Origin of the sequence: Aeromonas sp. LsrichE-8G (genome assembly GCF_022869435.1) — a bacterium.
Classification (GTDB): domain Bacteria; phylum Pseudomonadota; class Gammaproteobacteria; order Enterobacterales; family Aeromonadaceae; genus Aeromonas; species Aeromonas caviae.
In genome coordinates this window covers 1-54,080 of the sequence record NZ_JALIHH010000034.1, presented here as the reverse complement: position 1 = coordinate 54,080, position 54,080 = coordinate 1, and the positions used below count along the sequence as shown (strand labels likewise).

Below are 54,080 nucleotides of genomic sequence, written 5' to 3'. Positions count from 1 at the left end.
CGACATTGCACCGGGGTACGATCACTTCACCTCCGGCATCGGCGCCGCGCTCATCGGCTGGTACGGCTGCGCCATGCTCTGCTACGTGACCCCCAAGGAGCACCTGGGCCTGCCCAACAAGGAGGACGTGAAGCAGGGGCTCATTACCTACAAGATCGCCGCCCACGCTGCTGACCTTGCCAAGGGCCACCCGGGCGCCCAGATCCGCGACAACGCCATGTCCAAGGCGCGCTTCGAGTTCCGCTGGGAGGATCAATTCAACCTGGCCCTGGATCCCGACACCGCCCGCGCCTACCACGACGAGACCCTGCCTCAGGAGTCCGGCAAAGTGGCACACTTCTGCTCCATGTGCGGGCCCAAGTTCTGCTCCATGAAGATCACCCAGGACGTGCGCGACTACGCCGCCAAGCTGGAAGCCGTAGAGATAAAGCTGGTCGGCATGGACGGTCAGCAGGAGCGGGTGGTGGCCGAGGTGGAGAGCGGCATGGCCCGCATGGCTGAAACCTTCAAGGAGACCGGCGGCGAGATCTACCATCAGGCGGCGACCCTGAAGCAGGCCGCAGGGGAGGAGGCGTGAGCTGCGAGCGCGGGGCTGTCAGCCCCGCCGACCTGTCCGCCGTGACGCAGGCCCGCCCCGTGGTCTGGACCATCGCCGGGTCCGACTCCGGCGGCGGGGCCGGCATTCAGGCCGACTTGCACACAATGCATGACCTCGGCGTGCACGGCTGCTCTGTCATCTCCGCCATCACCGCCCAGAACTCGGTGGCGGTGAAGATGGTCGACCCCGTGCTGATGCAGACCTTCGCCGCCCAGATCGATGCCCTGGGGCTGGATCTGCCACCCGCCGCCATCAAGATAGGCCTGCTGCCGACCCGGCTGCATGTGGAGGTGCTGGCACGCAGGTTGTCGACCGTCGAGGCTCCCTTCGTGGTCTACGACCCGGTGGCCATCGCCAGCACCGGCACCCCCATGGCGGAGCCCGGCATGCTGGTGGCGGTGCGCGAGCACCTGCTGCCGCGCCTCTCCTTGATCACCCCCAATGGTCCCGAGCTGGAAGCCCTGACCGGCCTGCCCGCCACCAGTCCCGAGCTGGTGCGCCTCGCCGCCCGGCGGCTGCGCGAACTCGGCGCTCGCGCCGTGCTGGTCAAGGGGGGCCACCTTGAATGGGGCGGGGATCTCTGCCTCGACTACTACCAGGATGAGACCCGCGAATTCTGGCTCGCCGCGCCGCGCCTCGATACCCGCCACGGTCACGGCACCGGTTGCGCTTACGCCAGCGCCATCGCCGCCGTGGTGGCGCAGGACTATCCGGTGGAGGACGCCATCACCCTGGCGCGCGCCTACCTGCAACAGGGCTTGGCGGCGGCGCAAGGGGTGGGGGCCGGCCCCGGCCCCATCGCCCATCTCGGCTGGCCTGCTGATCTTGCCCACTTCCCCCGTGCCGTGCTGGCGGGATCGCCGCTCGATCGCCGCTTCGGACTTTATGACGCGAGCAGCGCCCGTCTGCCGCAGGGCCCCTTCGCGCCGACCGAACACCACCTCGGCCTCTATCCGGTGGTGGATTCGGTCAAGTGGCTCAAGCGTCTGCTGGGGGCCGGGGTCAAGACCATCCAGCTACGGATCAAGAATCTGCCCGCCACAGAGGTGGCGCCGGCCATTCGTGATGCGGTCGCGCTCGGTCGCCGCCATGGGGCGCGGCTCTTTATCAACGACTACTGGCAGCAGGCCATCGAGGCGGGGGCCTGGGGCGTGCATCTGGGGCAGGAGGATATGGAGACCGCCGATCTCGCCGCCATTCAGGCGGCGGGGCTGCGCCTTGGCATCTCCACCCACGGCTACTTCGAGCTGATGCGGGCCCGCGAGCTTGCCCCCTCCTATATCGCGCTCGGCCATATCTTCCCGACCAACACCAAAGCGATGCCTTCGCGCCCCCAGGGGCTGGCGCGGCTGCACCACTACCGCGCCCTGATGGCGCAGTGGCCCACGGTGGCCATCGGTGGCATCAGCGAGGAGCGGGTGGCGGCGGTCAAGGCAAGCGGGGTCGGCAGCATTGCGCTGGTCTCGGCCATCACGGCGAGCGATGACTGGCAGGGCGCGACCGAGCGGCTGCTCGCTGCCGTGGGGGCGGGGGATGAACCGCGCTCGGCCTGCGTGATACGGGAGGCAGAACATGCGCTCTGATGCCGCTTCTCTCAGTGACAAAGAGTATCTGCGATACGGCCGCCAGCTGATGCTGGCGGAAGTGGGGGAAGCAGGTCAGGCGCGGCTGAAAGATAAATCCGTGCTGATCGTGGGCCTCGGCGGGCTCGGCTCGCCGCTCGCCCTCTATCTGGCCGGCGCCGGGGTGGGCACCTTGTGGCTGGCCGATGGCGACACGGTGGATTCCAGCAACCTGCCGCGCCAGATCCTGTTCGATAGCGAGGCGGTCAACCACTCCAAGGCGGAGCTGGCCCGCGAGCGCTTGGCGGCCCACAACCCGCTGGTGGAGCTGATTGCCATCAATCAGCGACTCGATGCCGCCAGCCTGCCGGGGTTTGTGACCGAGGTGGATCTGGTGATCGACTGCTGCGACAACCTCGCCACCCGCCAGGCCATCAACGCCGCCTGCGTGGCCCAGGGCAAGCCCTGGGTCTGTGCCGCCGCAGTGGGCTGGCAGGGGCAGCTGATGGTGCGCACCAGCAGCGATCACGCCTGCTACGCCTGCCTCTATCCGCTGGATACCAAGGTGAGTCAGAGCTGCGAGACCAGCGGTGTCACCGGCCCGCTGGTCGGGGTGATGGGCTCTTTGCAGGCGCTGGAGGCACTGAAACTGCTGCTCGGGATGCCGAGCCCGGTGGCGGGCACATTGCGCCGGTTCGATGCGTTGACCCATCAGTGGCAGACCCTCACGCTGGCTCCCGACCCCGATTGCCCGGTCTGCGGCAGCACCCACCCGGCTCAGGAGAATTAACCATGAAGATCCGATTGAACGATATCGAGCTGACGCTGCCCACCGGCCAGCGCCTGACTGAGCTGCTGGCGGTGCAGGAGATTCCCCCTCAGGGGGTAGCGGTGGCCCTTAACGGCGCCGTGCTGCCCCGTGGCCGCTGGGCCGAGACCCGTCTCAATGACGGGGACGAACTCCACCTCTTCACCGCCATTGCCGGAGGCTGACCCATGATGCTCGCAGTCCCATCTTCGCGTGTTCTGCCTTGCGGCGGCACTCCATCTCTACTTACCACTGTGGCGGGATGCTGACATGCTCAAGATTGCCGATCACACCTTCTCTTCGCGCCTCTTCACCGGCACCGGCAAGTTTGCCCGCCCGGAACTGATGGCCGCCGCCATCGAGGCAAGCGGCTCCCAGCTGGTGACCATGGCCATCAAGCGCCTCGAACCGGGCAAGGCCCACGACGATATCCTCACGCCCCTTCGGCAACTCGGGGTCAAGCTGCTGCCCAACACCTCGGGGGCCAAGACCGCAGCCGAGGCGGTATTTGCCGCCCACCTCGCCCGCGAGGCGCTGGGCACGAACTGGCTCAAGCTCGAGATCCACCCCGACCCTCGTTACCTCCTGCCCGATCCCATCGAGACGTTGAAAGCCGCCGAGCAGCTGGTGAAAGAGGGCTTTGTGGTGCTGCCCTACTGCGGGGCCGACCCCGTGCTGTGCAAGCGGCTCGAAGAGGTGGGTTGCGCTGCCGTGATGCCGCTGGGCGCCCCCATCGGCTCCAATCAGGGGTTGGTGACCCGGGAGTTTCTCTCCATCATCGTCGAGCAAGCCAATGTGCCCGTGGTGGTGGATGCGGGCATCGGTGCGCCGAGCCATGCGGCCGCCGCCTTTGAGCTCGGCGCCGATGCCGTGCTGGTCAACACCGCCATCGCGGTGAGCGGCGACCCGATCGCCATGGGCCGCGCCTTTGCGCTGGCCTGCACCGCCGGGCGCAGTGCCTATGAAGCCGGTCTCGGCGCCCGCGCCCTGCAGGCCCAAGCCTCCAGCCCGCTTACCGATTTTCTGGGGGCGTTATGAGTCAGCATGCCAATGGCCCCACCCCGACCCTCCCCTTGCCAGGGGAGGGAGTATCGACTCCGCCCTCTTGTGAAGTAGGAGGTCGGGGGGGCGGATTAACACCTCCCCCTTGTGAAGGGGGAGGCCGGGAGGGGGTTGAGAGAAAGTCGGAGAGTTTTCTCGATAGATGGCTCGAGCTGGAGTGGGACGATATCGGCATGCAGATCCGCGCCAAGACCGCCGCCGATGTAGAGCGGGCGCTGAATACCTCCCGCCGTACCCTGGCGGACTTTATGGCGCTGATCTCCCCGGCCGCCGAGGCGTATCTGCCGCAGATGGCAGCCGAGGCCGAGCGGCTCACTCGCCAGCGTTTTGGCAACACCATCGGCTTCTATGTGCCCCTCTATCTGTCGAACCTCTGCGCCAACGACTGCACCTACTGCGGCTTCTCCATGAGCAACCGCCTCAAGCGCAAGACCTTGAATAGCGAGGAGATTGAGCGCGAGTGTCTGGCCATCAAGGCGCGCGGCTTTGACAGCGTGCTGCTGGTGACCGGCGAGCACGAGCACAAGGTGGGGCTCGCCTATTTTCGGCAGGTGTTGCCCATCATCCGCCGTCACTTCAGCACGGTGGGGATGGAGGTGCAGCCCCTCTCTCAGGACGAATACGCCGAGCTGAAAACCCTCGGCCTCGATTCGGTCATGGTCTATCAGGAGACCTACCACGCCCCCACCTATGCCCGCCACCATCTGCGTGGCAACAAGCGGGACATCGCATGGCGCCTCGCCACGCCGGATCGGCTCGGCCGTGCCGGTATCGACAAGATAGGGCTGGGGGCGCTGATCGGTCTCTCCTCGGACTGGCGCGCCGACAGCTACTTTGTCGCCGAGCACCTCGCCTGGCTGGAGCGCCACCACTGGCAGAGCCGCTACTCGCTCTCCTTCCCGCGCCTGCGCCCCTGCACCGGGGGGTTGGAGCCGGAGGTTGTGATATCGGATCGCCAGCTGGCCCAGCTTATCTGCGCCTGGCGCCTCTTCTCGCCCACGCTGGACTTGTCCCTCTCGACCCGCGAGTCGGCTACGTTTCGCAACGGCGCGGTGCGCCTTGGCATCACCCAGATGTCGGCCGAGTCGCGCACCCAGCCGGGTGGCTATGCCGAGGGGGATAAAGAGGAGCTGGAGCAGTTCGCCATCCACGACGACAGGCCGGTGGGGGAAGTGGCCGCCGCCGTGCGGCAGGCAGGGTTGCAGCCGGTGTTCAAGGATTGGGAACCCTTCCTGGGCCGATAGGGGCGGCCACGCCCCCCTTTACCGGCGGCGCCCGGTATAACGATTGGGCGCCGTTCGGCCACACACCTTGCTGGTGGCGACCCTTTGGCTCCCTCCCCTGCGAAGGGGAGGGCTGGGGAGGGGTCTTTATGCGGCATTTCATTGCCATCGTAGGGTCGATTAGCCGTCAGGCGTAATCGTCCGTTCCGAGGCATGGTGTTGGCGGCAGGAGCCGTTGTGTGGTGGCACGGCCTTGCCGTGCAGGACGCGAGGCCGCTGGCCTCGAAGGGGTTTCGCCCGCCCTTCGGGCTTGGTCGAGTAACTTTTCTTTGCGTGGCCAAAGAAAAGTCACCAAAAGAAAGGCCACCCCCGCTTATTCGCCCGACTTCGTCGGGTTCCTTCGTCTCACCCGCTTGTCCGACGGCACGCGCCGACGGGCCATCCATGGCCCGGCGCCGCTCGCTCGACATCCTGTCTCGCGGCCTGGACAAGCGGGTTCGTCTCAGCGAATAAGAGGGGGAACCAAGACCGCGCCCGATCTTGGCCAGTTAGTACGGTGTGCGTTGTAATGCTCGTTCATGTCACACCTCTCAATATCAACAGGGAAATATCCCCAACTATCTGATATATGGCGTAGTATCGGAAATAACTGACTCTGGATGAGGCTTTCAAACTAGGGAAGGTGCGAATAAGTCATATGGCACGAGAGCATTTAATGGTAACCCATTGATATTAAATGACTAAAACTTTCATTTTTTGTTCGTGGGATACTTGTTCGCACTTTCCCTAATTGACGTGTTTGTGTTGGATGTTTCTCGTTCATAAGTGGTCAATCTGGGGAAAGGAGTCTCGATATTGTGGGGGGGGCTGCGGATTGATGTTGCTTGGTTGAGATTCACATGACATCTGTATTGTGTTCTTGTCCTGCCTTATACACCTGTCTGGGCCAATCCCTGTCGCCTGATTGCCGGCTGCGCATCGACCCGGAGCCGGTTTGTCTCTAGCATGGGAGGGATGCGGGGCTGGTGCTCCGCCCCCACGGGCTTTTGGCGAAGTCCGTCCTGCGGACTTCTGGCGGAGAGAAAAGATGAAGCTGCGTTCCTTGTTGATGGTGGGTGCCCTGCTGCTGGGCGGATGTGCGGTCAATCCCTATGGGGGGACGCCTGCGCCGGTCGGCGAGCCGGACAAGCCGGTGACCAAACCAGAGAAACCCGTGGCCGAGCCTGACAAGGCCGAGCCGGTGCCTGCTCCCAAACCCGTGGCACCGACGGGGCTGGCGGTCGCCCTGGCCGATGACTTCCTGAAGGCCGCCGATGTGCAGGCACTGGCGGGCAGCAGCCCGGTACTGCTGCTGATGGCGCCCCAGAACGGTACAGGTGAGCCCTTCAGCACCCAGCCCCTGGCGGTGGCCATGATCCAGCGCATTCAGGCCAATAGCGGCTTTCGTTTCGCAGACCCGGGCCAGGTGGCGGCCATCACGGGTCAGCTTGAATACCAGCAGGGGGGCATGAACCCCGCCTCCCTGGTGCGTCTGGGTCGCCAGACCGGGGCGGGTTACATGCTCTACGGGGATCTCCTCTCTGAAGGGGGCCGCTACCGGCTCGCCATGAGCCTGATGGATCTCAAGAGCGGTGAACTGCTCTGGAATGCCAGCCGATCCGCAGCCCGCTGATGCCGGCTCGCCGGATCCCTCTTGACCGGGATCCGGCCTTGCCCCCCTTGTCCGGGGGCGGGAATACCCCTGTGGCGCCCCTGACGTCATAGGGGTTGGCATGTCGCACTGCCTGAAGGCAAAAACACCTTCCTGACTGTCTGAGAATTCTGGTTCTGACAGCATCCCCGATTGCTACCATTCACTTTGCCGGAGGCTTGTCCGGTGAACACGTCACCGATCGCATCCTTCCCGCCCGGCAGGCAGCTTTCTGCCCCTGTGCGATACTCCATGAGTCTTGTATAACAGGAGTACAGGGACCTACTCCCATGGATAGTAAGGAGCTCGGATGGCGCTCTCAGTGGCACAACTCTACGAAGTGATGGCCCAGTTGCCGGATCCCGTTTTCATCCTCAGCGAAGATGGCTACTACATCGAGTACATCGGCGGGATGGAGCAGCAGTCCTACCAGAACGGCAACCCGCTGATCGGCAGACAACTGCTGGACGTGCTGCCCGAGGACAAGGCGCAGTGGGTGATGGCGCAGGTGGCTCAGGCCCTCGCCAGCGGCCAAGTGCAGGTGGTGGAGTATGACCTCTCCCCCGCCGAGGTGGACGGCATCGACGCCGACGCCGGGCCCCAGGGAATGCAGCGTTTCGAGGGCAAGATAGCGCCCTTGCCCTCTTTATATGAGGGGAAGCGGGCGGTGACCTGGATGACCCGCAGCATCACCCGCCAGCACGAGCTGCAACAGCGGCTCAAGCGGCTCGGGGAGACGGATCAGCTCACCGGCCTCTACAACCGCCACTTCTTCTTCGACCAGTATCACCACAGGGTGCAGGGGCAGCATCTCACCGGCCTCATCATGCTGGATCTCGATCACTTCAAGCAGATCAACGATCGCTTCGGCCACCAGACCGGTGACAAGGTCCTGTGCCGGGTCTGCGAGTGCGTCTCTGCCCAGTTGCGGGGGGAGGATCTCTTCGTGCGCAGCGGTGGCGAGGAGTTTCTGATCCTGCTGCCGCAGATCGACGAGGGGATATTGCTGAAGGTGGCGGAGCGGATCCGCGCCGCAGTGGCGGCCATGGCGCCGGATCCCGCCCCCGTGACCGTGAGTCTGGGCACCACCCTGATCCGGCCGGGAGAGGATCTTGGCACCGTGCTGGCCCGGGCGGACGAGTGGCTCTATCGGGCCAAGCGGGGCGGGCGCAACCGGGTGGCCCATGATGGGGCGCCCTGAGGGGCGCAGTGAACAGGAAAGAGGGCGACCCGGGGTCGCCCTCTTTCATTTGGCCGGGCCAGATCAGCCGAACAGGGTCGAGATATTCTGCCCCGCCATCAGCAGGCCGATGGCCAGGGCGCTGAACCAGACTAGGGTGGCGGCGACCAGGGCATAGCCGAGGGCGACGAAGAGACCGTCCCGCTGCAACATGCCGATGGCCAGCAGCAGGATGGCCCAGGCGGGCATGGCGTTGGTGAAGGGAATGGCGCCCAGCGGCAGCATCAGCAGCAGGGCGGCCAGCATGATGAGCAGGCCGTTGCAGCGGTTGATGGTCACGCTGCCGGTCAGGATGAGCAGGCGCGGGCGGATGAAGCGGTCGATGCGGGCCAGCAGATCCGCCCCCTTGTGCAGGGTCGGCTTGAGGTGCTCGGCGGCAAAGCGGCGCTCCATCAGGAAGGCGGGCAGCCAGGGCACCCGGTTGAGGGTGATGCCGATGCCGATGAAGAGGATCAGCAGGCCAAAGGGGGTGCTGACGCCGGGAATGGAAACCGGCAGCAGGAAGGGAACCGTGAGCAGCACGCAAAACAGCAGCATGCCCTGCTCGCCCACCAGGGCCAGCATCTGGCGCAGGCTGATGTGGCTCTCCTCGATGGCGTGGGCGGTGGCCCTCAGGGTATCGGAGAGCGTGCTTTGGGGGTCGTTGAGTTGCGCGGCAACCATTCCTGAGATCCTCGTCTGTTGATGCCACCGCTGTGGCGCCGCCAGCTTACGGGGACGAGGTTAATCCCGGATGAATAACCCCTGGGAGCACAGATATTTCCATCGGGAGCGGGGCAATGGGGCTGGTACAGCCCCCGTCCAGTGTGGGAGACGGGCGCTCTGATATGCTTTGCGCAGGTCTTTCACCAAAGGATGAGCACATGAGAGGAGCGATGGGGATGGTGCCGGGGCTGCTGCTGCCCCTGGCGGGCTGGGCAGCCGAGCCCCCGGCGACGGGCTGGCAGCTGACTCCCTTTGCGGGATACAGCTCGGCCATCGACTTTCGGGCCATGGACGAGCCGGCCCCCACGCCGCACGGGAGCGACATAGACACCCTGCAAGGGGAGCGCTCCGGCAGTTGGGGGCTATTCATCAGCAGGGAGGTGGATGACCCCGGCATGGTGGAGCTGCTCTACAGCCACCAGTCGACCCGGGTGTCCCCCGAACTGCCCGACAGGCTGACGGTGGACACCCTGCAGTTTGCCGGGGCCCTGACTCTCTCGGACAACCTGATGGCCCCCTATATCGGTGCCGGGATAGGGGTCACCCGCTTGGATGCCTACGACAGCGAGACGGCCCCTTCCATGTCCCTGGCCCTCGGGGTGCAGCCGCGCCTGACCGAACATCTGGCTGTGCGGGCCGAGGTGCGCGGTTATGGTGCCCTGGTCAACGACGACAGCCAGTTTCTCTGCAACCCCGAGATCTGCGCCTTTCGGGTGAGGGGGGAGCTGATCACCCAGTGGCAGGCCAATATCGGCTTGACCCTGAGGTTCTGAGCCCCGCTCGGACTAGGCGATGCCCTTGGTGAGGCGACTCAGGGGCTCGTTGACGTCGAACACCTTGTACTGCACCGCGCTGGCGCCCATGGCGAGCACCCGCTGCTCGTGCATGGTGGCGTAGGCGAGGGCGCTCCCCTCATCCTCGAACAGATAGATGCCGCCCGCCTCGCCGGTGCGCGGGTTCTCGGTCCAGATCTTGGAGATGAAGCCCGGCTCCCGGGTGATGGAGTCGGCCAGCGGCATGGCCGCAGCAGTGAGGGCCGGTCCCATCATCTCGACGGGGAAGTTGAAATGGATCTGCAGCAGGCTGGGCATGATAAACCTCTCGTGGGCGTTGATTGACGGAATCCGCATCATAGGAAGCCGGTATCTTGGCTGCAAGAAGGCACATTTTCGTGGCATAGTTACCGCAAAGTAACCACTCACGAGCCATACCGTGCCCTCACTGCCCTGTCCCGCCTATCAGGTATTAAGCCTGCTGACCGGCAAATGGAAGCCGGCCATTCTGTTTCATCTGCGCGAACAGACCCGGCGCTTTGGCGACCTGCGCCGCTGCCTGCCCGAGGTGAGCCAGAAGGTGCTCACCGCCCAGCTCAAGGAGCTGGAGAGCGACGGTGTCATCATCCGCACCCTCTACCCCGACGTACCGCCCAGGGTGGAGTACTGTCTGAGCCCCCTTGGCGTCGCCCTGATCCCCCTGCTCCAGCAGATGCACGATTTTGCGCTGAACCACGGCGACCTGCTGGTACTGAGAGACGCGGCAACCCGCGAAGAACCCCATCCCGTAGAGCCAAGTTAATTCCGCGCCGACCAGACCATTACCCACTCGGCGCAGCCGGTGTGGGGATCCACGGCGTCGGCCGTCACCTGAAACCCTTGCGAGCGATAGAAGTCGCACGCGGTCCGGTTCTGCTGATAGACCTGCAGCCGCAGGGTCGGCAACTGCCCCTTGGCGTGCTCGAGCAGGGCCTTGCCCATCCCTTTCCCTTGCTGCGCGGGGGCCACGAAGAGGGCGGCCAGGGCGCCCTCGTACAGGGAGTAGAAGCCAAGCAGCTGATCACCCAGGCAGAGTACCTGGCTGTCGGCGGCGGGCAGGTAGATCTCTCGCATCGGTACCAGGTTGGCGTGCCAGTAGGCGGGCTCGATGAAGTGGTGGGCCTGCAGGGAGGCTTCGAGCCAGATGGCGAGGATGGCCTCGGTGTCGGCCGGGGTGAAGGGGCGGATCTGCATAGGTGTCTCGTCTGGATTCGTCAAAAGAGGGGCATGGTAGCAGCACAGGCCCCGTCGTCACCCGCCAGCGGGCAAAAGTGGAGTTTTTGTAACAAAAAAGCGACCCGCAGGTCGCCTGTTGCCGTGAACCGGCGTAGGGGAGGGAGCTGCCTCCCTCCGATCCCTTGCCCCCTTCAGCGAGCCCGCAGCAACCAGCGGCTGAGGGCGGTGGCCGCCAGCAGTCGGTAGCCGAGCAGAGTGAGCGCCAGCAGCGCGGGTACCTTGAGGAGTTCCCACCACACCTGTTTGCCCTGGGGGCCGAAGATCATCAGCCACACCACCAGCATCATGTGCAGACAGTAGAGGCCGAGCACCTTGGGGGCCTGGCGCTCCAGCCAGCTGCCTTTGCCCCATGCGGGGTTGGCCAGCAGCAGGCCGAACAGCCCCAGCGCCCAGGGGAGCGAACCCAGCAGGAAATCATGACGAGCGAGGGGGACGGCGGCAACGCGCAGCAGACCTGCGGCCTCCAGGGCGTAGAGCCCCATCCCCGCCATCATCATCAGGGCGCAGCGCCTGGCGTCCGGCTGCCAGGCACGCAGGCGCAGCTCGGCGCCAAGCGCCACGAACAGCAAGGAAAAGAAGGGGCCGTTGCGGGTCAGCAGGGCCCACTCGCCCCCCGGCAGCAGCGGGCCATAGGAGCCGCCGATCAGGGCCAGGGCGTAGAGCAGGGCCCCCAGCAGCAGGGCCAGCCTCGGCAGGCGGGCCTGCTGGCAGAGCCCCAGGATCAGCACCGCCACCATCAGGGCGGGCAGGAACCAGAGGTGGATCATGCCGCCCACCCACCAGACGTTGAGATGATCCCCGAGCTGCATCTGCCACTGGCCTGCCATGGCGGGCAGGTAGCCCTCGCTCACCGCCGCGAGCGGGTTGAAGGGTATCAGCACGTAGAGCAGGCTCCACGCCAGCCAGAGCCCCAGCAGGGGTCGGCAGTAGCGCAGTGCGACCGTCAGCGGGTGGCCCGCAGCGAGGGCGGGTTGCAAGAAGTAACCGGCGCACAGGAAGAACAGCGGCACCGCGAAGCGGCAGAGCTGGTTGATGACGGCCCCGACCAGAGGGTAGGGCGTGCCGTCCCACAGGGCGGGGTCGAAGGGGTTGCTGAAGGGGGAGAGATGGATGGTCATCACGGCCAGGATGGCCACCACTCGCCCGCATTCGATGCTGGAGATGCGCATGATTCCTCGCGGCGTTCGGGAGCTGGGCGCACCCTATCAGCCGCAGGCGTTCCCTATCCAGCCGCCTGGTCGCCAACTGTGACCCCCATCGGCGGCCGGTTACCCTTTGTTACCCGAGGTGCGGGCAAGGTTACCGCCGCCGGGAGCGGGATCCCGTTTTGGTGTCGGTAAAAGGGCTAGAGCAGGGCCACCAGCACGGTGACCAGGGCGCCCAGCAGCAGCAGGGTGATGCCGCGACCGGCGGGGCCGTGCAGCTTGTTCCACATCAGCAGGCTGGTGAGGGCCAGCAGCAGCATGGCCAGGGCTGCCAAATCCCCCACCAGTTGCCAGGGCAGGCCGGTGCCCATGCCACGGTGCAGCCGGTTGAGGCTGGCAGCGAAGTTGGCCTGCTGCAGCTCGGTGCGCACCAGCAGAGTGCCTTCCACATAGCTGGCGGCCACGCTCTGGCTGAGGGTGACACCGCGCAGCTCCCAGCGGGCCGGCAGGGTGAGGGAGCCGGAAGGTGTGGGCAGGGTCTGGGGAGGGGTGATCTGGGGTCGCCCCTCCTCGAACATGTCTGCATAACGCTGTTGCAGCAGGGCTTTCAGTTCATCCGGGCTGGCCAGCGGCGTGCTCAGTACTATCTCTTCGCTCGATTTGGCGGTGTGGGGACCGGGCAGGGGCAGCACGGCCCTGTGTTGCAGCCAGAGGCCGGTGAGGCCGTAGAGCAGCATCAGGGTGAGGGTGGCAAAGCCTGCCCAGGCGTGGATGCGGCGCACCCACTTGTTGTTGTGCAGGGGGAGTTTTCTGCGTGTCATCGTTCGGTGCTTCATAACAATCTGGCCAGCGAACGCTGGCCAGAGGGGTCGGTAAACAGGGAGGATCAGAAGCGGTAGGCGGCGGTCAGGTGCAGCTGACGGGGCGTACCCGGCATGATCTGGGCCGCGCTGGTGGCGCTGACGAAGTAGTCGTGATCGGTCAGGTTCTCCACGCTCAGCTGAGCTTCCCACTGGGGCCAGCGGTAGCCGGCACGGGCGTCGAAGCGGGCGTAACCGGGCAAGGTGGTGGTGTTGGCGTTGTCGGCGAAGCGATCCCCCACCGCCGTCACCCCGGTCTCGCCGAACCAGCCCTGCTTGCCGCTCTGGTAGCCGGCGAACAGCTGGCCGTTCTGGCGGGAGACGTTCATCGGTCGCTTGCCTTGCAGGTCCGCGTCTGCCTTGACCTGCTCGGCATCCTGGATGGCGACGCCGCCGCGCAGATAGATCTCGTCGGTCAGCTGGGCACGGGCGCTCAGCTCGATGCCGTCGGTGCGCTGCAGACCGGTGAGGATCACCCGGGTGGGATCCAGCGGATCCTTGCTGCGTTTGTTGTACATCTCCAGCCGGTAGAGAGAGAAGGTGGTGGCGAGGCGGCCGTTCAGCCAGTCGCTCTTCACGCCCCCTTCATAGAGCCGGGTGTGCTGGGGATCCAGGTTGTTGTTCTTGTCCCCCGGGGTGATGCCGATAAGCTCACCGCCCACCGGGGTGAAGGTCTTGCTGTAGGAAGTGTAGAAGGCATGCTCCTCGATGGGGTTCCACACCAGGCCCAGGCGCGGACTCAGGCTGGTGACCGAGAGGGTCTCTTCCTTGTCGAGGTCGTTGCGGCGGCTGGTGACGGTGAAGTCGTCGCGGCGCAGGCCTGCCAGCAGGTGCCAGTCGCCCAGGCTGAGCTGATCCTGCACATAGAGGCCGACACCGCGCACCCTGTGATGGGCGTCGCTGGAGAGTTTCATGGCGCCGTCGTAGGTGGGCAGGGAGCCCGGTTCATAGAGGTTGCCTGCCGGGATCGGGTTGGCGTTCTGGTAGAGCTTGGGGGTGCGATCCTGCCAGCCCTGCTCCAGACCCACCAGCAGACGATGGGCGATGGGGCCGGTTTGCAGCTGGCCTTCCGCCTCGGTGTTGCTGGTGAGGCTGCTGGCCTTGAGATCCTGCTGCCAGCGGGCGCGGGTCACCTTGTCACCCTTGACGCTGGTGACATAGGTATTGTCGAACTGGCTGTCGAGGGTGGTGTAGCCGAGCTGCTGGCGCAGTTGCCACTGATCGTTGATGTCCCAGGTGAAGCGGGAGCGGGTGGACTGGGCCACATCATCGATGAAGTCGCGGCGTGTGTCGCTGTAGACGCTCTCGATGGGGACATCCGCCGGGCGACCATCGACGCCGGGAATGCCGCGATCCGGGGTGCGATCGTGCTCGTTGCGCTCGTACTGCACCAGCCAGTTCAGGGTGTCGGTGATCTCCCAGTTGACGGAGGGGGCCAGCAGGGTGCGCTTGCTGGTCACGTCGTCGCGAAAGCTCTCCTTGTCCTCCTGGGCCAGGTTCAGGCGCACCTGTACCCGCTCTCCTGCCTCGCCGTTGAGATCGGCGGCGAAGCGTCGGCTGTCGAAGCTGCCGACCTGGGCGCTGACGCTGGAGGCCTGCCCCTTCTGGGGAACCTTGCTGACCCGGTTGACGATGCCGCCCGTGCTGCCACGGCCGTAGAGCACGGCGGCGGGGCCCTTGAGCACTTCGACCCGTTCGATGTTGCCAAGGTCGCGGGTGTATTGCATGTCGTCGCGCAGGCCGTCGAGGTAGAAGTCGTTGCTGGCGCTGAAACCGCGGATGGTGACGCCGTCAAAGCGGGTGTCGCCGCTGGCGTTGACGCCGGGGATGCCGGTCAGGGCTTCACTCAGGGTGGGCTGGCCGAAGGCGGTCAGCTCGCTTGCCTTGACGGTCTCGATGCTCTGGGGCACCAGCTTGGCCGGGGTGGCGGTGCGGGTCGCGGTGGCGACCTCTTCATGTTGGCTGCGTTTGCCGACCACGGTCAGGGTTTCGTCTTCGGCACGGGGGCTGGTGCAAACCGCCAGCAAGGCGACGCCCAGCAAGGCGCGCGGGGAGTTGGAATGGTTCATCTGGGTGTGACTCTTTGTCGACCAATCGGCCTGAACTTGTTGATTTAATTGTAATTATTGATTTCTCTCATCGCGAGAGGTTGCTAATGATATTGATTTTCATTTGCCTTGCAAGGAGAAGATGCAAGAAAAAGAGATCATTGGCGGCAGGCACTGAGGGGGCTGGAACCTCGGGGAAAAGGCCGGGGGAACCTTGGTTCGGTTCGGAGGGGACGCTACCATGGTGGCCTCGCGCCTTGGCGCACCATCCGGAACACACAGGGAGAGAAACATGGTCGAGATCATCAGGGCGGATCTGCACAACCCTCGCCACGGCGAGGCGCTGATCGCGATGCTGGACGAATACGCCAGGGACGAGATGGGGGGCGGCAGTGCACTGGCGGACGAGGTGAAGGCGAATCTGGCCGAAGCCCTGGCCGCGCGACCCGGTGCCCACGTGCTGCTGGCCTGGGTCGATGGGGAGCCTGCTGGCGTTGCCACCTGCTTCGAGGGCTTCTCGACCTTCGCCTGTCAGCCGCTGCTCAATATCCACGACGTGGCGGTGCACCCTGCCCATCGCGGCCAGGGCATCGGCAAGCAGCTGTTGGCGGAGGCGGAGCGGCTCGCCCGGGAGCTCGGTTGTTGCAAGCTGACCCTGGAGGTGCTGGAGGGGAACAAGGTGGCCCAGGCTGCCTATCGTGCCAGCGGCTTTGCGGGTTATGAGCTCGATCCCGAGGTGGGCCGGGCTATGTTCTGGCAGAAGAAGCTGGGGTGAGAGGGTCGGCAAACATGATCTGCCGGGCTTGCCTCTGAGACTCCTGTCCCCTAGAGTGGCACCAGATTTTTCAATGTGTTGATGGAACCGGCCCGGCCGAGTGAGTGACATGACCCTTTATGCTTCGGATCAGCGAGTGACCCGAATGAACTCCGTACAGATGCGCACGATGAAGCATTGTCCGGAGCCGGTGGAGGCCCAGACCTCCCATCCATTCATCGTGCAGTGACGACCGGATCTCGCTACCTCGCGGGAGCCGTGACCTTGCCGCACGACTGAACCAAGGCCATAGACGTTGCCTCGTCTATGGCCTTTTTTGTTGCCCCGCAGCCAGGCTGCGGGTGCAAGACAGAGCAGAGGCCCGCCCGGGTCTCTGCTTTTTTTATGGTCTGTCATGACCGACGGGTATGCTTGGCAAGGGCCGGGTCGTCGGCCAGAGAGGCTGACCATCTTCAAGAGGAAACAGTGCAATGTCACAAAATATCTATGACGAACCAGGGTTTTTTGAGGGCTATGCCCAACTGCCACGCTCCCTCCACGGGCTGGCGGGGGCGCCGGAGTGGCCGGCGCTGCACGCCATGCTGCCGGATCTTGCCGGCAAGCGGGTGCTGGATCTGGGCTGCGGTTATGGCTGGTTCTGCCGGGCAGCCAGAGATCTCGGGGCTGCCGATGTGGTCGGTATCGATCTCTCCGCGAAGATGCTGGCCCGTGCCGCCGAGCTGACCCGGGATGAGGCCATCCGCTATCGGCAGGGGGATCTGGACGGTCTTGCGCTGTCCGATGAGCCTTTCGATCTCATTTACAGCTCCTTGGCGCTGCACTACCTGCCCGAGGTGGCGCCGCTGTTTGCGGAGATCCACCGTGCGCTGGTGGCTGGCGGCAGCCTGGTGTTCTCGGTGGAGCACCCCATCTTCACCTGCCCGCAGCCGCAAGGCTGGCTGGTGGATGCAGAGGGACGCCGCTCCTGGCCCGTCAACGGCTACCAGGCGGAGGGCAAGCGGGTCAGCAACTGGCTGGCGGAGGGGGTGGTCAAGTATCACCGCACCCTGGGCACCTACCTCAATGCCCTTGTCGCCGCAGGGTTCCAGATCCGCCGCGTGGAGGAGTGGGGGCCGACGGCGGCGCAGATTGCGGCCAACCCGGCCCTGGCGGAGGAGGCGGAGCGCCCCATGCTGTTGCTGGTGTCGGCGTACAAACCCCTGGCCTGACGCAATAAAAAACGGCGCGCAGAGTGCTCTGCGCGCCGTGTCGTCAGGTGGTTGCCGACTTAGAAGTCGTAGCGGGCCGCCAGCTGGAAGTCATCCTTGTTGGCAGTCGCTTTGCCGGCAACGCTGTCCAGATTGTTGATGCGGTACTCGCCAATCACCCGCAGGTTCTTGTTGAATTTGTACTGGGCACCCAGTGTGTAGTAGTCAATGGCATCGGTTTTCTTGCCGCCAGTGACTTCCTGCTCCTGTTTGTTCCACAGGGCCATCAGACCGAAGCCGTTTTCGAAGTTGTAGCCCAGCGCGGCTTCCCAGCCGGTATGGTCGGTGCCACTTTGGACAAAGTCAGATCCATCGGCATAGCTCAGAGCCGCATAGGCCGCCTTGTTGTCGAACTTGGCAGAGATCAGCCACAGTTTGGCGTCTTCGGTATTCTTTTCCTGACGTTGGCCAACGTTGTAGGCGGTACCCAAAGACAGATTGAACGGGAAGGTGTAAGCCACGGCTGCACCATAGGCTGGGTCAGCTGCGGAGGTCTTGTTGCTGCTCTTGTCTTCTTCTTGGCCGCCATCAAATTTGTAGCTGGCATCAAACTGGAAGCCATTGAACAGGCCGGAATACTTCAACACGGAACCAGCGCGGTTGGTGGCGAAGGTGTCAGTCTTGGCGCCCAGCGCTTCGTTGCCGTAGCCGTCGGAGAGGGATACATCAGTCCAGTCGGCCAGGAAGCCCGGGGCCCCTTTCTGGCGACCGAAAGTCACGGTACCCCAGTCAGCGCCGACACCGGCAAAGGCCAGACGGGTGCGCAGGTTGTCTGTGCTTCCATCTTTACCCAAGGTCTTTTCGCTGTCGTTGATGTACATCTGTACTTCGTACTGGGCCAATGCTTTCAGGCCGCTCTGGATCTGGGTCTCGGCTTTGGCACCGAAACGGACAAACTGGTTGGCCCCTTGCTTGGCGCTGTAATCCTTGGTGCCATTCGGATTGGCAGTATCGACGTTTTCTTTTTTGTCGCCGAAGAATTGGCCAGCGTAGATACGGCCATAGAGATCCAGCATGGAGGTGTCATTTTTGTACACTTCAACGGCTTGAGCCTGGAAGGCTGCGGTGAGAGCCAGTGCCACTACAGTCAGCTTTTTCATCTTAATCCCTTGTGGTGTTGCAAGCTTTTGTTTTGAAAACGGGGTCATGATAGGCAGCGGGGATGACAGCGGGGTGACAGTTGGATGAAGAGTCGATGGCAATTGGGTTGCAATTGGATGAATTGGCTACATTCTTGCTCGCAGCGGCTACTTTTGTGCGCAAAGGTTTGCCCTTGTGGTAGAATGCCGCCCGTTTTCGAGCTCCATAGGTTGGATATGCGATGAGACGTGAACTGGCAATCGAGTTTTCCCGAGTGACGGAAGCGGCTGCACTGGCTGGCTACAAGTGGCTCGGACGTGGTGACAAGAATATCGCTGATGGGGCGGCCGTAGCGGCCATGCGCCACATTCTCAACCAGATCGAGATCGATGGTGAGATTGTGATCGGCGAAGGTGAAATTGATGAAGCGCCGATGCTCTATATCGGCGAGAAGGTCGGTACCGGACACGGCGACGCGGTGGATATCGCGGTCGATCCCATCGAGGGGACCCGCATGACTGCCATGGGTCAGGCCAACGCGCTGGCCGTGCTGGCGGTGGGCGACAAGGGTTCTTTCCTGAAAGCGCCTGATATGTACATGGAAAAGCTGATCGTCGGCCCCAAGGCCAAAGGCGCCATCGACCTGGATCAGGCTCTCGAGCTGAACCTGAAGTCCGTGGCCAAGGCGCTGGGCAAGCCGCTCTCCCGTCTGACCGTCATTACCCTGGCCAAGCCGCGTCATGACAAGGCAATCAAGGAGATGCAGGGTCTGGGCGTGCGGGTGTTCGCCATTCCCGACGGCGACGTGGCCGCTTCCATCCTCACCTGTCTGCCGGACAGCGAAGTGGACATGCTCTACGGCATCGGTGGCGCGCCGGAAGGGGTGATCTCCGCCGCGGTGATCCGCGCCCTGGACGGCGACATGCAGGCTCGCCTGATCCCCCGCCACCAGGTCAAGGGTGACAGCCCCGAGGTTCGCGCCCTGGGTGAACAGGAGATCGCGCGCTGCGAGGAGCTGGGCATCGACGTGAGCAAGGTGCTCAAGCTCGAAGATCTGGCCAAGAATGACAACGTCATCTTCTCGGCCACCGGCATCACCAAGGGTGATCTGCTGGAAGGGATCACCAGCGACGGCGTCATGGCGACCACCGAGACCCTGCTGATCCGCGGTAAATCGCGCACCATCCGTCGTATCAAGTCGATCCACTTCCTGGATCGCAAGGACAGCGTGGTACGCGACATCATCCTGTGATGTGCTGACTCCCGCAGCAAAAAGCCCGGCACTGCCGCAATGCTGTTCAGATAAGCACTTTTTTGACTGATTATTCATAAATTGGATTTGAGTTGAGGGGGCAAGGCTGTGTCCAGTCGATCTTCCTCCAGCCTTTATCCAGCGGGGCTTGCAATAGAAAGAGGGAGGCATCATGCCTCCCTCGATTTTTTGTCCTGATACTACGTGGACTGGAACTCAAATTCTCTTAAGTGAACAGCATTGCGGCACTGCCGGGCTTTTTGCGCTCTGCAGGGCGCCAGGGTGCCCGGGCAGGGATAAGGCTTAGGAGAAACCGGACTCCTTGCTACACTGCGGTGCCCCACAGAGGAAAAATCACATGGAATGTCGTCAGGGATGCGGTGTCTGCTGCATCGCCCCCAGCATCAGCAGTGCCATTCCCGGCATGCCGGACGGCAAGCCCGCCGGTGTGCCCTGTGTGCAGCTCGATGCGCACCTGGGGTGCAAGATCTTCGGCCAGCCGGAGCGCCCGGCGGTGTGCGGCGGCTTTCGCCCCATGGCGGACGTGTGCGGCTCCCATCGCCAGGAGGCCATCTGGCTTATCGGCGAGCTGGAGCGGCTGACCGCCTGAACCCTTGACCCTCTCCCTCGGGGAAAGGGTGTCTGCTTGTCCTCCTCGTCCCCGCCCCCTTCTCCCGCAAGGGGAGAAGGGGGTGCCGCCATTCGGAGTCATGAAAAAGGCCCCCTCGCCTGGCGAGAGGGCCTTTTTTATCGTCGGCTCATGGTGAAGCCAGCTTATTCCTTGATGCGCTCGATGCGACCACCCAGGCCTTGCAGCTTGTGCTCGATGTCTTCGTAGCCACGGTCGATGTGATAGATGCGATCGACGATGGTGGCCCCTTCGGCCACGAAGCCGGCCAGCACCAGGCTGGCGGAGGCGCGCAGATCGGTCGCCATCACCTGGGCACCCTTGAGCTGCTGGGTGTCGCGGCAGATGGCCACATTGCCCTGCAGTTCGATGTCGGCACCCATCCGTACCAGCTCGGGCACGTGCATGAAGCGGTTCTCGAAGATGGTCTCGGTGACCATGCCGGTGCCCTGGGCGACCGCGTTCAGCACGGTGAACTGTGCCTGCATGTCGGTCGGGAACGCCGGGTAGGGGGCGGTCTTGATGGTGACAGGTTTCAGGGTACGACCTGTCATGTCGAGGGTGAGCCAGTCGTCACCCTTTTCAATCAGGGCGCCAGCCTCTTCCAGTTTGACCAGTACGGCTTCCAGCAGGCTGGGGTCGGTGTTGCGGCAGGTGATCTTGCCACCGGTCACGGCGGCGCCCACCAGGAAGGTGCCGGTCTCGATGCGATCGGGCTGCACGCTGTAGCTGCCACCGTGCAGACGTTCTACGCCGTCGATGGTCAGGGTATCGGTGCCAGCGCCCTGGATCTTGGCGCCCAGCGCGTTGAGGAAGTTGGCCAGATCGACCACCTCCGGCTCACGGGCGGCGTTTTCGATCACGGTGCGACCGTCAGCTAGGGTGGCGGCCATCATCAGGTTCTCGGTACCGGTCACGGAAACCATGTCCATCAGGATGTGGGCACCTTTCAGGCGGCCGTCGACGCGGGCTTTGATGTAGCCCTCTTCGATGACGATCTTCGCGCCCATCAGCTCCAGGCCGTGGACATGCAGGTTGACCGGGCGGGCACCGATGGCACAGCCGCCGGGCAGGGAGACGTCTGCTGCACCGAAGCGGGCTGCCAGCGGGCCCAGGGCCAGGATGGAGGCACGCATGGTCTTCACCAGCTCGTAGGGGGCGACATGATTGTTTACCGCGCCGGTCAGCACGGTCACGTTGCCGTTGACCTTGGTGGTGGCGCCCAGCATCTCCAGCAGCTTGAGGGTGGTACCCACGTCTTTCAGGCGCGGTACGTTGGAGAGTTGAACCTCTTCGTCACACAGCAGGGTGGCAAACAGGATGGGCAGGGCGGCATTCTTGGCGCCGGAGATGGTCACTTCACCGGAGAGGGTGCAGGGGCCGGTGATCTTGAATTTGTCCATGGTTTACTTCTTTACCAAATCAGGAGGGCAGCTGGAATTTACGCTCGCGTTTCCACTCGGCGTCGGTATAGGCCTTGATGGAGAGAGCGTGGATCTCGTTGGTGGCGATCTTGTCCATCAGCGGGGCATAGATGGCCTGTTGTTTCTTGACCCGGCTCATGCCGTCAAACATGTCGCCGACGGCGATCACCTGGTAGTGACTGCCGTCCCCTTTGACATGGACTTCGGACAATGGCAAAGCCTCGAGGAGTATCGCTTCAATTTCAGAGACTTGCATTATGAGTCCTCAGTTGTGAGCGGGGTTGAATGAAAGAGGCTGGCCACCCCGTAGAGGTTGGCCAGCGTATGGAAATCGTTGGAGGCACCCACCAGTGTCGGAGTGGCACCCCGTGCCAGTGCCGCCTTGGCCCACTTGACCAGCAGGGCAAGGCCGGCGGAATCCAGGGTAGTGACGGCACCGAGTTCGAGCCGATCGTCCTGCCACCAGTCGGCGCGGCGTTGCCACAGATCGTTGACCTGCGGGGCCTGCAAGTCACCGCTCAGGATCATGACTTGATCACCAGCGGCTTGGCGTTGTGTTCACGCAGCTGGGCGATCACCGCATCGATGCCGTTCTGGCGAATGAGGCCGCCCAGCTCGTTCTGCTTGGCGGAGAGCAGGCTGATCCCTTCGGCAACCATGTCGAAGGCTTTCCACTCGCCGGTCTTGTTGTTCTTGCGCAGCTTGAACTCGAGGAAGATGTCCGGCTTGCCGGCCTCTTTCACGCTGACGTTGACGGCGGTGATGTTGCTCTCGGCGGCTTTACCGGGCTGGACCTTGACGGTCTGCTTGTCAAAGTGTGCCAGGGCGTCGGCGTAGGAGCTCACCATGTACTCGGTGAAGACGTCCACAAAGGCGTCACGCTGGGCAGGGGTCGTCTGTTTGATCTGGTTGCCGAGCACCTTGTAGGCGGCGAAGCGGTTGTCCACGTAGGGCAGCAGCTCCTCGCGGATGATAACGCGCAGGTGATCGGGGTTGCTCTTCACCTGGGCCTGATCGGCTTTCAGGCGGGCAAAGGTCTGCTGGGCGGCCTGATCCACGAGGGCATAGGGGTCCGAAGTGTTGACATCCGCACGGGCGACGAGGGAGAACAGCATGCTGGTCATCAGACCCAGCATCAGGGCGATCTTCTTGAACATGGTTACTCCTTGGTTGCGGGTGTGTTGGCCGGAGAGGACTGGCTGTAGAGGAACTTGCCAATCAGATCTTCCAGCACGATGGCGGACTTGGTGTCTTCGATCATGTCGCCATCCTTGAGCATGCTGGTGCCCATCTCCTCATCGCTGAACCCCGGTGCCAGACCGATGTACTGCTCACCGAGCAGGCCAGAGGTCAGGATGGAGAGGGTGCTGGTCTCGGAGAACTCGCCGGCACTCTTCTGCATCTGCAGGGAAACGATGGGGACCTGGCTCTTGGGATCCAGGGTGATGTCGCTGACACGACCGACGACGACGCCGCCGACCTTGACCGGCGAGCGCACTTTCAGGCCGCCGATATTATCGAAATGGGCGCGCAGGGTATAGGTTTCTCCTTCCGGTTTGAAACTCAATCCCGCCACTTGCAGTGCCAATGCCAGAATGGCCGCGATGCCAGCCAGCATGAAGGCGCCAACCAGAAATTCTACTTTGCTGAACTTCATCTTTCCCTTATCCAAACATGACTGCGGTGAGTATAAAATCCAGACCGAGCACGGCCAGGGATGAGTGAACCACGGTACGGGTCGTCGCCTGACTGATCCCGGCCGAGGTCGGTTTGGCATCATAGCCGTTGAAGAGCGCTATCCAGGTCACCACCAGGGCGAAGATCAGGCTCTTGATGGCGCCCTGCATGATGTCGTCCTGCCAGTCGACGGAGGCCTGCATGGCGGACCAGAAACTGCCTTCGTCCACCCCCAGCCAGTCGACACCAACCAGCTTGCCGCCAAAGATGCCGATCAGGCTGAACATGAAGGCCAGCAGCGGCATGCTGATGACCCCGGCCCAGAAGCGGGGCGCCACGACCCGGCGCAGCGGATCGACCGCCATCATCTCCAGGCTGGAGAGCTGCTCGGTGGCCTTCATCAGGCCGATCTCGGCGGTGAGGGCGGAGCCCGCACGACCGGCGAACAGCAGGGCGGTGACCACAGGACCCAGCTCACGGAGCAGGGAGAGGGAAACCAGAGGCCCCAGGCTCTGCTCTGCGCCGAAATCCTTCAATACGTTGTAACCCTGCAGGGAGAGCACCATGCCGATGAAGAGGCCTGACACCAGTATGATGGCGACGGATTGCACTCCCACCACATACAGTTGCTGCACCAGCAGCGGGAAGTGCTTGCGTGGCTGGGGTCGTCCTGCCAGTGCATGAAACAGCATGATGGTTGCCCGGCCGACGGCGTTGATGAAACGCACACCGCTGCGGCCCAACTTGCTTATCTGACTTGTCAACATCACAGATCCTGTAGCAGGTCGCCTGCCGGAAAATGAAACGGAACAGGACCGTCGGGCAATCCCTTGAGGAACTGCTCGACTTCGGGATTGTGCTCCTCGCGCAGCTGCTCCGGTGTGCCGTGTGCCACTACCTTGCGGTTGGCGATGATATAGGCGTAGTCGGCGATGCTCAGCACCTCCTTCACGTCGTGGGTGACGATGACGGAGGTGATGCCGAGGGCATCGTTGAGCTCCTTGATGAGCTTCACCAGCACCGCCATGGTGATGGGGTCCTGCCCCACGAAGGGCTCGTCATACATGATGAGATCCGGATCCAGCGCGATGGATCTCGCCAGGGCCGCGCGACGCGCCATGCCACCGGAGAGCTCGGACGGCATCAGCTTGGCCGCCCCGCGCAGACCGACAGCCTGCAGTTTCATCATGACGATGGTGCGGATCAGCTCTTCCGGCAGGCCGGAGTGCTCCCGCAGCGGGAAAGCCACGTTGTCGAAGACGGTCATGCCGGTGAACAATGCGCCACTCTGGAACAGCATGCTCATCCGTTTACGCACTTCATACAAGCGTGAACGGGAGAGCGTGGGAACGTCTTCCCCGTCAAACAGAATGTGACCGGACTCAGGCTTGAGCTGGCCCCCGATCAGGCGCAGCAAGGTGGTCTTGCCGATCCCGCTCGGACCCATGACGGCGGTGACCTTGCCACGGGGAATGGTCAGGTTGATCCTGTCGTACAGCAGCCGATCCCCGTGACTGAAGGTCAGGTCGGAGATGGTGATCAGGTCATCGTTCAAACAATTGTCCATCCGGTATAAATGAAGAGCGAATTTTATGGGCTAGTCTAGGTCTAAGCAACAGCGAGGAACAACTATTGAGCGGGTTTCCCCCCCAAGTACGCGACAGTTTTATGTAACAACCTGCGTCAATGACCGCCCATTCCGCATCCGATTCGCTTATCTCGGCAGACTTTTTTATAATCCCGCAGCAAATTTCGGCCCGGAGCTGTGCCTTTATGTCTGTAAAGCCTGAAAAAGTGTCTGAATTGTTCGATTTCCGTCGCAGCGGCCGAGCGGTGCTGGACATAGAAAAACAAGCCATTGATGGACTCTACCAGTACCTTGACGAGGCGTTCGAGCGCGCCTGCGAGATGGTGCTGCGCTGTGGCGGCAAGATAGTGGTGACCGGCATGGGCAAGTCGGGTCATATCGGCAACAAGATTGCCGCGACCCTGGCCAGCACGGGAACGCCCGCCTTCTTCCTGCACCCGGGCGAGGCGAGCCACGGGGATCTCGGCATGATCTCAGCCGGGGATCTCATCATCGCCATTTCCAACTCCGGCGAGAGCGACGAGATCCTGGCCCTGCTGCCGGTGCTCAAGCGCCGCGGCATTCCACTCATCTGCATGACAGGCAATCCGGCTTCCACCATGGCGAAAGAGGCCAACGTGCACCTGTGCATCAAGGTGGAGAAAGAGGCCTGCCCCCTCGGTCTGGCCCCGACATCCAGCACTACTGCCACCCTGGTGATGGGGGACGCGCTGGCCGTGGCCCTGCTGGAGGCCCGTGGCTTCACCGCCGATGACTTTGCGCTGTCGCATCCGGGCGGGTCCCTCGGCAAGCGGTTGCTGTTGCGAGTGGGCGATCTGATGCACAGCGGCGAGCTGTTGCCCAAGGTGGGGATAGATGCCACCATCAGCCAGGCGCTGCTGGAAGTGAGCCGCAAGGGGCTCGGCATGACGGCGGTGGTGGACGATCAAGGGCTGCTTGCCGGTCTGTTCACCGATGGTGACCTGCGCCGCATTCTGGACCTGCAGGTGGACATCCATCACACCCCCATCAGCCGCGTCATGACGGTGAACTGTGTTACCGTAGGGCCTGAGATGATGGCGGCCGAGGCCGTCAAGCTGATGGAAACCAGGAAAATCAACGGGTTGTTGGTCGTGGATGGGGAGAGACACCCGCTGGGTGCCTTCAACATGCATGACCTGCTGAAAGCCGGAGTAATTTGATGCAAGACGTACCGACCCTCTATGGTCCGGTGACGCGCAGCCAGTACGAGAAGGCGGCGCAGATCCGCCTGCTGGTGTGCGATGTGGATGGGGTGCTCTCCAACGGCTTCATCTATATGGGCAATAACGGCGAAGAGCTGAAGATTTTCTGCACCCGTGACGGTGCCGGCATGCGTGCCCTGCTCAATGCGGGCATCGAGATTGCCATCATCACGGGGCGAAACTCCCGCATCGTCAGCGATCGCATGCAGAGTCTGGGAGTCCAGCACCTGGTGCAGGGTGCAGACAAAAAGCTGCCCCACTTCGAGGCCTTGCTGACCAAGCTCGGGCTGGATGCATCGCAAGCCGCCTATATGGGAGATGACACCATCGATCTGCCGGTGATGCAGGCTTGCGGCCTGGGTATCGCCGTTGCCGATGCCCATCCGCTTGTGCTGGCGAAGGCGGATCTGGTGACGCGGCTTGGCGGTGGCGTCGGGGCCGTGCGCGAGGTGTGCGACCTGATCTTGCAGGCCCAGGGATTGGCTGACTATCAACCCGAGGCGTCGCGATGAACAAACAGACTGTGCTGTTCGGCCTGCTGTTTCTGGCTGCGCTGGCGGCCTGGCAGCTGGGGGAGATCGAGCTGGTCCCCGAGCCGACCACCAAGACGGAAAATTTTCAACCGGACTTCACCGCCAGAGAGTTGGTGACGACCCGTTTCAACGAGCAGGGCAAGCGCACCGAGCGGCTGGAATCCGAATATGCGGAGTACTACCAGGTACTCGAGCAGGCCACTTTCACCAAGCCGGTGGTCTACATGTTCGATGACAAGGGCGCGGCCGAATGGAAGCTGACGGCCGAAACCGGGGTGCTCAACACCGATGACAATGTGATCCTCCGTGACAAGGTGCATCTGGACGGTCTGCTGCCCGCGTCCTTCATCTCCACGCTGGATACTTCCTATCTGGAGCTGGATCTGGTGACGCAGGGGATGAGAAGCAACCAGCACATCAGCATTGTGGGCCAGGAGTTCCAGACCGAGGGCGTTGGCCTCAAGGGTCACCTGGAACGTAAATATTTCGAGTTACTGGATAAAGGCCATGCCACTTATTTCAATGAAAAACGTTAATCTGGCCCTCACGGCCCTGTTGCTGTGCGGTTCCCTGAATGCCAAAGAGTCCGATTTCGCCGAGAAGGTCTATGTAGATGCGGTCAAGCAGGTGGCCGAGATGCAGGACAACCGCATCACCTTCAGCGAGGATGTCATCATCACCCAGGGCACCATCAAGATTAAGGCCGACAAGGTGGTGGTGATCCGCTCCGGCGACAAGGGCGCCGAGGTGATGACCGCGTATGGCAACCCAGCCACTTTCTTCCAGGTACTGGACAACGGCAAACCGGTCAATGCCCATGGCAACAGCATCCGCTACGAGCTTAAGAACCGGTTGGTGACCATCACCGGCAATGGCCAGCTCAAGCAGGAAGACAGCCAGGTGACCGGCGATCTCATTCGCTACGACATCGTCAAGCAGAAGATGATTGCCGAGAGCAAGGGGCCCACCCAGCGCGTCAAGACGGTGTTCCTGCCGGATCAGGTGGAGAACTTTGACAAACCCGCCGATCAGAAGAAGTAGGAAACAACAGCCATGGCAGTGTTAAAAGCAACGGGTCTGCAAAAGAGCTACAAGCGCCGCATGGTGGTCAGCGATGTGAGCCTGGAGGTGGGTACGGGCCAGATCGTGGGCCTGCTCGGCCCGAATGGCGCGGGCAAGACGACCTCCTTCTACATGATCGTGGGCCTGGTGCAGCGAGATGCCGGCCTCATCACCATCGACGAGCAGGACATCAGCCTGCAGCCCATGCATATCCGTGCCCGCAATGGCATCGGCTATCTGCCCCAGGAGGCCTCCATCTTCCGGCGCCTGTCGGTGTTCGACAACTTGATGGGGGTCATGCAGACCCGCAAGGGGTTGAGCCGCGAAGAGCGGGAGGATAAGGTCGAACAGTTGCTGGAAGAGTTCAATATCACCCATATCCGCGACAGCCTGGGCCAGAGCCTCTCGGGTGGGGAGCGGCGCCGGGTGGAAATCGCCCGGGCGCTGGCGGCAGAGCCGAGATTCATTCTGCTCGATGAGCCTTTCGCAGGTGTTGATCCTATTTCAGTCATCGATATCAAAAAGATCATCCAGCATCTGAAAGAACGCGGGTTGGGTGTGCTGATAACGGACCACAACGTCAGAGAGACGCTGGATGTGTGCGAGAAGGCCTACATCGTCAGCCACGGCAAGATGATTGCCGAGGGCGCGCCGGCCGATATCCTCGCCGATGAGCAGGTCAAGCGCGTCTATTTGGGCGATCAATTCAGTCTATAGTAAGGGGGCACCCCTCATTTTTGTTAGGTGACTGCCTCGCTGAACATAAGGATATCCCGACGTAGATGAAGCCGACATTACAGTTGCGTCTCGGTCAGTCCCTGACCATGACGCCACAATTACAACAAGCGATTCGTCTGCTCCAGCTCTCCACCCTGGAACTCCAGCAGGAAATTCAGCAAGCGCTCGACAACAACCCCTTGCTGGAGCAAGAGGAGAACGAGGCGCAGGAAACCAGTCAGACAGAGACACAGGACGCCAGTCAACTCGACTCCAGCGATGCCATGGCCCAGGAGAGCATGCCGGATGAACTGCCGGTGGACACCACCTGGGACGAGGTCTACTCGGCCGGTACAGCTCAGAGTGCAGGCCCCATCCATGACGGGGAAGACAGCGTCTATCAGGGGGAGACCACCGAGAACCTGCAAGACTACCTGCTGTGGCAGATGCGGCTCACCCCGTTCAGTGATGTGGATGCGGCCATCGCCCTTGCCATCATCGATGCCATCGACGAATCCGGGTATCTGACTGCCACCCTCGAGGATATTCAGGCTGCAGTCAGCAGCGAGGAGGTAGAAGTCGAACTGGATGAGATCGAAGCCGTGCTCAAGCGGGTGCAGCATTTCGATCCGGTCGGCATCGCCGCCCGTTCGGTGCAAGAGTGTCTGCTGATCCAGCTCGGCCAGTATTCGCCGGACCTGCCCTGGCTCGACGAAGCCAGAGAGGTGATCCGCGAACACATGGACCTGCTCGGCAATCGCGACTACCGCACCCTGGCTCGCAAGACCCGCCTCAAGGAGAGCGATCTCAAGGAGGTGCTGGATCTCATCCAGCAACTGGAGCCCAGACCCGGCAACGGCATCATCCAGAGTGAATCCCAGTACGTGATCCCGGATGTGTCCGTGGTCAAGAAGGGCAGCAAGTGGGTGGTTGAACTCAATCCGGACTCTGCTCCGCGCATCCGTGTCAACGAGGCCTATGCGGCCATGGCGCGCAATGCTCGCAGCAGCACGGATACCCAGTTCATCCGTTCTCATTTGCAGGAAGCCAAGTGGTTCATCAAGAGCCTGGAGAGTCGTAACGACACCCTGCTCAAGGTGGCCAGCTGCATCGTCGAGCAGCAGCAGGGCTTTTTCGAGTACGGCGAAGAGGCCATGAAACCCATGGTACTCAACGACATCGCGGAAGCGGTGGAGATGCATGAGTCGACCATTTCACGGGTCACGACCCAGAAGTACATGCATACGCCCCGCGGCATTTTTGAACTGAAGTTTTTTTTCTCCAGTCACGTCAATACGGAGGGAGGAGGAGAGTGCTCATCGACCGCTATTCGCGCCCTGATCAAGAAGCTGGTGACGGCGGAAAACCCCGCCAAGCCGCTTAGTGATAGCAAGATCGCGGATTTGCTGGCCGAACAGGGTATTATGGTGGCGAGACGCACGATCGCAAAGTACCGTGAATCCTTGTTGATCCCGCCATCCAATCAGCGCAAACGCCTGGTTTAGGCAAACAAAAGGAAGACGTTATGCAAATTAACCTGACCGGACACCATGTCGAGATTACCGAAGCTCTGCGTGATTATGTGAACAACAAATTTGCCAAACTCGAGCGTCACTTTGACCATATCAACAACGTACACGTGGTGTTGAGCGTCGAAAAACTGAACCAGATCGCCGAAGCCAAGCTGCATGTCAGCGGGGGAGAGGTGTTCGCCAATTCGCAGCATGCCGACATGTATGCGGCGATTGATACCCTGCTGGATAAACTGGATCGGCAGATCATCAAGCACAAAGATAAGTTAAATCAAAAATAACTATGCAACTTGAACACATACTGAGTCGGGACTGCACCAAGAGTGCGGTCCCTTGTACCAGCAAGAAACGCGCGCTCGAGATCATCAGTGAACTGGCCGCAGAGCGCCTCGGCGCTTCCCGCCAGGTCCTGTTTGAAAGCCTGCTGGCGCGAGAAAAGATGGGCAGTACCGGGATCGGAGCCGGTATCGCCATCCCCCACGGTCGGATTGACGACGCCTTCGCGCCGACCGCCGTGTTGATGACCTTCTCCGAGCCCATCCCTTTCGATTCTATCGACAATCAACCGGTTGACCTGCTCTTTGCATTGCTGGTGCCGGAAAGCGAGTGCAAGCAGCACCTCAAGACTCTTTCCCTGATGGCATCCAAACTGGCTGACAAGGCCGTCTGCCGCCAGCTGCGCCAGGCGACCAGCGACGAAGAACTCTATCAGATCATGACGTCGGCCTGAGGCCGGGTCTGACACAGCCACGTTGGCGTGAGGGGACAAGATGCAGTTAATAGTAGTAAGCGGTCGTTCGGGCTCCGGCAAGACGGTGGCCCTGAGGGTGCTCGAGGATCTCGGGTACTACTGCGTGGACAACCTGCCGGTCAACCTGCTGCCCCAGTTGATCGTGTCGGTGGAGAGCCAGTATGACAAGCTGGCGGTCAGCATCGACGTGCGCAACCTGCCTGCCCAGGCAGACAGGCTGGAGAACCTGCTGAGCCAGGTGCGCAACGAGGGGCGAGTCAAGTTTTCGAGCTTCTTCTTCGATGCGGACAACGCGACCCTGCTCAAACGCTACGGTGAGAGCCGCCGTCTGCACCCTCTGTCCCGCAACAAGCTTTCGCTGGACGAGGCGATCCGGGAAGAGACCCACCTGCTGGCACCGCTCTCCTCGACCGCCGACCTGCGCATCGACACCACCAACCTCAGCATTCACGATCTCAGCGAGCTCATCAAAACCCGGGTGCTCGGCAAGAAAGAGAACGAGCTGGTGCTGGTGTTCGAGTCATTCGGTTTCAAGTACGGCATTCCCAAGGATGCGGACTTCGTGTTCGACGCCCGTTTCCTGCCCAACCCGCACTGGATCCCGGAGCTCAAGCCCTTCACCGGAAAGGATGAGCCCGTGGCCAACTACCTCTCCAGCCAGCCGGATGTCATGCTGTTCATCCAGCAGATCGAGAATATGCTGGGGACCTGGTTGCCCCACCTGGAGCGCAACAATCGCAGCTATGTGACCGTCGGGATTGGCTGTACCGGCGGACAACACCGCTCGGTGTTCATCGCCGAGCGGCTGGCCAGCGCATTCCGGTTGCTTGGCAAGAACGTGCAGATCCGCCATCGCACGTTGGACAAGCGTTCAAACCCCGCCTGACAGATCCACAGGATGCTCAGATGACCGTTTCCGCCTCGGTAGAAGTCAAAAACAAGTTAGGCATTCACGCCCGACCGGCCATGATGCTGTTCGAGCTGGTGCAGGGGTTCGATGCCCACGTGCTGCTGCGCAACGAAGAGGGAGTCGAGGCCGACGCGGACAGCGTGATCGGCCTGCTGATGTTGGACTCCGCCCAGGGCAAACAGGTGGAGGTGCAGGTGGAGGGCCCCGAAGAGGTGGAGGCCCTGGCCGCCGTGGTGGCGCTGTTCACCTCGGGCTTCAATGAGGAGTAATACGCCTCGGCGTGCTCAAGGTGCGCTGCGAGCCAGCGCCTTGAAAGCGGCAAAATCCCGACAAGCCAGCAGACTTCTGCTGGCTTTTTCGTTCATCAGTGCCAGAAACAGATCATAAAGTCCCATGGCTTCCTCATAATCCGCCTTGGCGATGGCCAGCACGAAGATGAGGGTAGCGCTCTCGCCGTTTCCCCAATCGATCCCCTGGGGGGCCAGCACGGTATAGACCAGGGTGCGGCGCGCCAGCAGGCCGAGGGAGTGGGGCAGAGCGATGCCGTCCCCCAGCAGGGTGGAGACGATCCGCTCCCGCTCCTGCAAGGATCCCCGGAATCCGCTCTGCACCAGATCCTCCGCCTCAAGCTGGCTGCAGATGCGATCAAACAGCATCCCCTGGCTGATGGGTTCATCAAGCACCATGAAGTGGTCGGCATCGAAATACTTGTCGAGCAGATAGGGACGGGTGCGATCGACGAGCACCAGCTTGCCGAGCTGCTCCAGCTGGTATTGGGTCGGGAAGGGGGCCACCTGCACCACGGGAGCATTCTTCTCGCTCACCTTGAGGGTGCTGATGACGAAATCCTGCTCGACTCGCACCAGTCCCTCATAGTCCCGCACCGACTCCAGCGTGGTCAGCTGCAGTTGGGGGTATTCCCGCCGGATGCGTGCTTCCAGCACCCGGAAGGTGGCGTTGCCCGCATCGCACAGCAGCAGCGCCTGGGGGCGCCGGGTGTAACCGATGTCGTAGTGGCGCTCCAGGCCGACTCCGATGTGGATCACCAGGTAGCCGATCTCGTGGTGGGTCAATCGGTAGGGGGTCTGCCTGATCCACTCAGAGATGGCCGCCAGGGTGATGTCGTAGGCGAGGGGGTAATACTGCTTGATGTGGTCCGCCAGGGGATTGTGGCTACCAATCTGGTATTTGACCCGCAGCAGCATGGCGCCGATGTGGGTCTGCAGGTCGGCTCGCAATTGCGGATCGCCGCGAAGGTCATAAGGGTAGTGCTGGTGGATGTAACCCAGCAGGTGCGCCGTCAGCTGCTCGCTCTCGGCCGCCATGGCCGGGCTGAGCAGGGGCGTCTCTGCAGTGAGGCGAGCCTGGATCTGGATGGCGAGACAGGCGATCTCTTCCTGCCCCGGTGAAGTCAGGGTCGGCAGCTCGGCATAGATGTCGCGGGCCACCGCAGCCAGGGCCGGCGTGATGTCGTCGCTGGCAAACTGCCGCAACTCGTGGCCGGACGCCTGGCGCAGCAGGGCGACGGCGCAGTAGACGGTGACTTGCTGCAGGCTCTCGTCGGCCAGACGCAGCTGATGGCGACCGAGTTGCTCGTGAATGTGGTTGCCTACTACCTCCAGCGTCTTGCTGGGGCAGAGGGTGGGCAGCAGGCTCTGGAGCGGATGCCGGTGCAGCAGCTCCTGGCAGAGCAGCTGGGTGAGGCAGGCGCGGATCGCCGTCTCGCCCCCCTGGATGCGCATCCCCAGCCGGGGTCTGCTGTCGATGGCGAGCCCGAAGTGGGCGAGCCGCTCCCGCACCTCCGTCATGTCACCCTGCAAGGCCGCCCGGCTCAGATACCAGGTGTCCGCCAATTCGTCGAGCTTGATCCCCTGTTCCGCCGTCAACAGCAGGATCTGCAGGTGCAGCACTCGCTCGCGGCTGGTGCGGGGCAATCCGCTCTCCTGCTCCTGGGCCGCCAGCAGCGCCTCGAACAGCCCCTGATTGTAGATCTTGAGCTGATAGCCGCTGCCGCGCTGGTGGATCAGGTGGGCACCCCGGGTGGCGATGAGCTCGTTCAGGGTCGCCACGTCGGTACGCACCGTACGGGTGGAGACATTGAGGCGGCGGGCCAGCTCCTCCTGCGGCAGCGGCTCGGCGTGGAGCAGGGTGAGCAGTTGCTGGAGTCTGGGGTGGGGCAGCTTGATCATGAGGCGGGATCGGGCTCCTGTCGCGGAATGAAAAATCGATGTTAACAAGGGGGTCATTGACAAGCCAAGCACCGGTCAGTGATCGGACCGGTGCCTGAGGGTGTCGCTATGCCAGCAGTCCTTTCATTGTGGCCAGCAGGGTACGCACGTCCTCGGGACGGGTCTGACCGCTCGTGCTGTCGATGATGGAGCTGTAGATGTGGGGGATCACCTTCTCGACCCCGGCATCCAGCGCGATGCGCACTATCTCCTCGAAGTTGTCCAGATCGATGCCGCCGGTGGGCTCCAGCCAGAAGCCGTGGCGGGCACAAGCCTCGGCCACCGCCTGATACTCGGCGCGGCAGGCGAGTCCCCCCATGGGGAAGAACTTGACCGAGCTGCCCCCCATGTCCTTGAGTAGGGCGATGGCGGTGTCGATGGGGACGATGCCGTCGGGCTGCTGGCTGCTCAGGGGACCGGTGGAGATCTTCACCATGCCCGGCATGCCGGTGGGGGAGATCAGGCCGTTGACCAGCGTTTCCGACTGGCCGAGCAGCGCCCTGCTGGCGCCAACGCCAGTGAACACCTGGTTGACGTGCTGGGGCTGCAGCTGGCGAGCCAGCTCGGCCACCATGGGGGACTGGCGCGGATCGCCGGCCCCCAGCCCGATGGAGAGGGCGTTGTCGATAAGCCTGGCGTAGGCCTGCATGTCGGCGACGGCGGAGGGCACATCCGGGTAGTTTTTGGAGAGCACACCGACCAGCACGTGGCCCTCGGCGGCTTCATAAATGTCGACGGCATTCTCTTTGGAACCTGCCAGCACGTTGAGACAGACCCGATCACGGTAGTAGTTGGGGGTAAGGGACATCAGTTGTTCTCCTGAACGAGGTTGGCAATGGCAGCATGGATCTGGTCGAGCTGGGGCAGGGTGACGCTGCGCACGTCTATCTCGATGTGCCCCTCGTTGGCCTTGTAGCCACGGCAGTAGATGGCAGGTGTACCCTGTTGCAGGTGGGAGACCACTTCCACCGTGGTCATGCCGATCTGCTGGTGGTCGAAGGCGATATCGGTGCGGGCGATGTCGCGCCCCGCGCTGTCCGACACTACCTTGGCGCTGATGCCGGGCAGCTGGTTGAGGCGCTCGATGAAGGGGGTCATCTTGGCGACCATGGCGGCGCTGCTCTCCTTCTCCTTGGCCAGATAGCGCTCGATGGCGTGGGTCAGGCCGAGGATCCCCTCCTTGCCCACCTTCATGGCACGGCCGATGCCGTTGGCCTGCTGCTTGACCCACTCCACATACTGACGCCTGCCGAGCACCAGGCCGCTGGTGGGCCCTTCGATGGCCTTGGCACCGCTGTAGATGACCAGATCCGCCCCCTTGTTGTAATAGAGGCGCAGATCCTCCTCCGCCGCCGCATCGACGATGAGCGGGAGCCCGTGGGCCTTGGCCACCTCGGCCGCCTCGGCCACCGACAGAATGCTCTTCTGCACGCAGTGGTGGGACTTGATATAGAGGATGGCGGCGGTATTGGCATTGATGGCGGCGGCCAGCTGGGCGGGTGTGCACTCGTTGGCGTAGCCTGCCTCCACCACCCTGCCGCCCCCCAGGTTGACCATGGTGCCGACGGGGGCACCAAAGTTCACGTTGTGGCCCTTGGGCAGCACGATGTCGCTCGGCACGTCGTGGGCATGAGCATGCAACTGCTCGAGGCGATAGGGGTCGCCGCGCACTATCACGGCGGCCACCGACTGGGCGATGCCGGCGCTGGCGCAGGAGACCACCACCGCATCTTCAACGCCCAGCAGATCGGCCAGGTAGGCGCCGGTCTTGTTGACCAGATCCTTCACCTCGAAGTAGTGGCCGAGGCCGAAGTTGACCGCATCGACCACCTCCTGCTCGGGGGTGGATACGCCGAGGATGGTCATGCGCCCGGAGGCGTTGATCACCGGTTTGAGCCGGTATTTCTCATACACAGAAGGCATGGTGTGATTTCCCGTAGTGAGTCAGAACCAGTGCGCCGCCCACCAGGGCGGCGAGAGGGAGCAGTTGCCGATCACCGTTGCGGGTGCCGGCCTCGGTATCGGTAAAGAGAGTGGGGCCGCAGCTCACCTCGAACAGGGTGATGTCTGCATCGGCGCCCACCTCGAGTCGCCCCTTACCGGGCAGGCGCAGGGCATCGGCGGCCTGGTGAGTGACGCAGGCGAGTACCTGCTCCAGGGTCATGCCGATGGCGAAGAACTTCGACATCACGTGGGCAAGGCTGTAGACGGGCCCCTTGATGCGGTTCTTGCAGTAGATGTCTGAACTGATGGTGTGGGGCAGGATGCCCTGGGCAATGGCCAGCTCTGCCACCTCGAAGCTGAAGCTGGCACCGCCATGGCCGATGTCGAGCAAGAGTCCCCGCCGCATCGCCTCGCGCACCGCCTGGCGCAGTTCACCCGCAGGGGTCAGGATGCGGTTGGGCTTGCCGTTGAAGCAGTGGGTCAGCAGATCGCCCTCCCCCAGCAGGGCGACGATCTCGTCCAGATCCGGCGGCGTGTTGCCCACGTGCACCATCAGTGGCAGGTTGCCATTGGCCTGCTGGATCTGCTTGGCCATGCGCAGGGGTTGCAGACCGCTTTCACCCACCACGCTGCCGCTCATGCGCGCCTTGATGCCGACGATGAAGCCGGGATGGCGCCGGATGGCCGCCTGGGCGAGGGCGGGATCGATGTCTGCCGGATCCGCCAGCTCGTTCTGACGCAGCAGACCGATGCGGGAGATGTTGAGCAGGGCATGCACCCGGGTCTTGCAGGTGGCGGCGAGACGCTGGAAGTCGTCCACATCGTCGGCTCCGGTGCTGCCGGCGTCGATGACGGTGGTGACGCCGGATTCCACGCCCACCTTGTCCGGCTCATCGTGATAGATGGGGGAGGCGGGGTAGCAGTGGGTGTGGCCGTCAATCCAGCCGGCGCTCACATGGACCTGCCCACCCAGAGTGAGGGTTTGCTTCGTCTCCGAGCTTTCTGGCAGCGAACCCAGCGCCGCTATCTTGCCATGCTTGATGGCGACGTCGACGAGCTGCCCGTTTCCCAGGCGTCCCGCCCTGATGATCATGTCGTACATGCTGATATCCCTCTTGGAACCTGCTTGCGCTCTTACTGTGAGGCCGCTTCCAAGGCTCATGTGCTGTGCGCGTATTTGTAACCAAGAGTTCTCACGTCTATCCATACGCTCCGGCCCCTGCGCTGCTCTTCACCTTGCTGACGACCTTTCGCGACAGAGCGCAAACAGGTTCTTGAATGCCGCCCAAGAGACGGCCTTGGATTAAGCCAGGGCGATGGGGAAGAAGGTCCCGAACAGCATGGCCCCCAGGATGGCGCCCCCCGTGATGGGCTTTTCCCAGATGTAGAACAGCAGCGCACCCAGCAGGGAGCCTATCCCGATGGGAATGGAGGCGCCCATGGCGGAGAGGATGATGAGGGGACCGAGGAAGCGGCCGGAGCTGTTGCCAGCCCCCATCATGACGTCCGCCCCGTAGGTGGAGTTGCTTTGGTTGATGGTGAACTTGCGCGCCAGGATGATCACGTAGCCGATGGCCATCCCAATCCCCATGCCGGTGATCAGGGAAGCGGTGAAGTTTTCCACCGGATAGATGATACCGGCCCCCAGTAGCAGGGCGGGCACCCCGAGGCCGACTCCGGTCTGGATGGCGCCGCCGATGTCGAGGATCCCCACCAGGGAGCCCTCGATGATGCGGGCGAACAGGAAGCTGGCACCGAAGGCGGCGACTGCACCATAGGCCCCCGTGTCCATGCCGGCCTTGAGCATGGCAACGAAGGCCACCTCGTTGAAGGCGCCGACCCCGTAGAGGTAGAACATGTGGGTACCGGCGAAGACGCCGGAAGAGAGCAGACCGACAAAGATGGGGAAGGACCAGTCGGCATACCAGAAGTTGTTTCTCAGTTTCTCATCCATGGTGTGCTTCCTTATTTTCCGCTCATGAGGTTGTGGACGTTTTCCAGCCACAGGGGAACGCCCAGGTGGAAGGATTCAATGAGTTTCATGTCAAAGCCGCGGAAGAAGCCGCTCAGCACGAACAGCAGGACGATGGCACTCATCATCACCTTGGTGACGTGGTTCCAGCCGCTCTCTTCCACCCCCTTGCCGATCAGGATGCCAAGCACCAGGCCTGGTACCGCGTTGCCCATGATGAGCTGGGCCAGACCGCCGAAGATGGTGGCCCAGAAGCCGGACTTCTTGCCTGCCTCGATGGCGGCCAGCCAGAAGATCACCGGCATGACGGTGTTGACCAGCAGGTTGGCGGAGGGCACCAGCACCTTGACCGCGGTCACCTGCAGGGCGGCAGGTACGGCGGCGGCCGTGCTGTTGAGGAAGGCGACCACGATGGCACCAATGATGCCGCAGGCGATGGCCATCTTTTTGGGATCATGGAGGGTGGTGGCGAGATCCCGGTTCTTGATCATCAGGGCCGCAGCACCCCAGTTCGGCAGGATGCGGTGATCCACGTCCTGAGTGAAGGCGCCGGCCGCGACCGTGGAGGCCCAGGCGTTGAAGAAGAAGCCCAGACCGAACGAGAAGTGGGATGCGGGGTCCCCTTCGCAGGAGTTGAGCTCGCCCAGGGTACGGAACGCGCCCATCCCCTGCACGGTCGGGGCGTGGAACATCCGCGCCGCGCCAGCTCCCACCCCGACGCCTACCAGGCCGCCGATGATGAGTGACTTCATCAAAATGATTAGAAACATCCAACTTGTCCTTTTGGTTGTGGGGTCAGGCCCGGGTGAAATCCACTTTGTCGACATCCAGGCTGATGACCTTGACGGTGATCGCCAGCCGGACCCGGAACTCGTGGCGCTGGCGTGGCAGGAAGAAGAACAGGAACTTCTCCACCCGTACCGACTCCTCGGCCTCGAGCACCTCGACCTCGAGGGGTTCGATGCGCAGCATCACCTTGGGGCTCTCCTTGAGCAGGCTGGGTTGCACCTGGCTGAGGGCGGCAGCGAACGCCTGCTGGCGAGTCGCCCCCTTGCCGTTGACCGTGATCCGGGTGGTGAAGTGTTCTTTCATCAGGTGCGCCCGTGTTTCTTGGCGAAGGCTTCGATCAGCTTCTGGCCCAGCTCTTCCTTGTCCATGAAGCCGAAGCCCAGTACCACGCACCCCTCGTTGATGGCGGTGACACCCTCTTCGATGGATCGCATGCCGTAGCGGCACTTGTAGCCGTACTTGGTCTGGGCCGTGATGGCGCCCGCGCCACCGCTGCCGCAGAAGGAGATGCCAAGGTCGGCCTGCTCCTTGTTCATCACATCACCGAGCTTCATGTCGGCGGCCATGCCGGGGATGACGGTCACGGTGGCGCCGGCGGCTTCTGCGCCTGCCCCCACTTTCTGACCCTTGCCGAGACGATCTCCAATCACGAGTTTGATGGCAGTCATTTAGCTTTCTCCTTTTACTGAGCTGAGTTCGTTTTCTTTGGCCACTTCAAAATGGACGGACAAGAGGTGCGCCTCCTCGTAGGCGAGGCGGTCGAGCCAGGCAACGACCTGCTCTGCCAGGCGCAGGGAGAGGGGGGAGATCTCCTCGAACAGGCTGAGGTCGACCTCCGGCAGGGATCCCCCGCTGTAGGAGCGCCACACCATGGCCTTGACGTGGGAGGCCAGCATCTGCTGCTGCACGTCGTTGGGGCGTATGCCCTGATCCGCCAGCAGGTTGTGAATGCGGGCCAGGGTCAGGTCGGTCTTGCGCAGCAGTGCCGGGCTGTCCGGGGTCAGGGGGGCGTCATGGGTGTCGGTGTTCAAGGTCTGCTCTCCAGGCTGGCAGAAAGGATGGGATCACCATAAAGCGGAGGAGAGTGCGGGAGGAGGCAGGTTTTTTCCGATTCGAAGTGGAAATCCGGAGGGAAAGGCATCAAAAGAAGCCCTTTTGGCGTTCAGGAAGAGGAAAGGAGCGAACTGGCGGCAAGGGAGTGTGATCGATGGCGCGTTTTGACGGCGCCTTCGCCCGATTGCTCATTGGCGCAATGTGTGAGCTGTCTCACGCACAGGTGGGCGCCGGAGGAAAGCGGGCACAAAAAAGGGCCCTGTCGGGCCCCGCGAGGATCCGCCCCTCAGGTGGTGGGTGCCGCACTGCTGGTCGGCAGGGTCTGATTCTGGTAGCGCAGGTCCTCTTCGATGATGACATCGACGTCCAGCGGCTTGCCGTTGCGGATCACCGAGATGGTGAGCTTGGTGCCGGGGCGGCTCTCGACGATCTTGTCCATGACGGGACGCACGCCGGTGATGGCCTCTCCGTTGATCTTGAGCAGCACATCCCCACGTTTGAGACCGGCCTTGGTGGCTGGGCCATTGGGATCCAGGCTCTCCACCACCAACCCCTGCAAGTCCCCCAGGTTCAGCATGCGCGCGACGATGGGATTGATCTCGACGCTGGAGATGCCGAGGTAGCCGCGGATGACCCGGCCGTTGGCGATCAGCTCGTCCATGATGCGCTTGGCCAGCTTGTAGGGGATGGCAAAACTGATGCCATAGCTCTCCTGATTGCCGTTGAGGTGGTAGGCGGCGGTATTGATACCTACCAGATCGCCACGGCCATTGACCAGGGCGCCTCCGGAGTTGCCCTCGTTGATGGCGGCATCGGTCTGCAGCAGATCCTGCCGGCCGTTGCTGTCCGGCCCCATGCTGGAGAGGCCAATACGCCCGGTGGCGCTGATGATGCCCTGGGTGATGGTCTGGCCGACGTTGTAGGGGTTGCCGATGGCGAGCACCACGTCTCCCACGTCCGGCAGACGATCCGGGTCCTGCGGGATCACCGGCAGGTTGTCCGATTCGATGTAGAGCACCGCCAGATCGGTCAGCTTGTCGGTGCCGACCAGCTCTGCACTGAACACCCGGCCATCTTGCAGGGCGACGATGATCTGGTCCGCATCGGCGATGACGTGATAGTTGGTGAGCACGTGACCGCGCTGGTTCATGATGACGCCGGACCCCAGCCCCTGGGGTCTGAGTTCGGCTTTTTCACCGCGATTGCCGGCGAAGCTGCGGGTGTAGATGTTGACGACGGCAGGGCCGGCGCGATGGGCCGCGTAGGAGAAGCTCAGCTCGCGGGCGTTGGTGATGAGGCCCGGCAGGGGAGCGCCGCCGCGAAAATTGGGGAACACCAGCAACAAAAGCGCAGCCATGGCGAGGCCAAAGCCGACGGACTTGCCCAAGTAGCTGATCAGTGGTGGGATTTTCATGTCTTTCTCGTCCGTACAGGCTGCGGGCAGAGAATAACATTATCGATGGATAAAAATCACCCGCGGCGGTTGCCGCGGGTGTGAGGGGCTTAACGGATCACCAAATAGAGCGAGGAGTCACCGCGCTGGATGTTCAGCGCCAGGACTTCCGGCTTGTTTTTCAACACCTTGGTCAGTTCTCCCATGGAGTTGATGCGCTGGCGGTTGACCCCGATGATGATGTCGCCCTTTTGCAGGCCGGAGGCGGCTGCCGGTGAGCGGGGATCGATGTCGGAGACGGCCACGCCGGTCACGGGGTCTGTGGTGGTGCTCAGCTTGGCCCCTTCCAGTGCCGGATGCAGGGCGCTGGCCAGGATCTCGCTGTCATCCGCTTTCTTCAGGGTGACCTTGACGGTCTGCTCCTTGCCGTCACGGATGAGGCCGAGCGAGACCTGCTTGTCGGCCCCCATGGTGGCGATTTTGGCACGCAGCTCGCCGAAGGAGCGGATGGGCTTGCCATCGATGCTGATGATGATGTCGCCTGCCTTGATGCCTGCCTTGGCGGCAGCGGAGTCAGGCATGACCTGGTTGACGAAGGCACCGTCCTTCTTGTTGTAGCCGAAGGTCTTGGCGATTTCGCTGGTGAGCTCGGTGCCGGTAATCCCCAGCTGGCCACGGCGCACTTCGCCGTATTTCACGATCTGCTCGGAGAGATCGCGCACCATGTTGGACGGGATGGCAAAGCCGATGCCGATGTTGCCGCCGTTGGGGCCCAGGATGGCGGTGTTGATGCCGATCAGCTCCCCGCGCAGGTTGAGCAGGGCGCCGCCCGAGTTGCCGGAGTTGATGGCCGCATCGGTCTGGATGAAGTTCTCCAGATTTTCGATGTTGAGGCCGCTGCGACCCAGGGCGCTGACAATGCCGGAGGTGACGGTCTGGCCCAGGCCGAACGGGTTGCCGATGGCCAGCGCGTAGTCACCGACTCTCAGCTCGTCGGAGTCGGCGAACTTGATCTGCACCAGATCCTCGGCCTTGATTTGCAGCAGGGCGATATCCGACTGTTTGTCTTCCCCTATTTTCTTGGCTGCATACTCACGGCCATCCTTCAGGTTGACCTTGATTTCGTCCGCCTCGTGGACCACGTGGGCGTTGGTGATCACGTAGCCTTTCTTGGCATCGATGATGACGCCGGAACCAAGCGCCTGGAAGGGCTGCTCGCTCACCTGCTCGTCAGGCATGTTGGGGCCGAAGAAGAAGCGGAATTGTTCCGGCAGGCGCTGGCGGGTGATCTTCTTGCCAGAGACGGAGATGTTGACCACGGCAGGGGTCACCTGCTCGAGGACGGGGGCCAGGCTCGGCATCTCCTGGTTGTTCGCCATCAGGGGCAGTGCGGCCTGCGCCGGTGCTGAGGACATGGCGATACCGACACTGAGGGCTAAGACACTGAATACAGAAAGAGATTTACGCATATGAGAAACAGCTCCCAGAAAAAGTTGCAGTGCAATCGTCAAGGTCTGACCACGATAAAGCGTAATTAGTTCAACCGACGATCAGCCCGGCTGCTTGAGCAGGCCGGACGCACCGGCGTAATCGCGGGGAGGAAGGCCCGGCTCCTCGCTGTTGGCGGCATCGCCTGTTTCTTCCACTTCGGGTTCGCGGAACAGTGGTTCCTGTACCTTGGCCAGGAACTTGCTCTGTTCCGCCATATGGCGATAAAGGGTCTGGTACTGTTCGGCCAGTTGCTCCATCAGGGCTGCGCTGTCGGCGAAGTGGGTGGTGATCTGCCCCTGGTAGCTTTCCAGCTCCTTGTGGGCTTTTTTCAGCTCCTGTTCCAGGCGTCCGGCATCCCGGCTACGGACAGAGAAGCGGCCGATCAGCACGCCGATGATCAGGGCGGCGATCGCCAGCAGGATCCCGTTAAACAGAGTCATAGAAGCTCCTTGTTACAGCTAACACGATGAATTTGAAGCGGTCGGATGGACCGCAACGCCTCGTTGGCACTATACCGTGCCCCCCGAGAGCGTGATACCATTTTGTCCCTCATTCAGGGACTTGGAGGCGGTTTACAGGATGACCCCGCAGCAAAAATATCAGCAGGATTTGCAGCGCCCCGGCTTTGTGGCCGATCCGGCCCAGGCCATGGCAGTCACCCGCCTGGAGCGACTCTATCAGGATCTGTGCGCAAGCCCGACTCCGACCAGATCCCGTGGCCTGCTGGGTTGGCTGCAAAAGCCGAAAACCCGTGACCCCGTCCAGGGGTTATATATGTGGGGCGGTGTGGGCAGAGGCAAGACCTGGCTGATGGATACTTTTTTTGAGAGCCTGCCGGGGGAGCGCAAACTGCGCATCCACTTCCACCGTTTCATGCACCGTGTGCACGACGAGCTCAGAGGGCTGACCGGTCAGTCCGATCCGCTCAAGCTGATCGCCCGCAAGCTGACCGACGAGACCGACGTCATCTGTTTCGACGAGTTTTTCGTCTCGGATATCACGGATGCCATGCTGCTCGGCACTCTGTTCCAGGAACTCTTTGGCCATGGCGTAGTGCTGGTGGCCACATCCAACATCCCCCCTCAGGATCTCTACCGCAACGGGTTGCAGCGTGCTCGCTTCCTGCCTGCCATCGCGCTTATCGAGCGTCACTGCGAGGTGATCAATGTCGATGGCGGTGTCGATTACCGGCTGCGAACCCTGGAACAGGCAGAGATCTATCACTTCCCGCTGGATGAGCAGGCCAGGAGCAACCTGGATCGTTATTTCAGCCAGTTGACCGGGACTGGGGCGGTGACTGCCGCCGCACTGGAAGTCAACCATCGCCAACTGAGTGCACTGGGCGTGGGGGAAGGGGTGCTTTATATGGAGTTTGAACAGCTGTGCTGTACTCCACGCTCCCAGGGCGACTACATCGAACTGGCCCGTGAGTTCCACACCGTCCTGCTGGCCAATGTGCAACCCATGGGCAGCGGCACGGATGACGCGGCCCGCCGCTTCATCGCCATGGTGGACGAGTTTTATGAGCGGCACGTCAAGCTCATCATATCGGCGGCGGTCCCCATGACCGGGCTCTATGGCGAAGGCCTGCTGAATTTCGAATTCAAGCGTTGCCTTTCAAGGCTTCAGGAGATGCAATCGCACGAATACCTTGCCAGAGTGCACCTTCCTTAGTCACAATACCGCGCCTGCCAGTCGGATGGGCATCTGCGGCAGGTAGGGCCGGGCGACATTTGCTAGCTTCATGGCAGTGAAATTAGCAGGTGATATTTAAGGCAACTTCACTTATAATCGCCCGGCCCACGTTACAGCTGTCGATAAGACAGCAACACTTTAAGCTTTACTTGTATTCGAAGGGGTACAGGTAGGCCATCGTTTGTTGTTTGTGGGAGAGCCCCCATAAGCAATTGGGTCTGTAACAGGTAATTGGGTTTAACTTAATGAAAACTTTCGTTGCCAAGCCAGAAACCGTAAAACGTGACTGGTACATTGTGGACGCAGAAGGTAAAACTCTGGGTCGTATCGCAACCGAGATCGCTGCTCGTCTGCGTGGTAAGCACAAAGCAGAGTACACTCCGCACGTTGACACCGGTGACTACATCATCGTTGTAAACGCTGAGAAGGTACACGTAACCGGTAAGAAATTTACCGACAAAATGTACCACGCTCACTCCGGTTTCCCGGGTGGTATCAAGTCCATCAGCTTCGACAAGCTGATTCAGCGTAAGCCGGAAATGGTAATCGAAGCTGCCGTCAAGGGCATGCTGCCGAAGGGTCCGCTGGGCCGTGCCATGTTCCGTAAGCTGAAAGTTTACGCAGGCGCAGAGCACGCTCATGCTGCTCAGCAACCTCAAGTACTGGATATCTAACGGGAACTGGCAACATGGCAGAAAATCAATACTACGGTACCGGCCGTCGCAAAAGCTCCACTGCTCGCGTATTCATCAAAGCGGGTAGCGGTAAAATCGTAATCAACCAGCGCTCCCTGGAGCAATACTTCGGCCGTCCGACTGCCCGCATGGTAGTTCGTCAGCCGCTGGAACTGGTCGAGATGACCGAGAAACTGGATCTGTACATCACCGTTAACGGTGGTGGCATCTCCGGTCAAGCTGGTGCGATCCGCCACGGTATCACTCGTGCTCTGATGCAGTACGACGAGACCCTGCGTTCCGAACTGCGTAAAGCTGGCTTTGTTACTCGTGATGCCCGTAAGGTTGAGCGTAAGAAAGTCGGTCTGCACAAAGCGCGTAAGCGTCCGCAGTACTCCAAGCGTTAATTCGCTTTTGGTACGCACTCTCAGGAGTGTCAAAAAAGCCTGGCAATTTGCCAGGCTTTTTTTATTGGTAATGTTACATGTGACAATGCTAAGCATACGTCACAAAAGACAAAAAAATTGTGTATTTATTGTTTTTGCCCATCGACTCCCTTTCTTGTCAAATTGTTATCTTTTCTTTAAAATTTCCATGGTCTTTCTGTGTCAATTGCCACTCCGCTTCCATCGCAGTTGTCAGAGGGAGAGGAGAAGTAAACAGGGACACTATAAGAATGAGCGGAGTCCACATGGGAGAGTTTTTGGATGAGCAATGCGCCAGTTGATACCGGTCGCCGCAGATTTCTTACCTGGTCAACGGTTGCCGTTGGCGGTGTAGGAGCTGCTTTTACCGCAGTGCCGTTTATTAAGTCATGGAATCCGAGTGCCAAAGCCAAGGCGGCAGGCGCCCCGGTTGAAGTGGATATCAGCAAGCTGGAGCCGGGTCAGCTAATCCGCGTCGAGTGGCGTGGTAAACCGGTCTGGGTGGTGAAGCGTACCAAGCAGACGCTGGATGCTCTGGCTGCACACGATGACAAGCTGCGGGATCCTGCGTCAGACGAGCCACAGCAACCGGACTATGCCCACAATGGCTACAGATCCATCAAACCGGAAATCTTCGTGGCCGTTGGCATCTGCACTCATCTGGGATGCTCCCCTTCCTATCTGCCCGACAGCTTCGGCGAGCAGGTTCAAGGGGTAACTTCCGGCTTCTTCTGCCCCTGCCATGGCTCCAAATTCGACATGGCTGGTCGAGTGTTCCAGGGCGTCCCCGCACCGCTGAACCTGGTCATTCCGCCATACCAATTTCTTAGCGACACCACCATTCTGGTCGGTGCCGATGGCAAGGAGGCCTGACCATGTTTGCCAAACTCATGGGCTGGATCGATGATCGTTTCCCGCTCACGGCCATGTACAACGACCATATGGCCAAGTATCCGGCGCCCAAGAACCTGAACTTCTGGTACTTCTTCGGCTCGCTTGCCATGTTGGTGCTGGTCAACCAGATCATCACCGGCATCTGGCTGACCATGAACTACAACCCCTCGGCGGAAGGTGCCTTCGCTTCCGTGGAATACATCATGCGGGATGTGGATTACGGCTGGCTGCTGCGTTACATGCACTCAACCGGGGCATCCGCCTTCTTCATCGTGGTCTACCTGCACATGTTCCGCGGCATGATCTACGGCTCTTACCAGAAGCCACGGGAACTGCTGTGGATCTTCGGCATGCTGATCTTCCTGGTACTGATGGCCGAGGCCTTCATGGGTTACCTGCTGCCCTGGGGGCAGATGTCGTTCTGGGGGGCCCAAGTCATCATCTCGCTGTTCGGTGCCATCCCCGTTATCGGTGACGATCTGACCCTGTGGATCCGGGGGGACTATGTCATCTCGGGTGCAACCCTGAACCGCTTCTTTGCCCTGCACGTCATCGCTCTGCCGCTGGTGCTGGTGATGCTGGTGGCCATGCATATCCTGGCGCTGCACGAGGTGGGCTCCAACAACCCCGATGGTATCGACATCAAGAAGCACAAGGACGAGAACGGCTGGCCACTGGATGCGGTCGCGTTCCACCCCTATTTCACCGTGAAGGACATGATCGGGGTAGCCGGTTTCCTGTTCTTCTTCTGTGCCATCATCTTCTTCAAGCCGGACATGTGGGGCTATTTCCTCGAGAAACCGAACTTTGAGGTGGCCAACGGCCTGAAGACACCGGCGCATATCGCTCCGGTCTGGTACTTCACCCCCTTCTACGCCATCCTGCGTGCGGTGCCGGACAAGCTGCTGGGGGTCATCATGATGGGCCTCTCCATCGTGGTGCTGTTCCTGTTGCCCTGGCTGGATCGCTGCAAGGTGCGCTCGGTGCGTTACCGCAGCACCCTGCACAAGCTGAACATCGCCCAGTTCGTGGTCTGCTTCATTATCCTGGGGGTGCTGGGCGTGCTGCCATCAACCCCGACCCTGACGCTGATTGCACAACTCTGTACTCTGGGTTATTTCGGATTCTTCGTCCTGTTGTTCTTCTACAGCAAGAATGAGAACACCAAGCCGCTGCCGGAGAGGGTGACATTCAAATGAAAAGAATAATTTTTGCAGTGCTGGCCCTGCTGCCTGGTCTGGTGTTGGCCTCTGGCGGTGGCTTCCCTCTCGACAAGGCGGAGTACGATTTGAGTGACAAGGCATCCCTGCAACGGGGGGCCGGCACCTTCATGAACTACTGTGCCGGCTGTCACTCCACCCAGTACCAGCGTTATAACCGGGTGGCGGCCGACATCGGTATTCCGGACGATCTGATGAAGGAGAACCTGGTCTTCACCGGCGCCAAGATCGGCGATCTGATGAAGAGCGCCATGTCCGAGAAGGATGCTGCGCGCTGGTTCGGCGCGCCGCCCCCCGACCTGACTCTGGTTGCCCGGGTGCGTGGTGCAGACTGGATCTACACCTATCTGCGTTCCTTCTACGTGGACGAGACCCGTCCATTCGGGGTGAACAACGCCGTCTTCCCGTCCGTGGGTATGCCCCATGTGCTGGAGCCGTTGCAGGGGACGCCCCGCGCCGAGTTCAAGACGCACACCCTGGATGGCGTGGAGATGCAGCAAGTCGTCAGCATCAAATCTGACGGCAACGGTGAAATGAACAACGAAGAATATGATCAGACGGTACTGGATCTGGTAAACTTCTTGGTCTACTCGGCTGAGCCGGTGCAGCAGGAGCGCGAACGTATGGGCTTCTGGGTACTCGGATTCATCGCTATCTTCTTCATCTTCACTGTGCTGTTGAAGAAGGAATTCTGGCGCGACGTTCACTAAGCGACCAGATCGGAGTAATATGACGCACGGCAATGAAGACAGACATGCTTCATTGCCGTTTCTGCTTTTTAATGACGGGAGGGTTCAATGGCTGTAGCTGCCAATAAGCGTTCGGTAATGACGCTGTTTTCCGGTGCCAACGATATGTTCAGCCATCAGGTGCGTATTGTCCTGGCGGAGAAGGGTGTTAGCGTGGATATCTGCCAGGTTGATCCTGCCAACCTGCCGGATGAGCTGGCCGAGCTGAACCCGTACAACACTGTACCGACTCTGGTGGATCGCGAGCTGGCGTTGTACACCTCGCGCATCATCATGGAGTATCTGGACGAGCGTTTCCCGCATCCGCCCCTGATGCCGGTTTATCCGGTCGCGCGCGGCAACAGCCGTTTGATGATGCACCGCATCGAGCTGGACTGGTACTCTCTGGCCGACAAGATCATGGCGGGCACCGATACCGAAGCCGCCCGTGCCGAGCTGCGTGACAACCTGCTGGCCATCGCCCCCATCTTCGGCGAGATGCCCTATTTCATGAGCGAAGAGTTCGGTCTGGTCGACTGCTACATGGCGCCGTTGCTGTGGCGTCTGCCGAGCCTGGGCATCGATTTCACCGGCCGTGGCGCCAAAGAGCTGAAGGCTTACATGGTTCGCCTGTTCGAGCGTGAATCCTTCCAGGCTTCCCTGACCGAGGCCGAGCGCGAGATCCGTGCCGGCGTATGAGCATGGAACCGACAATGACACCCAGTCGCCCGTATCTGCTGCGGGCGTTTTTTGACTGGTTGCTGGATAACGATCTGACTCCCCATCTGGTGGTCAATGCCAATATTCCCCATGTGATGGTACCGATGCAGTTCGTGCAGGATGGCCAGATTGTTCTGAACATAGCCCCCCGGGCCGTGGGCCAGTTCCACATGGACAATGACGCTGTCAGCTTCAGCGCCCGTTTCGGTGGCGTATCGCAGCAGGTCTATATCCCCATGGCGGCCGTACTGGCCATCCATGCCAGGGAGAATGGAGTGGGGACCCTGTTCCCGCCGGAGCCCGGGTATGACCTCTGGCTGGAACAGGCACAGACACCAACGTCGGTTGACCCCGAGCCGGAACCACCGCGCCCGAGCGGTCGCCCGACCCTGAAAGTCATCAAATAAAAAACGCAGCCTGAAGGCTGCGTTTTTTTTCCTGCCAGATGGTCAATTCTGGGCAAACTCGAAGGCTTTGATCACCTGTTTAACGCCGCTGACGTGGCGGGCGATTTCCACGGCCTGATCCCCTTCCTGGCGGGTGACCAGCCCAATGAGGAATACCTCGCCATTCTCGGTGACAACCTTCACCTTGGCGCTGTCGAAGTTCTTGGTGCCCAGCATGTCGGCCCGCACCTTGGAGGTGATCCAGGTGTCATTGCTGCGCACGCCGATACTGACTGGTTTGCCAAGGCGCAGTTCGTTGTAGACATGGCGAACCCCTTCAACCCGGCTCACGATTCTACCCGCTTCCTGTTTGTAAGCGTCAGAAGGTGTCTGACCCACCAGCAGCACACGGCCGTTGTTGCTGTAGACACTGATCTTGCTGGCGGCGCTCAGGGGCTTGTTGTCGGCTAACAGGTTGGCGGCTTTCAGCTCTATGGTCTGATCGTCCCACTGGGCACCCAGGGTGCGGCGATCGCCGCTCGCTTTGGCGGTGCCAGCCGCGCCACCGACCACCACGGCAGCACAGCCTTGCAGCAGCAGGACGCCAGTCAGCAGGGCAAGAGCGAGAATAGGCTTCTTCATGGTTTCAGTCTTCCTGTTGCGGGAAAAGTGTCTGGTCGATGAGATCACAGAGACAGTGCAGGGTCAACAGGTTCACTTCCAGAATACGAGGACGGCGAGCGGAAGGAACGCGGATCTCCACGTCATTGGGGCCCAGCAGACCGGCGATCTCTCCCCCGTCTCCGCCACCGAGAACAATGATGGTCATGTCGCGGGAGAGGGCGGCCTCCGCAGCCTTGATGAGGCTGCGGCTGTTGCCTGTCGTGGTGATGACCACCAGGATGTCGCCTGGTTGTCCCAGAGCACGTATCTGTTTGGCATAGACCTCTTCGAAACCGTGATCCGTGGCGATGGCGCTGATGGTCGCCATGTCGGGCGTCAGGGCGAGACCGGGCAGGGAGGGGCGAGGAGTTTCATAGCAGTTCACCAGTTCGGAAATGAACAGCTGTGCCAATGCCGAGGAAGGACCATTGCCACATGCCATCACCTTGTGGCCATTGAGCAGGCAGATGGTCAGCATCTGGGCTGCCGTATGGATGGCATCCGGCAGTGCTTCGGCGGCAGCTATCTTGGTCTGGATACTCTCGGTGTAATTCTCTTTGATGGGATCAGTCATGGGGTCCTCTTAAAACGCGTTCTGGATCCAGTCCGGCTGGTCGCCCTCGAACGCGATCACATCGAATCGACAGGCCTGGTTGGCCTCATTGATGGCATGTTGCTTGAAATAGTGGCGCGCGGCCAGCACGATCTTGTGCTGCTTGCGCCGGGTGACCGAGCTGGCTGCACCGCCATGGGTGGCGTTGGCGCGATATCTCACTTCAACGAACACCAGGGTCTCCCCCTGGCGCATGATGAGATCGATCTCGCCGCCACGGCAGCGGTAGTTGCGGGTCACGGGTTGCAGGCCGCGGGCCTGCAACCAGCGTTCCGCTATTTGCTCAAAGTGTTGTCCCTTGCTCGTCGCTGCCGACGGCAACAGGTTCAACCACTGCTGGTGAAGTTGTGTCAGTAGCCTCTTCATGAGTCGCATCCTCCAGCTGGGGGGCGGCGCTGTCGCTGACCAGCTTGCCATTCTGGTAGGTGGCCCAGTCCAGCATGCGCACTATGTTGCCCTGGGGATCCACGCTCAGCTGGCCGCTCATGCCGGGTTGCTGCATGGCATTGACCTTGCGCATTTGCGGCAGGTTGCCTGCCAGGCTGACGGCATCGTAACCGAGGGCGAACAGGCGCAGCAGGTCGCCCTGGGTCTGGGGCCAGAGCAGGGCAATCTGTTCACGCTGCGTCTCGAAGCCACCCAGCAGCAGTGGCATGTCGGAGATATGCATGCCGTTAAGCTCGGATGCCACCTCGGTCGTCCCGCCGTCGTATCCCCGCGAGCTGCTGTAGATGGGCAGGCTGCCCATGGGATTGACCGAGATGTCCACATAGGGCTTGATCATCCGGGTCTCCAGGCTGTTGGCCACCACATAGACGGCGTCGATGCTGCGCGGCGCGGCATCGGACAGCTGGACAATCTCCCCGGCTCGTGCCGTGGAACGGCCGCTCAGAGCGTTCTTGACCATGCCCTGCACTTCGTTGCGCGCCCCGAAGGTGGCAACCACGGGCTTCTCCTGGCTGACGCCGGCCCAGGCCTGCTCAAACGCCTTGATACTGCTGTAGCCAATCCGGCCTTGTGCCGCGATCAGCAGCGGCTTGCGGTAGCCCTGACCATAGAGGTACTGGGCCGCCTGGCTCGCATCGGCAGCGGCGGAGAGTGAGAAATAGAAGGTGTTGTCGTTGACGATCGGCTTGTCCAGCTCGTTGAGCGCCAGCACCGGCACGGTCGGATTCGACTTGAGCAGCTCCTCCACCTGATCCTTGAGCAGGGGGCCGATGATCATGTTGGCCCCTTCCTGGATGGCCTGCTTGTAGAGGTCCCCCATCGCCTTGCCCTGGGTATCATAGAAGTTCAGGGTGAACTGGCTCTGATTTTCCTTGTAGGACATCAACATGCCGTTGCGGATGGCGGCGCCCTGGGCTTCCAGGTTGCCGGAGAGCGGCAGGAAGACGGCGATCTGCTGCAGCGAACCGTTGTCCGTGATAGCGAGATCCCCAAGGCCGGCAGGCATGTCGCTCTGGGCAGGGTGGTTAGGGAAGCTCTGCTTCCAGCCGGCAAGCTGGCGGGCCAGCTGGCTCGGCTGTGCCCCGAATTCGTTCACCAGCGCCGCAAGACGCAGCCAGCCGGTGGTCACATCGGGAGCTGGCTCCTCTTCGAGCGCCTGCAGGGTGGAGGGGGTCATGCTTTTCAGCAGTGACCAGATCTGCTGGTGATTGGTGGCCAGCTCATTCTTGGCCAGATAAGGTTCCAGCAGGATCAGCGACTTGGCCGCACCAAACTTGTTGTTGATGTCGAGCTGCAGCACCACACGCTGGCGGTACCAGTCCTTCTGGGTATCGGCATCCAGCACCACATCCGGCTTGCCTTCCAGCAGGATCAGCGCCTGGTTGGCGTTGCCCTGGGCGAGCAGCAGGTGTGCCTGCAGCAGTTGCAACTGCGCCTGCTGCTCCGGGCTCTTCGCCTGCTTCTGCAACTGCTGATACAGGGCGGCAGCCGGTTTGGCCTGGCCGAGCGCCAGATAGCTGCGCGCCGCCATCATCTGCCACACGAAGGCCTCTGCCGGTTTGGCGGGATCCACCTGCTCCAGATACCACTGGGCATTCTTGGTCAGATCCGAGAAGGCTGACGGCATGCCGGGTTGTCCGGAAGATTGATTGGGCTCCGACGCACAGGCGGCGAGCAGGACTGCCGCGAGTAGGATGCCGAAGAGTCGTGATACACTTAGCTGCTTTATAACCCGGTTCAAGTTCATTCCCCGACCAGTGTTGAAATTCTCCATAGTGTAAACGGGCCAATATGGCGACACAATTGTCGGGACACTCGGAGCTCCCATGAGTGACATCCCAACCCTGTATATAGTCCCCACTCCGATCGGCAATCTGGCCGACATCACCCAGCGAGCACTGGACGTGCTGCGCAGCGTCGATCTGGTGGCCGCCGAGGATACCCGGCATACCGGGATCCTGCTCAGCCACTACCAGATCTCGGTATCGACCTTTGCCCTGCACGATCACAACGAGCAGCAAAAGGCGGATGTGCTGATCGCCCGCATCAAGGAGGGCAAGAGCGTGGCCCTGGTCTCCGATGCGGGGACGCCGCTCATCAGCGACCCCGGTTATCACCTGGTCACCCGTTGTCGCGAAGCCGGGGTCAAGGTGGTGCCGCTGCCCGGTCCCTGCGCTGCCATCACGGCGCTGTCCGCCGCCGGGCTGCCCACCGACCGCTTCGCCTTCGAGGGTTTCCTGCCGGCCAAGGCCAAGGGGCGGGATGATCGCCTGCAAGCCGTCATCGAAGACACCCGCTCTCTGGTGTTCTACGAATCGCCGCGCCGGGTGCAGGATACCGTGGAAGCGATTGCTCGCATCCTTGGCGAGCGCCAGGTGGTGGTGTGCCGCGAGCTGACCAAGACCTTCGAGTCCATCCACGGTCTGCCCGCCTCCGAGATGCTGGCCTGGCTCGGAGAGGACGATAACCGTTGCCGCGGGGAGATCGTGCTGGTGGTCGCCGGTGCCAGCAAGGTGGATGACGAGTTGCCTGCGGAGGCGATCCGCACCCTGGGCCTGCTGGTCGGCGAGCTGCCCCTCAAGAAGGCTGCAGCCCTCACCGCCGAGATCCACGGGGTGAAGAAGAACGCCCTCTACAAATACGGTCTTGAGCACTATTAATTGCCGTAAACCGGAATTGACGGTTTACCCCGTCCGTCTCGCGAGGCTATAATCCGCGCCTCGGAGTTGGCTGGGCAATCGCTGCTTCGTCGTTGTGTCCCTCGGGACAGACGGGCGGAGGGGAGGAAAGTCCGGGCTTCACAGGGCAGGGTGCCAGGTAACGCCTGGGGGGCGCGAGCCTACGACCAGTGCAACAGAGAGCAGACCGCCGATGGCCCGCAAGGGATCAGGTAAGGGTGAAAGGGTGCGGTAAGAGCGCACCGCGCGACTGGCAACAGTTCGTGGCACGGTAAACTCCACCCGAAGCAAGACCAAATAGGCCCCTATTGGCGCGGCCCGCGTTGGGGGCGGGTAGGTTGCTTGAGCCAGCGAGCGATTGCTGGCCTAGAGGAATGATTGCTACCCGGGGCAACCCGGTACAGAACCCGGCTTACAGGCCGACTCCGACCTCTTTCCTGAAGAGCCTTGCGATTTATCGCAAGGCTCTTTTTATTAACCATAAAGTACTGCCTCGGTTGACTCGTGATATTTACTGTTGGGCTAGCTATGTTTAATACCAATCAGATTAAAGATGTGATCTAATTGCTCTATTCTGGTTTCACTGTACTCAGTATGTCCGATCCAATCGATTTCTTGGCCCTCGCCAAGGCAGAAACCAACGCCAGGAAACGCATGCGATTCCTGGCGTTAGCACACT

General features: G+C 61.7%; 63 protein-coding genes and 1 other RNA gene (1 of these 64 running past the window's edge). 34 read left to right on the top strand and 30 right to left on the bottom strand.

The window, feature by feature from the left end; translation table 11 throughout:
• The 8 genes from thiC to MUW49_RS07620 all read left to right on the top strand — a co-directional run.
• Positions 1-577, top strand: partial view of a phosphomethylpyrimidine synthase ThiC gene (gene thiC, locus MUW49_RS07655; protein ID WP_052815864.1) — the final stretch only. 1,415 nt of this gene lie to the left of the window's left edge; only the last 577 of its 1,992 coding nucleotides appear in the window; its start codon lies beyond the left edge, outside the window; the stop codon is at positions 575-577.
• Positions 574-2,181 carry a thiamine phosphate synthase gene (thiE, locus tag MUW49_RS07650; protein ID WP_052815865.1) on the top strand — a complete coding sequence of 536 codons (1,608 nt, stop codon included), beginning with the start codon at positions 574-576 and terminating at the stop codon, positions 2,179-2,181. Before thiC ends, thiE begins: the two co-directional genes overlap by 4 nt.
• Complete coding sequence (locus tag MUW49_RS07645) at positions 2,171-2,950, top strand: HesA/MoeB/ThiF family protein (protein WP_052815866.1); 780 nt, start codon at positions 2,171-2,173, stop codon at positions 2,948-2,950. The genes thiE and MUW49_RS07645 overlap by 11 nt, the downstream gene beginning before the upstream one ends.
• A gap of 2 nt (positions 2,951-2,952) precedes the next feature.
• Positions 2,953-3,153, top strand: coding sequence for a sulfur carrier protein ThiS (thiS, locus tag MUW49_RS07640; RefSeq protein WP_039040452.1), 201 nt, complete (start codon positions 2,953-2,955; stop codon positions 3,151-3,153).
• Between the two features lie 85 nt (positions 3,154-3,238).
• Complete coding sequence (locus MUW49_RS07635; protein WP_052815867.1) at positions 3,239-4,006, top strand: thiazole synthase; 768 nt, start codon at positions 3,239-3,241, stop codon at positions 4,004-4,006.
• Positions 4,003-5,274: a 2-iminoacetate synthase ThiH gene (gene thiH, locus MUW49_RS07630; RefSeq protein WP_202211755.1), complete on the top strand. Its 1,272-nt coding sequence runs from the start codon at positions 4,003-4,005 to the stop codon at positions 5,272-5,274. The genes MUW49_RS07635 and thiH overlap by 4 nt, the downstream gene beginning before the upstream one ends.
• A 1,066-nt stretch (positions 5,275-6,340) precedes the next feature.
• Positions 6,341-6,925: a hypothetical protein gene (locus MUW49_RS07625; protein WP_010672673.1), complete on the top strand. Its 585-nt coding sequence runs from the start codon at positions 6,341-6,343 to the stop codon at positions 6,923-6,925.
• 328 nt (positions 6,926-7,253) lie between these two features.
• Positions 7,254-8,144 carry a sensor domain-containing diguanylate cyclase gene (locus tag MUW49_RS07620; RefSeq protein ID WP_052814437.1) on the top strand — a complete coding sequence of 297 codons (891 nt, stop codon included), beginning with the start codon at positions 7,254-7,256 and terminating at the stop codon, positions 8,142-8,144.
• A 63-nt stretch (positions 8,145-8,207) separates the two neighbouring features.
• Here the strand turns inward: MUW49_RS07620 and MUW49_RS07615 are convergent, their stop codons facing one another.
• Complete coding sequence (locus tag MUW49_RS07615) at positions 8,208-8,846, bottom strand: exopolysaccharide biosynthesis protein (RefSeq protein WP_010672675.1); 639 nt, start codon at positions 8,844-8,846, stop codon at positions 8,208-8,210.
• A 200-nt stretch (positions 8,847-9,046) separates the two neighbouring features.
• On the opposite strand from MUW49_RS07615, the gene MUW49_RS07610 reads away from it, so the two are divergent.
• On the top strand, positions 9,047-9,661 hold the full coding sequence (locus MUW49_RS07610; protein WP_052814438.1) for an outer membrane beta-barrel protein: 615 nt from the start codon (positions 9,047-9,049) through the stop codon (positions 9,659-9,661).
• 12 nt (positions 9,662-9,673) lie between these two features.
• On the opposite strand, the gene MUW49_RS07605 is transcribed toward MUW49_RS07610, so the two are convergent.
• Entirely contained in the window at positions 9,674-9,979 is a 306-nt protein-coding gene (locus tag MUW49_RS07605; RefSeq protein ID WP_113978255.1) for a monooxygenase, read from the bottom strand.
• Positions 9,980-10,100: 121 nt separating this feature from the next.
• Here MUW49_RS07605 and MUW49_RS07600 point away from each other — a divergent pair, with 121 nt between their 5' ends.
• Positions 10,101-10,463, top strand: a complete 363-nt coding sequence (locus MUW49_RS07600) for a helix-turn-helix domain-containing protein (RefSeq protein ID WP_113978256.1) — start codon at positions 10,101-10,103, stop codon at positions 10,461-10,463.
• On the opposite strand, the gene MUW49_RS07595 is transcribed toward MUW49_RS07600, so the two are convergent.
• The 4 genes from MUW49_RS07595 to MUW49_RS07580 all read right to left on the bottom strand — a co-directional run bounded on the left by MUW49_RS07595 (position 10,460) and on the right by MUW49_RS07580 (position 15,010).
• Positions 10,460-10,894, bottom strand: a complete 435-nt coding sequence (locus tag MUW49_RS07595; RefSeq protein ID WP_113978258.1) for an N-acetyltransferase — start codon at positions 10,892-10,894, stop codon at positions 10,460-10,462. The genes MUW49_RS07600 and MUW49_RS07595 overlap by 4 nt on opposite strands.
• Positions 10,895-11,067: 173 nt before the next feature.
• Positions 11,068-12,105 carry an acyltransferase family protein gene (locus MUW49_RS07590; RefSeq protein WP_049637275.1) on the bottom strand — a complete coding sequence of 346 codons (1,038 nt, stop codon included), beginning with the start codon at positions 12,103-12,105 and terminating at the stop codon, positions 11,068-11,070.
• A 176-nt stretch (positions 12,106-12,281) separates the two neighbouring features.
• A complete protein-coding gene (locus MUW49_RS07585; protein WP_161957714.1) occupies positions 12,282-12,902 on the bottom strand; it encodes a PepSY-associated TM helix domain-containing protein in 621 nt (206 codons plus the stop codon).
• 65 nt (positions 12,903-12,967) lie between these two features.
• Positions 12,968-15,010, bottom strand: a complete 2,043-nt coding sequence (locus tag MUW49_RS07580; RefSeq protein ID WP_128296854.1) for a TonB-dependent siderophore receptor — start codon at positions 15,008-15,010, stop codon at positions 12,968-12,970.
• 271 nt (positions 15,011-15,281) lie between these two features.
• Between MUW49_RS07580 and MUW49_RS07575 the strand changes: the two genes are divergently transcribed.
• Complete coding sequence (locus MUW49_RS07575; RefSeq protein ID WP_041212247.1) at positions 15,282-15,764, top strand: GNAT family N-acetyltransferase; 483 nt, start codon at positions 15,282-15,284, stop codon at positions 15,762-15,764.
• 470 nt (positions 15,765-16,234) lie between these two features.
• The gene (locus tag MUW49_RS07570; RefSeq protein WP_042015364.1) at positions 16,235-16,972 is read left to right on the top strand and encodes a class I SAM-dependent methyltransferase; all 738 of its coding nucleotides are present in this window, start codon (positions 16,235-16,237) and stop codon (positions 16,970-16,972) included.
• A 59-nt stretch (positions 16,973-17,031) separates the two neighbouring features.
• Here MUW49_RS07570 and MUW49_RS07565 read toward each other — a convergent pair whose 3' ends face one another.
• On the bottom strand, positions 17,032-18,111 hold the full coding sequence (locus MUW49_RS07565) for a porin (RefSeq protein ID WP_005355196.1): 1,080 nt from the start codon (positions 18,109-18,111) through the stop codon (positions 17,032-17,034).
• A 221-nt stretch (positions 18,112-18,332) separates the two neighbouring features.
• Here MUW49_RS07565 and glpX point away from each other — a divergent pair, with 221 nt between their 5' ends.
• Both glpX and MUW49_RS07555 read left to right on the top strand, forming a co-directional pair.
• Complete coding sequence (gene glpX, locus MUW49_RS07560) at positions 18,333-19,343, top strand: class II fructose-bisphosphatase (protein ID WP_113978263.1); 1,011 nt, start codon at positions 18,333-18,335, stop codon at positions 19,341-19,343.
• A 358-nt stretch (positions 19,344-19,701) separates the two neighbouring features.
• Positions 19,702-19,953 (top strand): YkgJ family cysteine cluster protein, encoded by a 252-nt coding sequence (locus tag MUW49_RS07555; protein WP_113978264.1) that lies wholly within the window; start codon positions 19,702-19,704, stop codon positions 19,951-19,953.
• Positions 19,954-20,117: 164 nt separating this feature from the next.
• Here MUW49_RS07555 and murA read toward each other — a convergent pair whose 3' ends face one another.
• From murA to mlaF, 7 genes are read right to left on the bottom strand one after another with little or no spacing between them, the layout of a single operon-like run.
• Entirely contained in the window at positions 20,118-21,374 is a 1,257-nt protein-coding gene (gene murA, locus MUW49_RS07550; protein ID WP_109112473.1) for a UDP-N-acetylglucosamine 1-carboxyvinyltransferase, read from the bottom strand.
• Between the two features lie 19 nt (positions 21,375-21,393).
• Positions 21,394-21,651, bottom strand: a complete 258-nt coding sequence (gene ibaG / locus MUW49_RS07545) for a BolA family iron metabolism protein IbaG (protein ID WP_010675882.1) — start codon at positions 21,649-21,651, stop codon at positions 21,394-21,396.
• Positions 21,651-21,923, bottom strand: coding sequence for an STAS domain-containing protein (locus tag MUW49_RS07540; protein WP_010675881.1), 273 nt, complete (start codon positions 21,921-21,923; stop codon positions 21,651-21,653). The genes ibaG and MUW49_RS07540 overlap by 1 nt, the downstream gene beginning before the upstream one ends.
• Positions 21,920-22,552, bottom strand: coding sequence for a phospholipid-binding protein MlaC (gene mlaC / locus MUW49_RS07535; RefSeq protein WP_039040470.1), 633 nt, complete (start codon positions 22,550-22,552; stop codon positions 21,920-21,922). The genes MUW49_RS07540 and mlaC overlap by 4 nt, the downstream gene beginning before the upstream one ends.
• A gap of 2 nt (positions 22,553-22,554) precedes the next feature.
• On the bottom strand, positions 22,555-23,052 hold the full coding sequence (mlaD, locus tag MUW49_RS07530) for an outer membrane lipid asymmetry maintenance protein MlaD (RefSeq protein ID WP_010675879.1): 498 nt from the start codon (positions 23,050-23,052) through the stop codon (positions 22,555-22,557).
• A 7-nt stretch (positions 23,053-23,059) separates the two neighbouring features.
• Positions 23,060-23,839 carry a lipid asymmetry maintenance ABC transporter permease subunit MlaE gene (mlaE, locus tag MUW49_RS07525; protein ID WP_010675878.1) on the bottom strand — a complete coding sequence of 260 codons (780 nt, stop codon included), beginning with the start codon at positions 23,837-23,839 and terminating at the stop codon, positions 23,060-23,062.
• Positions 23,839-24,639 (bottom strand): phospholipid ABC transporter ATP-binding protein MlaF, encoded by an 801-nt coding sequence (gene mlaF / locus MUW49_RS07520; protein ID WP_029314846.1) that lies wholly within the window; start codon positions 24,637-24,639, stop codon positions 23,839-23,841. The genes mlaE and mlaF overlap by 1 nt, the downstream gene beginning before the upstream one ends.
• Before the next feature lie 206 nt (positions 24,640-24,845).
• On the opposite strand from mlaF, the gene MUW49_RS07515 reads away from it, so the two are divergent.
• From MUW49_RS07515 to npr, 10 genes are all read left to right on the top strand, one after another.
• A complete protein-coding gene (locus MUW49_RS07515) occupies positions 24,846-25,841 on the top strand; it encodes a KpsF/GutQ family sugar-phosphate isomerase (RefSeq protein ID WP_227263086.1) in 996 nt (331 codons plus the stop codon).
• Entirely contained in the window at positions 25,841-26,395 is a 555-nt protein-coding gene (kdsC, locus tag MUW49_RS07510) for a 3-deoxy-manno-octulosonate-8-phosphatase KdsC (protein WP_227263085.1), read from the top strand. The genes MUW49_RS07515 and kdsC overlap by 1 nt, the downstream gene beginning before the upstream one ends.
• Complete coding sequence (lptC, locus tag MUW49_RS07505; RefSeq protein WP_039040473.1) at positions 26,392-26,952, top strand: LPS export ABC transporter periplasmic protein LptC; 561 nt, start codon at positions 26,392-26,394, stop codon at positions 26,950-26,952. Before kdsC ends, lptC begins: the two co-directional genes overlap by 4 nt.
• A complete protein-coding gene (gene lptA, locus MUW49_RS07500) occupies positions 26,939-27,457 on the top strand; it encodes a lipopolysaccharide transport periplasmic protein LptA (RefSeq protein ID WP_010675873.1) in 519 nt (172 codons plus the stop codon). The genes lptC and lptA overlap by 14 nt, the downstream gene beginning before the upstream one ends.
• A gap of 12 nt (positions 27,458-27,469) precedes the next feature.
• Positions 27,470-28,195: an LPS export ABC transporter ATP-binding protein gene (gene lptB / locus MUW49_RS07495; RefSeq protein ID WP_010675872.1), complete on the top strand. Its 726-nt coding sequence runs from the start codon at positions 27,470-27,472 to the stop codon at positions 28,193-28,195.
• Positions 28,196-28,260: 65 nt separating this feature from the next.
• Complete coding sequence (locus MUW49_RS07490; RefSeq protein ID WP_039040474.1) at positions 28,261-29,700, top strand: RNA polymerase factor sigma-54; 1,440 nt, start codon at positions 28,261-28,263, stop codon at positions 29,698-29,700.
• Positions 29,701-29,720: 20 nt separating this feature from the next.
• Positions 29,721-30,008 (top strand): ribosome hibernation promoting factor, encoded by a 288-nt coding sequence (gene hpf / locus MUW49_RS07485; protein WP_005305957.1) that lies wholly within the window; start codon positions 29,721-29,723, stop codon positions 30,006-30,008.
• A gap of 2 nt (positions 30,009-30,010) precedes the next feature.
• Positions 30,011-30,457, top strand: coding sequence for a PTS IIA-like nitrogen regulatory protein PtsN (gene ptsN / locus MUW49_RS07480; protein WP_103858763.1), 447 nt, complete (start codon positions 30,011-30,013; stop codon positions 30,455-30,457).
• 40 nt (positions 30,458-30,497) lie between these two features.
• Positions 30,498-31,364 carry an RNase adapter RapZ gene (rapZ, locus tag MUW49_RS07475; RefSeq protein ID WP_010675869.1) on the top strand — a complete coding sequence of 289 codons (867 nt, stop codon included), beginning with the start codon at positions 30,498-30,500 and terminating at the stop codon, positions 31,362-31,364.
• 20 nt (positions 31,365-31,384) lie between these two features.
• A complete protein-coding gene (gene npr / locus MUW49_RS07470) occupies positions 31,385-31,657 on the top strand; it encodes a PTS phosphocarrier protein NPr (RefSeq protein WP_010675868.1) in 273 nt (90 codons plus the stop codon).
• A gap of 15 nt (positions 31,658-31,672) precedes the next feature.
• Here the strand turns inward: npr and MUW49_RS07465 are convergent, their stop codons facing one another.
• The 12 genes from MUW49_RS07465 to MUW49_RS07410 all read right to left on the bottom strand — a co-directional run bounded on the left by MUW49_RS07465 (position 31,673) and on the right by MUW49_RS07410 (position 42,698).
• Positions 31,673-33,577: a PRD domain-containing protein gene (locus MUW49_RS07465; protein WP_244812578.1), complete on the bottom strand. Its 1,905-nt coding sequence runs from the start codon at positions 33,575-33,577 to the stop codon at positions 31,673-31,675.
• A 106-nt stretch (positions 33,578-33,683) separates the two neighbouring features.
• Entirely contained in the window at positions 33,684-34,424 is a 741-nt protein-coding gene (locus MUW49_RS07460; RefSeq protein ID WP_244812577.1) for a KDGP aldolase family protein, read from the bottom strand.
• Complete coding sequence (locus MUW49_RS07455; protein WP_244812575.1) at positions 34,424-35,539, bottom strand: DgaE family pyridoxal phosphate-dependent ammonia lyase; 1,116 nt, start codon at positions 35,537-35,539, stop codon at positions 34,424-34,426. The genes MUW49_RS07460 and MUW49_RS07455 overlap by 1 nt, the downstream gene beginning before the upstream one ends.
• Positions 35,523-36,662 (bottom strand): amidohydrolase/deacetylase family metallohydrolase, encoded by a 1,140-nt coding sequence (locus MUW49_RS07450; RefSeq protein WP_244812574.1) that lies wholly within the window; start codon positions 36,660-36,662, stop codon positions 35,523-35,525. The genes MUW49_RS07455 and MUW49_RS07450 overlap by 17 nt, the downstream gene beginning before the upstream one ends.
• Positions 36,663-36,863: 201 nt before the next feature.
• Positions 36,864-37,514 (bottom strand): DUF4310 family protein, encoded by a 651-nt coding sequence (locus MUW49_RS07445; RefSeq protein ID WP_041214029.1) that lies wholly within the window; start codon positions 37,512-37,514, stop codon positions 36,864-36,866.
• 11 nt (positions 37,515-37,525) lie between these two features.
• The gene (locus tag MUW49_RS07440; protein ID WP_201872168.1) at positions 37,526-38,302 is read right to left on the bottom strand and encodes a DUF4311 domain-containing protein; all 777 of its coding nucleotides are present in this window, start codon (positions 38,300-38,302) and stop codon (positions 37,526-37,528) included.
• A 25-nt stretch (positions 38,303-38,327) separates the two neighbouring features.
• Positions 38,328-38,624: a DUF4312 family protein gene (locus tag MUW49_RS07435; protein ID WP_049637184.1), complete on the bottom strand. Its 297-nt coding sequence runs from the start codon at positions 38,622-38,624 to the stop codon at positions 38,328-38,330.
• Positions 38,624-38,989, bottom strand: a complete 366-nt coding sequence (locus MUW49_RS07430; protein WP_049637185.1) for an SFCGS family glycine-rich protein — start codon at positions 38,987-38,989, stop codon at positions 38,624-38,626. The genes MUW49_RS07435 and MUW49_RS07430 overlap by 1 nt, the downstream gene beginning before the upstream one ends.
• Positions 38,990-39,352 carry a transcriptional regulator gene (locus MUW49_RS07425; RefSeq protein WP_102949038.1) on the bottom strand — a complete coding sequence of 121 codons (363 nt, stop codon included), beginning with the start codon at positions 39,350-39,352 and terminating at the stop codon, positions 38,990-38,992. It lies immediately after the preceding gene.
• A gap of 308 nt (positions 39,353-39,660) precedes the next feature.
• Positions 39,661-40,788: an outer membrane-stress sensor serine endopeptidase DegS gene (gene degS, locus MUW49_RS07420; RefSeq protein WP_161469869.1), complete on the bottom strand. Its 1,128-nt coding sequence runs from the start codon at positions 40,786-40,788 to the stop codon at positions 39,661-39,663.
• Between the two features lie 89 nt (positions 40,789-40,877).
• Positions 40,878-42,236 carry a Do family serine endopeptidase gene (locus MUW49_RS07415; protein WP_042015057.1) on the bottom strand — a complete coding sequence of 453 codons (1,359 nt, stop codon included), beginning with the start codon at positions 42,234-42,236 and terminating at the stop codon, positions 40,878-40,880.
• 81 nt (positions 42,237-42,317) lie between these two features.
• Positions 42,318-42,698, bottom strand: a complete 381-nt coding sequence (locus tag MUW49_RS07410; protein ID WP_010675856.1) for a YhcB family protein — start codon at positions 42,696-42,698, stop codon at positions 42,318-42,320.
• A 139-nt stretch (positions 42,699-42,837) separates the two neighbouring features.
• Between MUW49_RS07410 and zapE the strand changes: the two genes are divergently transcribed.
• The 8 genes from zapE to MUW49_RS07370 all read left to right on the top strand — a co-directional run bounded on the left by zapE (position 42,838) and on the right by MUW49_RS07370 (position 49,021).
• A complete protein-coding gene (gene zapE, locus MUW49_RS07405; protein ID WP_113978325.1) occupies positions 42,838-43,932 on the top strand; it encodes a cell division protein ZapE in 1,095 nt (364 codons plus the stop codon).
• Positions 43,933-44,198: 266 nt separating this feature from the next.
• On the top strand, positions 44,199-44,627 hold the full coding sequence (gene rplM, locus MUW49_RS07400) for a 50S ribosomal protein L13 (protein WP_005336289.1): 429 nt from the start codon (positions 44,199-44,201) through the stop codon (positions 44,625-44,627).
• A gap of 14 nt (positions 44,628-44,641) precedes the next feature.
• A complete protein-coding gene (rpsI, locus tag MUW49_RS07395) occupies positions 44,642-45,034 on the top strand; it encodes a 30S ribosomal protein S9 (protein WP_005336286.1) in 393 nt (130 codons plus the stop codon).
• 300 nt (positions 45,035-45,334) lie between these two features.
• A complete protein-coding gene (gene petA, locus MUW49_RS07390; RefSeq protein WP_010675854.1) occupies positions 45,335-45,925 on the top strand; it encodes a ubiquinol-cytochrome c reductase iron-sulfur subunit in 591 nt (196 codons plus the stop codon).
• Between the two features lie 2 nt (positions 45,926-45,927).
• The gene (locus MUW49_RS07385; RefSeq protein ID WP_010675853.1) at positions 45,928-47,145 is read left to right on the top strand and encodes a cytochrome bc complex cytochrome b subunit; all 1,218 of its coding nucleotides are present in this window, start codon (positions 45,928-45,930) and stop codon (positions 47,143-47,145) included.
• A complete protein-coding gene (locus tag MUW49_RS07380) occupies positions 47,142-47,876 on the top strand; it encodes a cytochrome c1 (protein WP_113978324.1) in 735 nt (244 codons plus the stop codon). Before MUW49_RS07385 ends, MUW49_RS07380 begins: the two co-directional genes overlap by 4 nt.
• Before the next feature lie 87 nt (positions 47,877-47,963).
• Positions 47,964-48,593, top strand: coding sequence for a stringent starvation protein SspA (gene sspA, locus MUW49_RS07375; RefSeq protein ID WP_039040485.1), 630 nt, complete (start codon positions 47,964-47,966; stop codon positions 48,591-48,593).
• Positions 48,590-49,021, top strand: a complete 432-nt coding sequence (locus MUW49_RS07370) for a ClpXP protease specificity-enhancing factor (RefSeq protein WP_029314842.1) — start codon at positions 48,590-48,592, stop codon at positions 49,019-49,021. The genes sspA and MUW49_RS07370 overlap by 4 nt, the downstream gene beginning before the upstream one ends.
• A 42-nt stretch (positions 49,022-49,063) precedes the next feature.
• Here the strand turns inward: MUW49_RS07370 and dolP are convergent, their stop codons facing one another.
• The 4 genes from dolP to MUW49_RS07350 are packed head-to-tail and all read right to left on the bottom strand — an operon-like array spanning position 49,064 to position 52,350.
• The gene (gene dolP / locus MUW49_RS07365) at positions 49,064-49,642 is read right to left on the bottom strand and encodes a division/outer membrane stress-associated lipid-binding lipoprotein (RefSeq protein ID WP_109421763.1); all 579 of its coding nucleotides are present in this window, start codon (positions 49,640-49,642) and stop codon (positions 49,064-49,066) included.
• A gap of 4 nt (positions 49,643-49,646) precedes the next feature.
• The gene (locus MUW49_RS07360) at positions 49,647-50,237 is read right to left on the bottom strand and encodes an SIS domain-containing protein (protein ID WP_010675848.1); all 591 of its coding nucleotides are present in this window, start codon (positions 50,235-50,237) and stop codon (positions 49,647-49,649) included.
• 9 nt (positions 50,238-50,246) lie between these two features.
• Positions 50,247-50,642 (bottom strand): YraN family protein, encoded by a 396-nt coding sequence (locus MUW49_RS07355; protein ID WP_080770042.1) that lies wholly within the window; start codon positions 50,640-50,642, stop codon positions 50,247-50,249.
• Entirely contained in the window at positions 50,560-52,350 is a 1,791-nt protein-coding gene (locus MUW49_RS07350) for a penicillin-binding protein activator (RefSeq protein WP_223952598.1), read from the bottom strand. The genes MUW49_RS07355 and MUW49_RS07350 overlap by 83 nt, the downstream gene beginning before the upstream one ends.
• A gap of 199 nt (positions 52,351-52,549) precedes the next feature.
• On the opposite strand from MUW49_RS07350, the gene rsmI reads away from it, so the two are divergent.
• Positions 52,550-53,383 (top strand): 16S rRNA (cytidine(1402)-2'-O)-methyltransferase, encoded by an 834-nt coding sequence (gene rsmI / locus MUW49_RS07345; RefSeq protein ID WP_103244152.1) that lies wholly within the window; start codon positions 52,550-52,552, stop codon positions 53,381-53,383.
• A 62-nt stretch (positions 53,384-53,445) separates the two neighbouring features.
• Positions 53,446-53,832: RNase P RNA component class A (gene rnpB / locus MUW49_RS07340), an RNA gene on the top strand.
• Positions 53,833-54,080 lie beyond the last annotated feature (248 nt).

Coding starts and splice junctions, on each gene's coding strand:
- MUW49_RS07645 (WP_052815866.1), top strand. CDS start 2,171: ATGCGCTCTGATGCCGCTTCTCTCAGTGACAAAGAGTATCTGCGATAC.
- thiS (WP_039040452.1), top strand. CDS start 2,953: ATGAAGATCCGATTGAACGATATCGAGCTGACGCTGCCCACCGGCCAG.
- MUW49_RS07635 (WP_052815867.1), top strand. CDS start 3,239: ATGCTCAAGATTGCCGATCACACCTTCTCTTCGCGCCTCTTCACCGGC.
- thiH (WP_202211755.1), top strand. CDS start 4,003: ATGAGTCAGCATGCCAATGGCCCCACCCCGACCCTCCCCTTGCCAGGG.
- MUW49_RS07625 (WP_010672673.1), top strand. CDS start 6,341: ATGAAGCTGCGTTCCTTGTTGATGGTGGGTGCCCTGCTGCTGGGCGGA.
- MUW49_RS07620 (WP_052814437.1), top strand. CDS start 7,254: ATGGCGCTCTCAGTGGCACAACTCTACGAAGTGATGGCCCAGTTGCCG.
- MUW49_RS07615 (WP_010672675.1), bottom strand. CDS start 8,846: ATGGTTGCCGCGCAACTCAACGACCCCCAAAGCACGCTCTCCGATACC.
- MUW49_RS07610 (WP_052814438.1), top strand. CDS start 9,047: ATGAGAGGAGCGATGGGGATGGTGCCGGGGCTGCTGCTGCCCCTGGCG.
- MUW49_RS07605 (WP_113978255.1), bottom strand. CDS start 9,979: ATGCCCAGCCTGCTGCAGATCCATTTCAACTTCCCCGTCGAGATGATG.
- MUW49_RS07595 (WP_113978258.1), bottom strand. CDS start 10,894: ATGCAGATCCGCCCCTTCACCCCGGCCGACACCGAGGCCATCCTCGCC.
- MUW49_RS07590 (WP_049637275.1), bottom strand. CDS start 12,105: ATGCGCATCTCCAGCATCGAATGCGGGCGAGTGGTGGCCATCCTGGCC.
- MUW49_RS07585 (WP_161957714.1), bottom strand. CDS start 12,902: ATGACACGCAGAAAACTCCCCCTGCACAACAACAAGTGGGTGCGCCGC.
- MUW49_RS07580 (WP_128296854.1), bottom strand. CDS start 15,010: ATGAACCATTCCAACTCCCCGCGCGCCTTGCTGGGCGTCGCCTTGCTG.
- MUW49_RS07575 (WP_041212247.1), top strand. CDS start 15,282: ATGGTCGAGATCATCAGGGCGGATCTGCACAACCCTCGCCACGGCGAG.
- MUW49_RS07570 (WP_042015364.1), top strand. CDS start 16,235: ATGTCACAAAATATCTATGACGAACCAGGGTTTTTTGAGGGCTATGCC.
- MUW49_RS07565 (WP_005355196.1), bottom strand. CDS start 18,111: ATGAAAAAGCTGACTGTAGTGGCACTGGCTCTCACCGCAGCCTTCCAG.
- glpX (WP_113978263.1), top strand. CDS start 18,333: ATGAGACGTGAACTGGCAATCGAGTTTTCCCGAGTGACGGAAGCGGCT.
- MUW49_RS07555 (WP_113978264.1), top strand. CDS start 19,702: ATGGAATGTCGTCAGGGATGCGGTGTCTGCTGCATCGCCCCCAGCATC.
- murA (WP_109112473.1), bottom strand. CDS start 21,374: ATGGACAAATTCAAGATCACCGGCCCCTGCACCCTCTCCGGTGAAGTG.
- ibaG (WP_010675882.1), bottom strand. CDS start 21,651: ATGCAAGTCTCTGAAATTGAAGCGATACTCCTCGAGGCTTTGCCATTG.
- MUW49_RS07540 (WP_010675881.1), bottom strand. CDS start 21,923: ATGATCCTGAGCGGTGACTTGCAGGCCCCGCAGGTCAACGATCTGTGG.
- mlaC (WP_039040470.1), bottom strand. CDS start 22,552: ATGTTCAAGAAGATCGCCCTGATGCTGGGTCTGATGACCAGCATGCTG.
- mlaD (WP_010675879.1), bottom strand. CDS start 23,052: ATGAAGTTCAGCAAAGTAGAATTTCTGGTTGGCGCCTTCATGCTGGCT.
- mlaE (WP_010675878.1), bottom strand. CDS start 23,839: ATGTTGACAAGTCAGATAAGCAAGTTGGGCCGCAGCGGTGTGCGTTTC.
- mlaF (WP_029314846.1), bottom strand. CDS start 24,639: ATGGACAATTGTTTGAACGATGACCTGATCACCATCTCCGACCTGACC.
- MUW49_RS07515 (WP_227263086.1), top strand. CDS start 24,846: ATGTCTGTAAAGCCTGAAAAAGTGTCTGAATTGTTCGATTTCCGTCGC.
- kdsC (WP_227263085.1), top strand. CDS start 25,841: ATGCAAGACGTACCGACCCTCTATGGTCCGGTGACGCGCAGCCAGTAC.
- lptC (WP_039040473.1), top strand. CDS start 26,392: ATGAACAAACAGACTGTGCTGTTCGGCCTGCTGTTTCTGGCTGCGCTG.
- lptA (WP_010675873.1), top strand. CDS start 26,939: ATGAAAAACGTTAATCTGGCCCTCACGGCCCTGTTGCTGTGCGGTTCC.
- lptB (WP_010675872.1), top strand. CDS start 27,470: ATGGCAGTGTTAAAAGCAACGGGTCTGCAAAAGAGCTACAAGCGCCGC.
- MUW49_RS07490 (WP_039040474.1), top strand. CDS start 28,261: ATGAAGCCGACATTACAGTTGCGTCTCGGTCAGTCCCTGACCATGACG.
- hpf (WP_005305957.1), top strand. CDS start 29,721: ATGCAAATTAACCTGACCGGACACCATGTCGAGATTACCGAAGCTCTG.
- ptsN (WP_103858763.1), top strand. CDS start 30,011: ATGCAACTTGAACACATACTGAGTCGGGACTGCACCAAGAGTGCGGTC.
- rapZ (WP_010675869.1), top strand. CDS start 30,498: ATGCAGTTAATAGTAGTAAGCGGTCGTTCGGGCTCCGGCAAGACGGTG.
- npr (WP_010675868.1), top strand. CDS start 31,385: ATGACCGTTTCCGCCTCGGTAGAAGTCAAAAACAAGTTAGGCATTCAC.
- MUW49_RS07465 (WP_244812578.1), bottom strand. CDS start 33,577: ATGATCAAGCTGCCCCACCCCAGACTCCAGCAACTGCTCACCCTGCTC.
- MUW49_RS07460 (WP_244812577.1), bottom strand. CDS start 34,424: ATGTCCCTTACCCCCAACTACTACCGTGATCGGGTCTGTCTCAACGTG.
- MUW49_RS07455 (WP_244812575.1), bottom strand. CDS start 35,539: ATGCCTTCTGTGTATGAGAAATACCGGCTCAAACCGGTGATCAACGCC.
- MUW49_RS07450 (WP_244812574.1), bottom strand. CDS start 36,662: ATGTACGACATGATCATCAGGGCGGGACGCCTGGGAAACGGGCAGCTC.
- MUW49_RS07445 (WP_041214029.1), bottom strand. CDS start 37,514: ATGGATGAGAAACTGAGAAACAACTTCTGGTATGCCGACTGGTCCTTC.
- MUW49_RS07440 (WP_201872168.1), bottom strand. CDS start 38,302: ATGTTTCTAATCATTTTGATGAAGTCACTCATCATCGGCGGCCTGGTA.
- MUW49_RS07435 (WP_049637184.1), bottom strand. CDS start 38,624: ATGAAAGAACACTTCACCACCCGGATCACGGTCAACGGCAAGGGGGCG.
- MUW49_RS07430 (WP_049637185.1), bottom strand. CDS start 38,989: ATGACTGCCATCAAACTCGTGATTGGAGATCGTCTCGGCAAGGGTCAG.
- degS (WP_161469869.1), bottom strand. CDS start 40,788: ATGAAAATCCCACCACTGATCAGCTACTTGGGCAAGTCCGTCGGCTTT.
- MUW49_RS07415 (WP_042015057.1), bottom strand. CDS start 42,236: ATGCGTAAATCTCTTTCTGTATTCAGTGTCTTAGCCCTCAGTGTCGGT.
- MUW49_RS07410 (WP_010675856.1), bottom strand. CDS start 42,698: ATGACTCTGTTTAACGGGATCCTGCTGGCGATCGCCGCCCTGATCATC.
- zapE (WP_113978325.1), top strand. CDS start 42,838: ATGACCCCGCAGCAAAAATATCAGCAGGATTTGCAGCGCCCCGGCTTT.
- rplM (WP_005336289.1), top strand. CDS start 44,199: ATGAAAACTTTCGTTGCCAAGCCAGAAACCGTAAAACGTGACTGGTAC.
- rpsI (WP_005336286.1), top strand. CDS start 44,642: ATGGCAGAAAATCAATACTACGGTACCGGCCGTCGCAAAAGCTCCACT.
- petA (WP_010675854.1), top strand. CDS start 45,335: ATGAGCAATGCGCCAGTTGATACCGGTCGCCGCAGATTTCTTACCTGG.
- MUW49_RS07385 (WP_010675853.1), top strand. CDS start 45,928: ATGTTTGCCAAACTCATGGGCTGGATCGATGATCGTTTCCCGCTCACG.
- MUW49_RS07380 (WP_113978324.1), top strand. CDS start 47,142: ATGAAAAGAATAATTTTTGCAGTGCTGGCCCTGCTGCCTGGTCTGGTG.
- sspA (WP_039040485.1), top strand. CDS start 47,964: ATGGCTGTAGCTGCCAATAAGCGTTCGGTAATGACGCTGTTTTCCGGT.
- MUW49_RS07370 (WP_029314842.1), top strand. CDS start 48,590: ATGAGCATGGAACCGACAATGACACCCAGTCGCCCGTATCTGCTGCGG.
- dolP (WP_109421763.1), bottom strand. CDS start 49,642: ATGAAGAAGCCTATTCTCGCTCTTGCCCTGCTGACTGGCGTCCTGCTG.
- MUW49_RS07360 (WP_010675848.1), bottom strand. CDS start 50,237: ATGACTGATCCCATCAAAGAGAATTACACCGAGAGTATCCAGACCAAG.
- MUW49_RS07355 (WP_080770042.1), bottom strand. CDS start 50,642: ATGAAGAGGCTACTGACACAACTTCACCAGCAGTGGTTGAACCTGTTG.
- MUW49_RS07350 (WP_223952598.1), bottom strand. CDS start 52,350: ATGCCGTCAGCCTTCTCGGATCTGACCAAGAATGCCCAGTGGTATCTG.
- rsmI (WP_103244152.1), top strand. CDS start 52,550: ATGAGTGACATCCCAACCCTGTATATAGTCCCCACTCCGATCGGCAAT.